Here is a 57,671-nt window from a genome sequence, read left to right as displayed (position 1 = left end):
AATGCGGCATTAGATTTATTTGAATACGAAGTAAAAGACGGAACGTTATATCTAGGAAATGTTAAAGAGAATCCGGTTCAGGAAGGAGGGGCTTAATAAATGCTACAGAAGATTTATGACTGGATTGATGATCGTGTGGACATAACGCCGCTGTGGCGAGATATTGCAGATCACGAAGTACCAGAGCATGTTAACCCTGCACATCATTTTTCAGCGTTTGTATATTGTTTTGGAGGCTTAACTTTCTTTGTAACAGTCATCCAAATTTTATCAGGTATGTTTTTAACGATGTATTACGTACCGGATATTGAAAATGCATGGCGTTCTGTTTATTATCTACAAACAGAAGTAGCACATGGACAAATCGTAAGAGGTATGCACCACTGGGGTGCGAGTGTAGTTATTGTAATGTTATTTTTACATACGTTGCGTGTTTTCTTTCAAGGTGCTTATAAGAAACCACGTGAGCTTAACTGGATGGTAGGTGTCCTTCTTTTCTTTGTTATGCTTGCACTAGGATTAACAGGTTACCTATTACCATGGGACAATAAAGCATATTTTGCAACGGTAGTAACACTTGAAATCGCGGAAGGTGTTCCGTTCATAGGAGAGATGGCTAAAACATTACTTAATGGAGATCCATCTATTGTCGGGGCCCAAACATTAGCTAGATTCTTTGCGATTCACGTGTTCTTCTTACCAGCAGCACTATTCGTGTTGATGGCTATTCACTTTATCATGATCCGTAAACAAGGGATTTCTGGTCCGCTATAAACTAGAGCTAAAGAAGGAGGGATAGCAGTGAAACGAGGAAAAGGGATGAAGTTTGTTGGCGATTCACGTGTTACAGCTGACAAACAAAAGTTTATTCCGAAAGATTATTCGGAATATCCTGGTAGAACAGAAGCGTTTTGGCCAAATTACTTATTAAAAGAGTGGTTAGTAGGAGCGGTATTTTTAGTAGGTTTCTTATGTTTAACCATTGCACACCCTGCACCATTAGAGAAAATGGCTGATCCTACTGATACTAGTTATTTACCATTACCAGACTGGTATTTCTTATTTTTATATCAATTATTGAAATATAAATTTGCAAGTGCTCAATTCTTTGTATTGGGTGCAATAGTTATTCCTGGACTAGCATTTGGTGCGCTTTTCTTAGCACCATTCCTAGACAAAGGAAAAGAGCGTCGTCCACATAAACGACCAATTGCCACAGGGTTAATGCTTCTTAGTTTTGCTGCAGTCTTCTGGTTAACTTATGAAGCAGCTGCACACGTTGACTGGGAAGAAAAAGCTGAAAACAACAAACCAGAGTGGCCGGATGATCAACCATCGGTCGAAATAGATGAGTCTGATCCAGGTTATGCACTGTATGAAGAGAACAGCTGTATTAATTGCCATGGTGGAGATCTTACCGGTGGGGGAGCAGCACCAGGATTGATTGGTATTGACTTAGATGTTGAAGAAATTAAAGATATTGCTGTTAATGGTGTTGGTACAATGCCTGCTGATCAATTTCAAGGAACAGACGAAGAATTACAAGAGTTGGCAGAGTTTATCGTATCTGTGAACGAAGAAGCTTCAGAAGAAGAATAAATCAAAACCCTCGCTCGTAATATGCATGAGCGAGGGTTTTTAATAGGATTCAATTATATCTGTTAAGTTGATAAGTCCATCTTTGATCATGCTTGATATTTATTCAAAAAAAAAGAGGAGAAATATATGATACTGCAAAAAATATTGTTCCACCCATATTTTATTGCTCTTTTATTTATTGTGAATCTACTAGGTACTATTTATGGATATTTTTGGTACGGGAACCAACTAAGTGATACACCTGTTCAATTTCTTGCATTTGTTCCTGACAGTCCAACAGCAAGTCTATTTTTCACATTGTTTCTACTTTTTCTGTTAATAGGGAAGCATGTACCAATTATTGAAGCACTTGCATTTACTTCACTTGTGAAATACGGGACCTGGGCTGTTGTTATGAACCTATTAACACTTTATATTAGTGGAGATTTAAGTTGGCAAGGATATATGTTAATCGCTTCTCATGGAGCGATGGCCATTCAAGCATTTTTGTACGCACCACTTTATAAGATTAAATTAGGTCATTTAGCGATTGCTGCCATCTGGTTATTACATAATGAGTTAATTGATTACGTATATGGTATGATGCCTGTTTACGGTAGCTTAACTGATTACCAACAACATATTGGCTACTTTACTTTTTGGTTATCGATTATCACTATATTCACCGTTTATCAGATATCGGTAAAGAAAAATATTAGACAATTATAAACGCTAAAAACCAACTGTCATAGTCCGTTTGATTGATCAGTAAATACATAAATGCGAAGTAAAAAAAGTGAGGTTTTCTCCCATTCTGATTAATGATAAGTGCTCACATGCGCTCCGGCAGAATACTGCGCTTTCCGTGGGCTCGGCTTCAGCTAACTTGGTGAAAAAAGGCACTTCACCAAGTGGATCTTCAGCTCTCGTGCGTCCCAAAGGTGTCTCCGTATTCTGCATCCGCTATGTTTAGTGTCTTGATTATCGAAAGAATGGAACATCAGGAATGAAAATCTATGGATCTTCTGTCTTTTTATCAGAACACTATTCTAAGCTGCGGGAAAAATGCGAGACTCCTGTGGGAAAGGAACAGTCTGAAAACCCTTTTTGATGCACTTGTTTCTCCTAGTAAAGCTTCGAAGTAGGCTTCCTCGGAGCAAGGGAGCAAAGATGTTTAATCAAGAAGTTCCCTGGCTGAAGTGTTCCCCACGGAAAGCGAGTACTTTTTCCACAGCGGTGCTTAGCACTCAACTAGAATCAGAATGGAGGAGAGCAAATCCATGTCTAAGTTACTTCGTAGTTTATGGATTGTGTCATATTAATAAGATTTTCTAAAAGTTCACAAATTATAAAAGCGGTTTTGTGCGTGCTTTTGATTCGTTCTGATTCGAATGCATAACTACTACAGATCTTTCATACATTTTTAAAAAGAAAGATGGAAGAAGGGGTAGTTGTGCGAATTATTTATGTGTTTTCATTTTTTTTCATCTCACTAGTAATACAAGCTTTTCATCCATTCGATCTTTCTGCTCAAGATCACGATCATTATATGTACACCTTTGAACGGCTTGTACAAGAGCAACGTTATGATGTTGCGGTACAAATTATCGAAAATAATCAAACGACCATTTTACAAAGAGTTGCAGAAGAAAAGAGAACATATGAACCAGTAATGAAAGAATATCTTGATAAATGTCTCCATGTACTTCAAGATGAGCAAACAACGGAGTCAGAGAAATCGTTAGTAGCGCAACAAACCATTATTTTATGGGATGCTATGATTTCTGATAGTGCTCCATTATGGACATCTTGGAAGTATGAATTAGATGACAAAATGAATAAACTATTAGATCAGGAGCAAGTAAGTCAAGCTGAAATGGAGGAGATTGTCTATTATGTGGAGGCAATATCCCCAGTTGTGGAATTGCATTTAAATGATCAACAATATCAAGATTATCAACAGTCATTAAGTGTCATAACGAATAGTCATCAATCATATGACGAAATCGAATTAGAAGAATCATTTTCACAAATCTCTAAGCTTAATATTGACACGCTTAATAATGCAAATGCTCATTATACAAAGTGGCTAATATTTATCGTATTCGGTTTTATTTTCCTGAGTTTATCTTATGTTGCCTGGGCAAAATACAGGGGAGACTCAGTATAAACATTTTAATTGACATAATGTCACTGTTTGACTAAAATTGACCTTAGAAAGATGTTTTTTTGATGGAGGAATGAAAATGCTAGGATATTTTGTCTATCTTGCTATCTTAATTCTTGTGCCACTGTGGGCACAATCGAAAGTGAAAAACACCTATAAGAAGTATTCACAAGTCATGAATTCTAACATGGTAACAGGTGCACAAGTCGCTAGAAAGATCTTAGATGATAATGGTTTATACGATGTAAGTATAGAAGAAACAAAAGGTATGCTGTCTGATCATTATGATCCTCGGAAAAAGGTAGTTCGTTTATCTAGTGGTAACTATCATGGTTATTCTGCAGCAGCAGCAGCCATTGCCGCTCACGAAGTAGGGCATGCAATACAAGATGCTGAATCATATGCATTTTTACGCTTTCGCCATGCATTAGTACCCATAGCTGGTCTAGGAGATAAAATGTCATTTATCTTTATCTTAGCTGGAATATTCTTAGGAATGATGAACTTAGTGCTAGTTGGGGTAATCTTTATGTCGTTTGCGGTTCTTTTCCAACTGGTGACATTACCTGTAGAATTTGATGCCTCTAACCGTGCGATGGGGCAACTCGTTTCTTCCGGGATCATCCGTAATAACGAAGAACGACAAACGAAAAAAGTATTGAATGCAGCAGCATTAACCTATGTTGCAGCAGCTCTCGTTGCAGTAGCAGAGTTAATCCGTTTTGCTTCGATGTTTTTACTTGCAAATGAAGATTAATATTAAATATGATGAAAGACAGATGTGTATACATCTGTCTTTTTACTTTATCTCTGGAGGGTGTTAAATGTATAATAAAGAAAGTATGCAAGATATGCAAAAGAGAGTAGATCAGTATATTTCGCAATTTGAAGAAGGTTATTTTTCGCCATTAAGTATGCTTGCACGTTTCACAGAGGAAATTGGTGAGCTAGCACGAGAAGTAAACCATCATTATGGTGAAAAGCCAAAGAAAAATTCTGAAGACGATAATACGATCGAAGCAGAATTGGGAGATCTTCTCTTTGTGATGATTTGTTTTGCTAATTCGCAAAATATTAGCTTAAGTGACGCATTTGCAGAAACAATGAATAAAATCGAAACAAGAGACAAAGATCGTTGGACAAGAATAGCGAATCAGGAGGATAACAATGAATAAAGTAAAAGTAATTGTTGCAGGACCTAGAGGAAAGATGGGGAGCGAAGCTTTAAGAATGATTGAAAAACAAGAAGACTTGGAATTAGTCGCTTGTTTAGATCATAAATTTGAAGGTAAACAAATAAAAGAGTTTGAAGAGTTACCAAATTTAGATGCTGCAATCTATACCGATATTGAAACATGCTTTCAATCCGTGGAGGCAGATGTATTAGTCGATCTAACTACACCAGAATTTGGATATGTACATACCAAGACCGCCATTAATTATGGCATTAGACCAGTAGTCGGTACTACTGGCTTTACAGATGATCAATTACAAGAGCTGACTGATTTGGCAGAAGAAAGAGAAGTTGGGGTTATCATTGCACCGAACTTTGCTTTAGGTGCGGTACTGATGATGCAATTTGCGAAATGGGCAGCTAAATATTTTCCAGATGTTGAAATCATTGAAAAACATCATGATAATAAACTGGATGCCCCATCCGGAACTGCGGTTAAAACAGCATCATTGATTAAAGAAGTACGAGAGACGAAAAATCAAGGTCATCCTGATGAAAAAGAAACGATTGTTGGTGCAAGAGGTGCTGATGTCGATGGTATGAGGATTCATAGTATGCGTTTACCAGGTTTAGTTGCACATCAAGAAGTGGTATTCGGTTCTACAGGAGAGAATCTCACCATCAAACATGATTCGTTTCACCGCAGTTCCTTTATGACAGGAGTCAAGCTGGCGATTGATAATGTCATGAAACTCGATATTTTAGTTTATGGTTTAGAGAATATACTTGAGTAGGGAGAGAGCCAAATGAATATAGCTTTAATTGCACATGATAAAAAGAAAACGGATATGGTTAATTTTACGGTAGCTTATTCAGCAATATTGAAAAATCATACATTATATGCAACAGGTACAACTGGCAAAAGAATTAACGAAGCAACAGGTCTAGCAATTCAACGCTTTGAGTCTGGACCATTAGGTGGCGATCAGCAAATTGGAGCAAAAATTGCCACTAACGAAATGGATCTTGTTATATTTTTCCGTGATCCATTAACAGCTCAACCGCATGAGCCAGATATAAGTGCATTGATGCGTTTATGTGATGTTTATCAAATTCCTCTTGTTACTAATTTAGGAGGAGCAGAAGTCATGATAAGAGCGCTTGATGCAGGCTTTTTTGAATGGCGTAATATAAAGTCCTAAATACAAAATAATAGGTGGGTTGCCACATGCTAAAAATAGGAATTATCTGTTATCCATCTGTAGGTGGATCTGGAATTATTGCGACCGAGTTAGGTAAGATGCTAGCAAAACAAGGTCATGAAATTCATTTTATTACATCTAGTGTTCCATTTCGTTTGAATTCATTTAATCCTAATATATATTTTCACGAAGTAGAGTTAAATCATTATCCTGTTTTTCAATATCCACCTTACGATTTAGCTTTGGCAACGAAAGTAGCAGAAGTCATAGATACGGAGAAATTAGATATTATTCATGCTCACTATGCAGTGCCACATGCAATTTGTGCTATTTTGGCAAAGCAAATGGCAAAGCACCCAGTAAAAATTGTTACGACATTGCACGGTACAGATATTACCGTACTGGGAATTGATTTAAGCTTGAAAAAAATGATTCAATTTGGCATCGAACAATCAGATGCGGTTACCGCTGTATCTCATAGCCTGGTGAACCAAACGAAAGAGATGTTAGGGATTGAGCGCCCCATTCATGTCATCTACAATTTTGTGAATGAACTGGAATATCATACACAAAGCAAGGAAGAATTGAAACAAGAATTTGGAATTCAAAAAAATGAAAAAGTATTGATTCATATTTCTAATTTTCGAAAAGTAAAACGGTTAGAAGATGTTATTTACACCTTTGCTACCGTGTATAAAGAGACACCTTCTCGACTTCTGTTAATTGGTGATGGTCCTGAATACGGTAGAATATATGATCTAGTTCGAGAATTACAATTGGATCATGTAGTTCATTTCCTTGGTAAACAGAAAAATATTCCTTGTTTGCTTTCCATTGCAGATATTAAATTACTATTATCTGAGAAGGAGAGCTTTGGACTTGTCTTATTAGAAGCAATGGCTTGCGGTGTTCCCTGTATTGGTTCCAATGTTGGAGGAATTCCTGAAGTTATTAAAGACGGGGTAACAGGTTATATTGAAGAACTAGGAGATATAGATGCTTTTGCTGCAAGAACGCTAGAGTTAGTAAGTGATATGGATAAATGGCATTCATTTTCAGCCAAGGCAAAAGAAAGAGTCGTACAACATTTTTCATCGGATAAGATTAAACAGCAATATGAAGCGTTGTATGCTGAGGTGTTAGGTGAAAATAATGAAAGCTGAACTATTGAAATTAGCCCAACAAGTAGTACAAGAAATTCGAAGCTGCGGATTTCAAGCTTATATTGTTGGTGGTGCTGTTAGGGATTTGCTACTTGGTAGAACTGTTGATGATATTGATATCGCAACATCAGCTTATCCCGATCAAATACAGAAAATATTCCCAAAGGTGATACCTACTGGGATTGAGCACGGCACTGTTCTAGTACGTTATCAAAGCACATCCTTTGAAGTGACGACATTTCGAACCGAATCAAGTTATAGTGACTTTAGAAGACCAGATACAGTAAGCTTTGTTACGGATCTAAAGGAAGACCTTGCAAGAAGAGATTTTACTATGAACGCTATAGCGATGGATCAATCATTACAGCTGATTGATCCATATCATGGTCAAGTCGACATCAATAATAAATTGATTCGTACTGTCGGAAGAGCGCAGGAGCGTTTTTTAGAAGATCCTTTAAGAATGATGCGAGCAATCCGTTTTCAGAGTCAATTAGGGTTTGAATTGACCGCTGAAGTTTTACAAGCTATTGATGATAATAGAAAATGGCTAGACAAAATTGCGGTGGAAAGAATTGCAGTAGAATGGGAAAAAACGTTAAAAGGCACCTATTTCACAGATGCAAAACAATCACTATTTCGGACAGGTTTAGTCAACCACATTCCCATCCTATCTGAAAATAGTAACATACAAGAGTCATTTCAAACGTTGAATGGTCCACTGCCAAGCTTTGCGTCATTTATCGCTTATATGAATTTAAACGTATCAGACATAGCTATTTCTGATTGGACAAAAAAGTGGAAACTTTCCAATCAAATCAAAAAATCTAGTCGTTTATTAGTTCAACTTGTTCAAGATTACCCCAAAGAGCCATTCAATTGGGTGCTGTATCGATTACCTGAAGATTTAATTGAAGATTTCACGATATTGTGTACGACATTTCTTAGGAATCCGTTTACCCAAGAAGACATTAAAAAGTTACAAAAGAACTTAGTAATCAAAGATAGAAGTGAGTTAGCGATTAATGGACAAGACATTATTTCCTTTTTTCCTAACCGTGATAAAGGCTCTTGGATTCAGAACATGCTACTTGAAACGGAGAAGGCAGTTGTTTCGGAATTAATACAAAATGATAAAAAAGATATAAGAGAGTGGTTACAATATGACAAACAATAAACGCCACGAATTAATTTCCATATTGGCGGAACAAGAAGATCGATATATTTCTGGACAGGCATTGTCTGAGAAATTAGACGTATCCCGTACTGCTATTTGGAAACATATAAATGAATTAAAAAAAGATGGCTATCAATTTGATTCAGTGCCTAAAAAAGGCTATCGTCTTATAACTAAGCCAGAACAACTCAATGAAAGTACGATTAAATGGGGTTTAGAAACAGATTGGTTGGGTAAACGTATTGAATTCAGACAAGAATTAGCGTCTACGCAGGATTTAGCACATGCTTTAGCAAGAAAAGGTGCAGAACATGGTACGGTTGTTACGACTAGCAAACAATTATCTGGTCGTGGACGAATGGATCGGCGCTGGGTTTCTGATCATGATGGCGGAATATGGATGAGTATCATCCTAAGACCTAGCATTCCTCCACATCAGGCATCCCAAATGACATTATTTGTAGCTGTTACCCTAGTAGACACACTTGAGCGAGTCACAGGACAAAAGATCCAAATTAAATGGCCGAATGACCTTTTTATCGATGGAAGAAAGATCTCTGGCATCTTAACCGAAATGCAGGCAGAATTGGAAGCCATTCAGTATTTAATCATCGGTTTCGGAATTAATGTCAATCAGTTGTCTGCAGATTTTCCCGAAGAACTAAAAGGAAAATCTACTTCTCTCCGGATTGCTTCTGGACAGGAATGGAATCGGCGAGAAATTATTCAGCATATTTTACAGGATTTCGAAATAGCCTATCAGACCTATTTGCAAACCGGTTTTGAACCAATCAAAGCAAAATGGTTAGAGCACGCTTATAAATTAAAGGAAAAAATCCATGTAAAAACAAACCAAGAAGAGTATGATGCTACTGTCAATGGAATAACGAATGATGGGGCATTAGTTGTATTAAAGGACAATCAGGATGAAAAGGTTATTTATAGTGCAGAAATTACATGGTAAGGGGTGATGAAAGTGAAAAATACAATCCAATTTCAAAAGCTGAAAAAGAACAGTGAAAAAATCACTATGATCACAGCATATGACTATCCAGCTGCAAAATTAGCAGAAGAAGCGGAAGTTGATATGCTATTAGTTGGTGATTCTCTCGGGATGGTCGTATTAGGCTATCAATCAACCATCGAGGTTACGGTAGAAGATATGATCCATCATGGAAAAGCTGTTACACGAGGTGCCCCGAATACATTTACTGTTATTGATATGCCTTTTATGTCTTATCACTTATCAATAGAAAAAGCAATGGAGAATGCACAGCAAATGATGCAGCAGACAAATGCACATGCGCTAAAAGTCGAAGGAGCCTCTACAGATACTATAAAGCTGATCGAGAAACTAACAGAAGCAGGTGTACCAGTAGTTGGCCATTTAGGTTTAACGCCACAATCAGTACATGTGTTAGGTGGTTATCGAATCCAAGGAAAAGATAAGGAAACAGCTAAACAGTTAATAGCAGATGCGAAGAAGTTAGAAAATAGTGGAGCATTCAGTGTGGTATTAGAATGTGTACCAGATCGATTAGCCAAACATATAAGTCAACAATTATCGATTCCAACTATCGGTATAGGAGCAGGCAAGGATTGTGATGGTCAAGTACTTGTTTATCATGATATTTTACATTACGGAGTAGATTTTCAGCCTTCATTTGTAAAAGTATATCATGAAGTTAGTTCAGATATAAAATCAGCGATTCAAGAGTATCATAAGCAAGTGAAATCCGGTGAATTCCCAGATGAAGAACATACGTTTGTTATGGATGAGCAGCTAGCTAATGATCTGAATTTGGAGGAATAGAAGTGAAAATTGTACGTACTGTAAACGAACTGATAGCCATTTCAGACAGATTGAAACAGGACAATAAAACGATCGGTTTTGTCCCTACTATGGGCTATTTACATGAAGGACATACTACATTGATGGATGAGAGCAAAAAGTATGCAGATGTGTTAATTGCAAGTATTTTTGTAAACCCATTACAGTTCGGACCAGGTGAAGATTTTGAACGCTATCCAAGAGATGAAGAACGGGATCAAGAGATTGCTGAACAACATAGCGTCGATATTTTATTTTTGCCTACGGTGGACGAAATGTATCCTCAGGAGGCAACGATAAAACTTCATGTGAAGAGACGTACAGATGTTTTATGTGGTAAAAGTCGACCAGGACATTTCGATGGTGTTGCCACCGTATTGACTAAGCTTTTTCATTTAACAAAAGCAGATTTTGCTTTTTTTGGCCTCAAAGATGCTCAGCAAGTTGCTGTTGTAAAAGGACTTATAGATGATTTTAATTTCCCTACCAAACTAATTGCAGTACCAACAGTAAGAGAGTCAGATGGTTTAGCAAAGAGCAGTCGGAATGTTTATCTGTCTGAAGAGGAAAGGGAAGAAGCCGCTCACTTACATAAAGCATTACGTACAGGACAGCAATTAATTATTGACGGTGAAAAAAATCCTGTTATGATTATAGAGGAAGTAAAAAAATATTTAGATAGAGAAACAAACGGTAAAATTGATTATGTAGATTTGTTAACATTTCCATCCTTAAAGCAAATAGGTAGTATTGATCAACAAGTCATCATTGCTGTAGCTGTTCAATTTACGAAAGCACGGTTAATTGATAATCTTATCATAAGTGAGAATGGAACTGTACCTAAAGCAATTGTTTAGGGGGAACTATTATGTTACGTACTATGATGAAATCGAAAATTCATCGCGCACGTGTAACAGAGGCAAACTTAAATTATGTAGGTAGTATTACGATTGATGAAGAAATTTTAGATAAAGTAGGTATTTTACCGCATGAAAAAGTGCAAATTGTAAACAACAATAATGGAGCACGCTTGGAGACATATGTGATTGCTGGAGAAAGAGGCAGTAAGGTTTTTTGTTTAAATGGTGCAGCTGCTCGTCTTGTTCAGCCTGACGATATTATCATAGTCGTTTCATACGGCATCATATCAGAAGAAGAGCTAAAAGAATTCAAACCAAAAGTGGCTGTAATGGATGAGCATAACAATATAAAAGAAGTCTTAGAGCAAGAACCACCATTATCAAGCCTTTTATGACAACAAACTCTTATCCACCAAGATAAGAGTTTGTTTTTTGAAAATAGCAACTAACGATGCACAGTATCCATAAACTGCAAAATAACATGACAAGAATTTGCTCTCTTCCTGTACTGCATTTTGATGAGTTCTTACATGCGCTCCGGCAAGATACTTCGCTTTCCACGGGCACGGCCTTAGCCAGGGAACTACTTGGAATTATCTTCTTTGCTCCCTTGCACCGAGGAAGCCACTTCGAAGCGTTACTAGAAGACGCAGGTGCATCACGGGGTCTTCGGCTCGCGCTGCGTCGTGAGGAGTCTACGTATCTTGCCTCCGCTTTGCGTAATGTTCTGATTATTGAAAGAAGTAACACACGGGTACTGGTTCCCGAGTATTTCCTCTTATATAAGGTAGAATTATTCACACAGCGTAGGCAGAATACGGAGACTCCTGTGGGACAGCGAGAGCTGAAGATCCACTTGGTGAAGTGCCTTTCTTCACCAAGTTAGCTGAAGCCGAGCCCACGGAAAGCGCAGTATTCTGCCGGAGCGTATGTTAGCACTCATCATCAATCAGAATGGAAGATGACCACACTCCACAAATGTTCATTACTTCGCAGTTTTTATCTAGTGTGAACTATGGTCAAGCGAATGTTTATATATTTATTTGTCAGAAGTTGCTAATAATAAATGGAAATGTAATATCAAGTATCGGGGATGATCCTTTGCAAAAATTTGTTGTAATAGATGTCGAAACTACTGGACAATCCGCATCAAAAGGTGACCGAATAATTGAAATAGCTTTAGTAGTAATCGAAAACAACCAAATTACACAACAGTATAATCAACTAGTAAATCCAGAACAACCTATTCCAACCTTTATTTCACAATTAACTTCTATAACGGATGAAGATGTGGATACACAACCTGTATTCGCTGAAATTGTTCCCGAGTTTAAAGGTTTACTGGATAATGCTATTTTAGTGGCGCACAATGTACCATTTGACTTAACTTTTTTAAATGAAGAGCTTGAACGAGTAGGGGAATCCAAAATTCACCCTTATGTTGTCGATACGGTCGAATTAGCAAGAATTTTATTACCAAAAGCACCTAGCTATAAATTAAATGAATTAGCTGAATATTTAATGATCAGTCATGCTAATCCACATAGGGCGATATCAGATGCATTGGTAACAGCTGATTTGCTAATTATGCTAATAAACAAATTGCAAAGCTTACCGGAGAATGTCATCCAGCAAATGTTATCAATATCTCATCCATTGCGTACAGATTTTGCTAAATTGTGTGAATCATTAGATCAACAAGCGATTCGCACAGATATCGAAGAAATTAGAGGTTTTTCTTTAAAGAAACAAGAAGAAATAAAGGAAAATGAAGCTTATATTTCGCAAGACTTTTCTACATATTTAGATGAAATATATGGTGATCATGGAAAACTTGCACAAGTCTATGCCCGATATGAGAAACGAAACGCACAAGTCTTCATTAGTGAGAAGATTTATGATCATTTTCGGATGAATGAGCATGCACTTATCGAAGCGGAAACAGGTGTTGGGAAAACCATTGGATATTTAATTCCGGCTGTTTATGAAGCACTAAATCACCATAATAAAGTAGTGATTAGTACAACTAATACAAACTTACAGTCCCAATTAATCGATCAAGATTTAGCAAAGCTAGATTTACCCGTTCGAACAGCTATTATGAAAGGGAAAAGTCATTATTTAAGCTTACAAAATTTCGAGCAATTCTTTCATGATTCCAATTATCGATCTTATCAGGATATATTGCTAAAAGCGATGATTATCGTCTGGCTAACGGAAACAACGACAGGTGATTTAGATGAAATACAATTTCCGGTTGAAAAACACCCTGTTTTTTATCAAATTGTTGTCAATAACGAAAAAGCGAATGAGATGTGGAAGGATTATTGTTTCTATCAAAGAATGATAAAAACTGCAACGGAAGCTTCGATCATTGTCACCAACCATTCTCTGTTAGCTATTGACATGTTAGCAGAGAAGCCTATTCTGCCTGCGTATCAGAAATTAATTATTGATGAAGCACATCAACTGGAACAAATGGCAACCAATTATCTTGGAGATTCTTTAAGCTATTTTGAATTAACGCACTTCTATCAACAGTTGGAAAAAAGTGATGCCATAAGTATAAGGCTTCAACAATCTATAGATACGGTTAAATATGAAACAGATATATTATTCCGGCAGTTATATCAATATGTCAAAGAACAGAATAAAAAACAGAAAAATGTTACAGATGTAGGGCGTTTGAAAACTGTTTGGAACCATGATAAACCAATAGAACTTATCGACAGCGTTTATCGAACAATCATGGTTATAAAAGATTTAGCACAATTGTTCCCGGAAGATATAACGGATGAGAAGAAACAAATCTTACGTGTAGAAGAGCTGCTTCGTCAGCTATTGATTGAAGAAAAACAGGCAGCTGTTACATGGCTGGAGATTGATCAACAAGGTGCAGAGAATGCTGTATTTATTCAGCACGAACCATTTTCAGTTAAGAATACATTGCAGTCTTATTTATTTCGGGAAAAGCAATCGATTATATTAATTAGTGCTACTCTAACCATGAACCAATCATTCCGATATATAAAAGAAAGACTAGGGCTTGATACGGAGCATACGAAAGAGTATATTGTTGAACATCATTTTGACTATCAGAACCATGTAGAGCTTATAATACCTAACGATCTTCCGGCTATACAATATCCTAATAATGATGATTTTATCTTTGCGATAAATGAAGCGATTATTTCGATTGCCGAGAAGACGAAGGGGAGAATGTTAGTACTGTTTACTTCGTATGACATGTTGCGGAAAAGCTACTTTATTTTAAAAGAAACAGATCTGTTAATGGACTATATGATTATTGGGCAAGGTGTTTCGACAGGCAGTAGGAATCGATTAATTAAGCAATTTCAAGCATTTGACAAATCGATCCTTTTAGGTACAAATGCTTATTGGCAGGGCATTGACATTCCAGGTAATGATTTGTCGTGCTTAATCATTGTGAAGCTACCTTTTCAGTCACCACAAGATCCTGTATATATAAAAAAAGCAGATTATGTTAAATCAAAAGGAATGAATCCGTTTATGGAATTAGCATTACCACAAGCGGTATTGCAATTCAAACAAGGATTTGGCAGATTAATACGGAAAGATACAGATCATGGTATGATTTTTGTTTTTGATGAAAGAATCATGACAAAACGTTATGGTAAGACATTTATTCAATCTATACCTGAAATTCCTATTCATTATGAAACCATGCAAGACTTACTAAATCGTGTAAGTAAAAAATGGCTATGATAAACTTTCGTATTTGTGAAAACCTACATATATAATCAAAAATCAAAGAGGTAGGTTTCCTTATGATAAAACGTTTGTTCTGCTGTCTATTATTATCGTTGCTGATTAGTCCGCCGTTGCTAGCGATACCTGATATACCAAAATTAAATGCCGATGAATTAGACATTATATTTTTTAATGTACCACACGGTGAAGCAAGTTTATTAACGAATCATAAGGGTGAGCACATTTTAGTGAATACAGCTTCAAAACGGAGTCAAAAAACATTATATCAGCAATTAAGTAAACTACATGTCGACAAAATTGACAAGATTGTTGTAACGAACCAATCAGAAGAATACACAGGAAACTTATTATATTTTCTGGAACATTATCAAGTCGAAAAACTAATCATTCCTTCGAACATGAATGTAGAATTTTTAGAAGCTGTCGAGGTGGAAACTTGGAAGCTAAATGAAGAGTTTTCTCTCTGGGAAGATGTAAATATTCGACCGTTGGATGAAACCAAGGATGGAGATATTTCTTTTTTAATGCGATATGGTAAAGAGTCCATTTTGTTTTTGAATGACAAAGAAACGACCATTGAACAAAAATTAATTGAGCAGACTGTTGATGTAGATATATTAAAGGTAGCTGCTTTTGGTAGTGGACATTCACCATCGCAAAATTTTCTCGAACATATTGATCCATATATAAGTATCATTTTTCCAAGTCAAACACATAAGATTAATGAATCGCTAATTGAGCGGTTAAACGCAACTTGGATTGATGTTTACTTTTTGAAACAGTCCGGTACCGTATTTGTTCGTTTAAGTAAGAATGACTACGAAATTCTTACGGAAAATAGTTCAGTCAGCCTGTTACCTTCTTAAATAACCATATATATTTTAAAATCTACCATGTTTTCAGTTGAAAAATTGATCAAAGTCTATCAAAATAAATAGAGGAATGTCTTTTTTCACAATAGGGAAAGAGATCATCGCTTTCCCTATCTTATATCTGTTGGAGGTGTCTTAAATAAGCCATTCAAAAATTACTACACTGTCTACTGTTCAGCTGACATATGCAGACGATTTGTATAAAATTGTCGATAGTTTAAATCGAACGTTGAAAGAAGAAAATCTTATGTTTGGATTAACACTAAGTGAGGATAATGATGAAAAAGCAATCTTTACCATTTATCGAACGCAATAAATTATGGATTATCGTATCATTAATTTTTATTTTTTTATTAATCGCTTCGTACTATTTTATTTCGCTTTATCAAGACGTAATAAATAGTAAAACAGAACAGTTTGACGAGGTGAGAAATTTAGCATTGGATAATACTTCACTTGATGTGATACATAGCATTGAACGATTTCATGGCGATCAATTATACTATGTGGTAGATGGGGAAACGAATGATAATCAAGCCTCGATAGTATATATGTATCAGTCGGAAGAGGAATGGGAATATGATATTTATAATAAAGAATCCCTTTATGGTGAAGATATTCTCTTATCCGAATGGCGTGAGCGATGTACATCTTGTGAGTTGTTAGGTTCAACAATTGGATTAGATAGTGGCTACCCCGTTCTCGAAATTAAATACCTGGATACATCAGATAGTCTGGTGTATGAACATGTATTACTAGAGGACAAAACGCACTATCGATTAACTTTAAAGCCATCATTTGAATAATAGAAAGGTGATTAAAGAGTATGGAATTAGCAAACAGAGTACAAACATTAACTCCATCATCAACGCTTGCTATTACAGCAAAAGCTAAAGAGTTAAGACAAGCAGGACATGATGTGATTGGTTTAGGTGCAGGGGAACCCGATTTTAATACACCAGAACATATTTTAGAGGCAGCATCTAAAGCCATGTATGAAGGTTTTACTAAATATACTCCAGCAGGAGGAACGATTGAATTAAAGCAAGCTATTCAGAAAAAAATGCAGCAAGATCAAGGCTTAGACTACGATCTTGACCAAATTATTGTAACAATTGGTGCAAAACATGCACTTTACACTTTATTTCAAGTGTTGCTCAATAAAGAAGATGAAGTGATTGTTCCAGCACCATACTGGGTAAGTTATCCTGAACAAATTAAATTAGCAGAAGGTAAACCGGTATTTGTGGATGCACAAGAAGAAAATGAATTTAAATTAACACCGAAACAATTAGAAAATGCTATAACAGAAAAAACAAAAGCTGTTATTATCAATTCTCCTAGTAACCCAACAGGTGTTATGTATGAGAAAGAAGAATTAGATGCATTAGGTGAAGTATGCCTCAAGCATAATATTTTAATCGTTTCAGATGAAATTTATGAAAAATTAACTTATACAGTAACAGAACATGTATCTGTGGCAGAGCTTTCACCAAAATTAAAAGAACAGACTGTTATCATTAACGGTGTTTCCAAGTCACATTCAATGACAGGATGGAGAATTGGTTATGCTGTTGGAAACAAACAACTTATTAAAGCAATGTCCAATTTAGCATCACATTCTACATCAAATCCGACGTCGATTGCACAAGTAGCAGCAGAAGCAGCCTACAGTGGTTCACAAACACCGGTAACGGATATGCGTGAAGCATTTAGTGAACGACTAGAAAAATTATATGAATGGTTAGTGGCTATTCCAGGAATCGAATGTGTCAAACCTAAAGGCGCTTTCTATCTGTTCCCAAATGTGAAGAAAGCAGTGGAAATGAACGGCTTCGATACGGTGGACAAATGGGTTACAGCTTTATTAGAAGAAGAAAAAGTAGCATTAGTTCCAGGCTCAGGATTCGGTGCACCAAACAATGTTCGTCTTTCCTATGCTATTTCATTAGAACAACTAGAAGAAGCAGCAAATCGGATTAAACGATTTGTTGAAAATCACCAATAAGTACGAACGATAGTGGAGGATTCTTATGAAAACAACAATTAATCAGGTAGCAAATTATCTTAATCAAGAGGTGACGATCGGTGTTTGGCTTGCCAATAAACGTTCCAGTGGTAAAATCGCCTTTCTACAATTGCGTGATGGCACTGGCTTCATCCAAGGAGTCGTTGTAAAAGCAGAAGTATCAGATGAAACATTTCAATTGGCAAAGTCGATCACACAGGAATCATCGTTGTATGTAACGGGAACGATTGTAGAGGATACCCGATCACCATTTGGTTATGAAATGCAAGTGAAAAAAATAGAGGTTATCCATGAAGCAACAGATTATCCGATTACGCCGAAAGAACACGGTACAGAATTCTTAATGGATCATCGTCATTTATGGTTGCGATCTAAAAAGCAGCATGCCATTATGAAAATTAGGGATCAAATTATCCAGGCAACTTATCAATATTTCCAAAAAGAAGGATTTGTTAAAGTTGATCCGCCAATTTTAACTGGTTCAGCTGCTGAAGGAACAACTGAGTTATTCCATACTCAATATTTTGATGAAGAGGCTTATTTGTCTCAAAGTGGTCAATTGTATATGGAAGCGGCAGCTATGGCACTGGGACGTGTATTCTCATTTGGACCAACATTCAGAGCAGAGAAATCAAAAACAAGAAGACACTTAATTGAATTTTGGATGATTGAACCAGAAATGGCTTTTGTAACACATGAAGAAAGCTTAGAAATACAGGAAAATTATGTACACTTTATTATTGAATCCGTGTTGAAAAATTGTACATTAGAGCTTAAAACATTGGAGAGAAATCTGGACGCTCTAGAAAAAGTCAAAGCACCATTTCCACGTATCACCTATGATAAAGCAATCGAAATGTTAAAGGAAAAAGGATTTACTGATATCGAATGGGGAGAAGACTTTGGTGCTCCCCATGAAACGGCTATTGCTGAAAGCTTTGATCAACCAGTGTTTATTACCCACTATCCGAAAGATATTAAAGCTTTTTATATGAAACCTGATCCTGACCGTGAAGATGTTGTGTTATGTGCTGACTTAATTGCACCTGAGGGTTATGGTGAAATCATTGGTGGATCTGCGAGAATTGATGATCTGTCGTTAATGAAACAACGCTATGAAGAGCATAATCTTTCAGGAGATGCTTATCAATGGTATCTAGATTTACGCAAATACGGTAGTGTACCACATGCTGGCTTCGGATTGGGATTAGAACGAACTGTTGCATGGATCAGTGGTGTAGAGCACGTTAGAGAAACAATACCGTTCCCAAGACTTTTAAACCGTTTATACCCATAAGTATAGATAATCCTTTGCTAAACGTGCAAAGGATTATCTATTTTATAAAGAAAAACTAGAAAACCTACGCAAAATCCATAAACTACGAAGTAACTGAACATGGATTTGCTCTATTCCATTAGAGTGCAGACAAATCGCTCCGGTAGAATACTGCGCTTTCCGTGGCTCGGCTTCAGCTAACTTTGCAAAGAAAATCACTTTGCAAAGTGGATCTTCAGCTCTCGCTGTCCCACAGGAGTCTCCGTATTCTGCCTCCGCTATTGTTGTGCTCTGGTTATAGAAAGGATAAGAACTTATGGAACTAAACTCTTTGGACTTCATGTCTCTTGATCAGAACAGTATACTAAGCAGAGGAAAAATGTGACACTCCTTGAACTAATCTTTTTTGTTTTACTACAGTGTTAATCAAGTTGTAACCCCCTTGAGCATAGTAGCACGCTAGGCTACATATGACGGAGAAATCGATTGGTTGATTTCGGATTAGTGCTGTGGAGCATATCATAACGAAGGCCGCCCACTTTCACTCCTATGGGAATTGTTTGACCTGAAGATCCACTTTTTCGAGCGGTTTTTGCTCGAAAAAGTTAGCTGAAGGGCAAACCCCATGGAAAGGGAAGTGGGCAGCCGGAGTGGTGGTTATGATCATATATGTGAGAAATAATTCATAGGTGACTGTGCATTTAGTTTCGAACAAGCAGTAATTTCATTACTTCGTAGTTTGTATCTACTATAAAATAATTGGTCGATGCAGGAACGGGTATTTTTTTAAATATAGTGTTATCATATTGGTTGAAGGTGGTTATAAACGATGAAACAAAACATGCAATACATTTTACATGATCAAATTAATTTTCCGGCTTTATTAATTGAAAAGTTCGTTTCTTTGGGTTTAAATGAGACGCAATTAGCTATTATTTTGCAAATTTATACAGCACAAAGGAAAGGAAATAATTTTCCAACTCCAGAAGAAATCGCCGAACATCTAACAATTTCAAATGAAGTTTGCACTAATTTACTACGACAATTAATACAAAAAGATTTATTGGCCATTGAAGAAGATCAAGCTGATTACAACATCATAAAAGAATCTTACTCATTAGACCCATTATGGCAAAAGCTATATACGGTTGATCAAAAAGTAGAAAAAGTAGATAATAAGGTTGGTGAAGTTTTTCAAAAATTCGAGCGTGAATTTGGCAGACCATTATCACCTTTTGAAATCGAAATGATCAACAATTGGTTAGATGAAGATAACCATGATATTTCACTTATATACGCTGCATTAAGAGAAGCAGTATTGATGGGAAAAATTAATTTTAAATATATTGACCGTATTTTAATAGAGTGGCAAAAGAAAGGAATTAAATCTTCCCAACAAGCGCAGCAGTCAAGTAAATCATTTCACAGTCATCAGCAAAATACTTCCGTCAAGAAAGAACATCCTTATGATAAATCTTTATATTACAATTGGTTAGAAGAATAGGGGAGAGCAATGTTAACGAAAAAAGAAATAAATATCGTTCTGGAAAAAATCGAGGACATGTTTCCAGATGCAGAATGTGAATTAGTTCATGATAATCCTTTTGAGTTATTAATAGCTGTTGTTTTATCTGCACAATGTACAGACGCTTTAGTTAATAAGGTGACAAAAGAACTTTTCAAAAAATATAAGACACCTGAAGATTATTTAAATGTTCCTTTAGAAGAGCTGCAGCACGATATTCGCTCTATAGGGTTATATCGTAATAAGTCAAAAAATATCCGAAAACTGTGTACAACTTTAATCGAAGAATATGGTGGAGTAGTTCCGAATACAAAACAAGAATTGGAAAATCTTGCCGGTGTCGGTCGTAAAACGGCAAATGTCGTCGCTTCTGTTGCATTTGGAGAGCCAGCGATTGCTGTTGACACACATGTTGAAAGAGTTGCAAAACGATTGGGTATTTGTCGGTGGAAAGATAGTGTATTAGAAGTAGAGAAAACACTAATGAGGAAAATCCCTAAAGAAGAGTGGAGTAACACACATCACCGATTAATCTTCTTTGGGCGTTACCATTGTAAGGCGAAAAGTCCTCAGTGTGAAATTTGCCCGCTTCTTGACCTTTGTCGAGAAGGGCAAAAGAGAATGAGAAAAAGCAGCAAGGTGTAAGAACCTTGCTGCTTTTTTTAATCTTCTTCGTTTGACTCATCTTGTTGTTGCTCATTTTGATCTGACTGCGGCTCATCTTGATTCTGCTGATCATCATCAGATTGTTCATCATCTTCAGCTGGTTGCTCCTCTTGCTCTTCGTTTTCTTGGCCATTCTCAGGTTCTTCCTCATTGTCCATTCCCTGTGTAGATACTTGAACACTTGCAGAAGGTCCTCGTACACCGTTATTCTTTAGGAATGGAGTAACATGAATGGTGTAGTTCTTATTAGGTTCAAGCTGAGTTATATTCACAGATTTTTTATTCGTGTTAAATTCATCAATCGTCTGACCACCATCTTGTACGACAATTTCAAATTCAACAGGACCATTCTGATCGTATTCCCAACTTATTAATGCTGATCGATTTGCTGGATCAAAGGTTTGATTTAGCTGGCTGACTTGTGGAAGGTCATCCGCTTCATCTTCAGGAACATCAACTGTAACTGTTTTAGGATCACTTTCCATATCATCATTTACTGCAATAACCTCAATTGTGTATGTTTTTCCTTTATCCACATTAGAAATTTCTACTTCCTTATTTCCAGTTGTTGTTAAATCATTTAAGGATCCATCTGTTCCAGCTGAAACCTTGAATTCTACATCGTCTTCTTCATGATCCCATTTAGCTGTAATACTTTCACTTTCCTCATCATAGGAAGCACTTAGATTAGCTACTGGTTCTAATTCATCAAATTTTTCAGAGACGGCATCAGGTTCTGTTCCTTTTACAAATAGCTCCGTAACAATTTGCGAATCTGGTGTATATTCACTTGGTCGTTTGGCTGGGTTTGATCCTTTTTCAACTTGTACTTCCACTACAGAATCTGGTTTCACAAAGTTTTCTGTCTCCACATCTTGAGAAATAAAACTCATCGTTTCCCTGAATAAATCCTGAGCTATCTTGGTATTGTTCAGAGCTTTACGTTCTTTATCATAACCGGTCCAAACAGAAACAGTATAATTGGTCGTATATCCTGCAAACCAAGAATCAGGGCTTCCGCCACCTTCCTCATCAGTTAGGTTAGTAGTACCAGTTTTACCAGCCATATCTAAGCCTGAAACATTAGCTCTTGTACCAGTACCTTCTCTTACAACAGATTTTAACATATCGGTTATCATATAAGCAGTATAATCAGACATCGCAACAGTTGATTTGGATTCTAATTCATCTGATCTTCTGTCTGAATAATCTACTTTGATAACGGAGAATGGTTCATGATACACACCTTCATTTCCGAATGCTGCATATGCACCAGCCATTTCAATTGGTGTAACACTTGAACCAGATCCACCAATTGCATCTGTAAGGGTAAAATCACTTTCAAAATCCATTCCAATTCCTTCTGCAAATTCCTGAGCATTGTTATATCCGACTTCTTCTAGCGTTTTGACTGCAGGAACATTTAAGGATTGTTCTAGAGCGTATCGTATCGACATCCACCCTTGATAACTACGATTCCAATTTCGAACATAACTATCTTCTGTACCTGCAATTTTATATGGCTCATCATCATTGATCTGGTGATAAGTAGACCATTTTAATTCCTCGATAGCTGGGCCATAGGCAACAATTGGTTTCATGGTAGATCCGCCTTGTCGTCCATCACCATCTATAGCATAGTTCCAACCATCATTTTCACGATTTCTACCTGGGCCAATTGCTCTGATAGCACCTGTATTTGTATCAAGCACTGTTAAACCAACTTGCATATCTTCATCTTCACTATAGTCTATCGGGTTATCGTCTGCATCACTTAATAAAAATTCGACATGTTCTTGTGCATCTGGGTCTAGTGTGGTGTAGACATCTAAACTATCTTTATAAATATCCGCACCAGTCTTTTCGTTGACTTCTTTGCGCACTTGTTGAATAAATCCTTCATATTTGACAAAATCAGGCTTCTTAGATGTTAGCAATTCCTCAATATTGACTTCTCTAGCCTCATCAGCTTCTTCTTCACTAATCTTATTATGCTGTACCATTAAATTTAATACCGTGTCCATTCTTTCTTTCGTTAAATCAGGGTTAACAAATGGATCATAGGCTGATGGTCGTTGTGGTAAACCAGCTAAGATTGCCGCTTCTGCCAGCGTTAAATCATTAAGGTCTGTTTTACCAAAGTATATTTCTGCTGCCATAGCTACACCATAAGCACCAGAACCATAATAGATCTTGTTCACATACATTTCCATAATCTCTTCTTTGGAATACACTCGATCTAATTGTAATGCAAGCCACTGTTCTTGTATTTTCCGTTTTAATTTTTTATCATTTGTCAGGAATGAGCCCTTCACAACCTGCTGGGTAATGGTACTTGCACCTTGAGCCCCAAATCCCTCTCGGAAGTTCGCAATAACAGCTCCACCGATTCTCCTGAAGTCAATCCCGATATGATCATGGAACCGAACATCTTCTGTAGCTAAAATTGCGTTCAATAGTACAGGAGGCATGTCATCATATTCTATTTTTGTTCTTTTCTCTGCTCCTAGTTTTGCAAACACCTCACCATTAATGTCATAAAGGTTAGTAGATGCTGGATCCGCTAATAGCTCAGCGTCTAAGTCTGGCGCCGTAGCAATATAATACGTAAATAAAGCGCCAATACCTAAACCGATAACTAGAACGGCGATTAGTACATATTTCATTATTTTTTTCCGCATTGGTTTGCTCTTTGTATTTTTTTGTTTTAATTGTTTTCTTCTTTCAACTCTTGATTGACTTTTATCTGCCATTTGTAGTTCCTCCGTTCTCCATATAATACTTGTCAATTACAGCCAAGTAATCTACTTTTGCTTGAAATCGAATTGGTATTATATAACCTAGCTTTTTCACAGTTTCATAACGAATAGATTTCCTACCACCATTGAACTGCTGATCCCAATAGGGAAATAACTCCTCAGCAGGGAATAGGAATGTTTCTTGACTTAAACTAAAACGAATTAATAGAAAGCAGATTCCTCCATGATCCACTACTTGTTTCATATGATCTATCTGATGCTGATGAATGTTATGAAGTGGTAAGGAATGTTTATTCTTTGTTTCCTTTGCTTCAAAGTCTATATGCTTTCCTTTATATATACCATTATAATCCGTTGTCGACGCCTGTTTAAAGTAAGCTTCTTTAATAACCGCTGCACTTCTCTTTGGATAATCCACATTTACAATTTGAACCGGTGTTGGTTTCTTATGAATAATTGCGATATTGTGAGCTAAATAATATTGATTCGTATCATTTATATCATCTTCCAATGACATGCCACGGTTACTGTATACAGTTTGATTAGATTTAAGTTTAGTATAAGCTGATGACTTTTTTCCATTTGGATACTGCATAGACTCCCTCCTATATCACCAGACACATCCATCATATCATGGATAGATACATCATACGCTAAGCAACTGAAATCTTCAATCAAAATGTACATGAAAAGCTTGCTGGAACAGTAAATCCCTAACTTAAATTTTCGAAAATCGTAACATTTATATGGGGGCTAAATGTATAAATTATATGATTAGCTCGTAAAAAGTCGACATTACGAGAAGCAATGTCGACTTTTGTTCTAAGTTGATGGACGATTTGGCCCATTTAATTTTTTGTCATTTTGCGTCGGTATATCTTTGTTTTGCTGCTTTTCCCGCACATTATTCATTTTTCGTTTTTTGTTCACACGCATCACAATCCCTCCTTTGGTTATAGTTTGACTCTTTTTGTATAAATCATACGTATATTGGAAAGTTAATGTCAGCTTATTTCTAGTTTTGTCAAGAACAAGGAATTTCAAACCTTCTAACCGAATACAGTTAATAATATAATGAGGAGGGATATGTATGTCTAGTAATCAAACTATTTTTTCAAAAGAAGTGTGCGAAAAGAAGTTAACTGAATTAATGGAACTTGTTGAACAAATCGAGCAACAATGGGAATTTAAAACAAATAAGGAGACAGAAAGTCAGCATTGGCCAGTTAATGACATCTACAAGAAAGAGGGGGCATAATAGAATTATTTTACGAATCATGTTACAGTAATGATGGCTATTAAAGGTACAGAAAGGCGGTTCAATAGATTGTTACTGTTAACATATATCGAAGATTTAGAAAAAGAGTTAGTTAGGTTAAAAGAATATTACCTTACTCATCAACGCCCAGAAAATAAAAGGGATCCGGATTTTTTTGCTTTTGTAAAGGAAAATACAGAACCAGTTTTTGAAACGATAGATCAATGGTACGGCGAAGCTTTAAACTTTGTGAAAGATAGGGATGTTCATGTCCATCCTCAACAGATTGAGTCGACAGAGGAAAATATAAAATTATTGTTACTTCACAGTTATTATGTAGATGTAAAAAGAAAAAGATATATGGAATTACATCAGTCTGTCATGTATGTTTTCGATTTATTAAAAAACGATATGGATAATCTTTAAAAAAAGATCGATAGTATAGGTTGGTGTCTTAGACAATCCTCCCAATCGTGACATACGCTAGTATAGAATAATAAATAGTGAGGTGACTAGAAATGAGACATCGAAGACCTTTTGGATGTGGAATGCCACCAGCACCGACGGTTGTATATCCGACTAAGACTAACGAAGTGCACACTTGTAGTGAAAGTGAAGTAAAGCATATCCATCCGTCCCATACTACTTGTGTTAATCATCATTTAGTGAAAAACACGCATTACTATCCACACACAACCTCTTATCAAAACACAGTTGATCAAGTCAATGTATACGGCGGACCAGGACCTATGCAAGGACCATGGAATACACCAGGAAACCAACCTGGACCTGGCCAAGGCAATCAACCATATATGATGCCTAGATAACGATCTCTAAGGTTTTACGATCGATTCGTACCGCGATAAATGGAACGAACTTTTATTTAATCCAACATTTTTTTCGAATGAACTGTCATGATTTAATTCATGGCAGTTTTTTTGTTGAGAAACCCCACGGAAGGAAAAGTCGGCAGTCGGAGATGAAGGTCAACCATCGATATATTACTCACCGTGATTCCTTTATCTCAGTTGATTCTGAAGCCACTACCGCTCTGCGCTTTTATTAATTCTTAGTTCAAAGCTAAATAGACAAGTTTACATAACAAATGAATGCATATTCCAGATTTGATTGTTCCATACTATCAAAAAGAATGTTGAGATGCATATAGCAATAGAACAACTCTTCATCCTCGAAAAGAATAATCATAAACGCAAGTAGTTTCGAATTTTTGATTACTCCTGACAAATAGGATTCAATTATCCGCTAAGGTTGATATATGTATCCAATAATAGGGGGAGAGATACGATGGAAAATATTCAAGTAATTGTTCAAAGACAAGACGACCCGGACTCCAAGCCATATGAAGAAGAATTTCTCATTCCCTATCGTGCCAATATGAATATCATCTCTGTTTTAATGTCGATTAGAAGTAATCCGGTTAATAAACAAGGGAAGCATACCTCACCTGTACAATGGGACATGAACTGTTTAGAAGAAGTTTGCGGAGCTTGCTCTATGATTATCAATGGTACACCACGGCAAGCTTGTTCAACCTTGGTAGATCGACTAGAACAACCGATTAGATTAAAGCCGATGGAGACCTTTCCAGTTGTAAGGGATTTAGTTATTGAGAGGGAAAGAATGTTTCAAGCATTAAAAAGGGTACAAGCATGGATTCCAATAGATGGTACATATGATATCGGGTCAGGGCCACGGATGGATGAATCAACACGTCAATGGGGATATGAGTTGTCGAAGTGTTTTACTTGTGGGGTTTGCTTGGAAGCATGTCCTAATGTAAACAGTAGTGCCGAATTTTTAGGGCCTTTTGTTTTTGCTCAAATTGATTTAAAAAATATACACCCAACAGGAGCTATGCATAAACAAGATAGACTTGCTGCGTTCATGGGGGATGGCGGACTGGAATCTTGTGGTAATTCCCAGAATTGTGTACAAGTCTGTCCGAAAGGGGTCCCATTAACTACGTCCATTGCAAAAATTAATCGAGAAGCAACTTTTCAATCATTTCGTGAATTTTTTGGTTAAAAAAAAATTAAGTTACAATAATATTATTATGTAGACTAAATAAAGAAACTTAGGAACAACAGGGAGGAAAGCGTGAATAATTTAAATTGGCTAACGTATTTCATTATTATTTTGGCAAGCTACCGCTTAACTCATTTAATTGTATTTGATAAAATTACGGAGTTTATTAGAAAACCATTTTTAAAAAAGGAAAAAGTAGTCGATGACAAAGGAAACGAGCATATTAAAAACGTTCCTACTTCGAAATTTGGTTATCTCCTGAACTGTTATTGGTGTGCAGGAGTGTGGAGTGCGATTATTATTGCAATCTCTTATATGTTTATTCCCTCTATTGCATGGCCGATTATTTTTATTTTATCCATAGCTGGTGCTCAAGCGATCATTGAAACCTTTGTAGGAGTAGGAACAAAGATTACAAAATGGTTCAGTGATCAATAAAGGGAGACTCATCATTGAGAATTTTCCTTTAACAATACCTACTATGTGATCTATGACATGATCGCTTGAAGTATGGACGGTTAGTGCCATAATTAATGCTGTTTTTACTTGTTTCATGCGTTTTAGTTCAGGTATTAGGTATATTCTGATGGTTGTATTTCTAGATAGCAAGCTTTAAGGAGTTCGCGCATGAAGAAAGGGATAATTGTAGTCATTTCATATGGAATCATTTTGTCGATAGCATACTTATTTCATGAACCGCTGTTAAATTGGTTAAACCAAAGTGACCGGTCTCAGCTGCCATTGATGTGTTTTCTTGCCGTCCTATTCGGAATTATTCCAGTGGTTCCTTTTTCGGTTTTCGGTGCGTTAATGGGAGCTAAATATGGAATTATAATGGGTGCAATGATTAATTGGATAGGTTCAGTCGGAGCATCTGCTCTCTTGTTTCTTTTTGCTCGTTTTGTTTTTGTAAAAGAATTCCAAAAGCTGATTGCAAAGTTTAATAAGATTAAAAAGTTTGATGATTTGATAAGGCGTAATGCGTTTATCGCCGTATTAGTTAGTCGCATGATTCCGATTATCCCCTCACCTGTGATTAATATTTATTCCGGTTTAAGCGCTATGTCATTCCATACATACATTCTAGCAACCGCTATTGGCCAAATTCCTGGCATGATTGTTTATGCCTTCATAGGGAATCAATTATTCGAATCGATTCAACATTTGCTAATAGGAGTCGGTATCTATTTAGCCTTCTTAATTCTGATAATACCTTTTTATCGTTGGTGGAGGACTTGTTAATGTCAATTTTTGAAGATGATTTATTACTGATGGAAGAGGGATTTATTTTATGAAGAAAAGGAGATTAAACGTGTTAAAACTATCTTTAGGTATTCTCATTATTTTGATGACACTTGTTCTTATTTATTTATATTTAATCCAACCAATCGTGAAAATAAATAAAGCAGATCAAGTTTCCGATTATGCATCTAAACGTGTTGTCATGATTATTATAGATTCCATTATGGATGAACCATTACAACATGCTATTAGGAAAGGAAAAGCGCCTGCATTAGAATTTTTAATTCATAATGGCAACTATTATCCAGATATGGTGAGTAGTTATCCCACTATGTCGGTAACCATCGACAGCACCTTGTTAACGGGTACCTATCCAAATGAACATAAGGTTCCTGCACTAGTTTGGTATGATGCACAAAATAAAAAGTTTATTAGTTACGGTAGTGCTAGAAAAGAAATAATGAAAGTAGGGGTGAAGCAGGTTTTCCATAACAGTTTATTTGAACTAAATCACCATCATTTGAGTAGTGAAGTAAAAACTATTCATGAAGAATTAAATGGACAGTCGGCGTCGATAAACACGCTTATGTATCGGGCGAATCATAAACAACAGTTAAATGTACCGAGAATTTTAAAGATGGCCGGATTTTTAGAAGAGGGGGATTCGATCAATGGTCCTGAATATTTTTCCTACGGGATTTTATCAAAACTAAACCCCAATAATCATAAAACACATTTTTGGCAAGGATTTGGCTTTAATGATGAGTTTTCAACTAAAGAACTTAAATATTTGATTGAGAAAAATTATTTGCCTTCTTATTCTCTTGTCTATTTCTCTGATAATGATAAAAAAGTACATAAAAATGGAGTAAAGGAAACGAAGGGAATAGAAGATGCTGATAAGCAATTGCAAGAAATCCTTAATGGTTATCCATCATGGGAAGAGGCGATACAGGATAATATATGGATTGTAATGGGGGATAGCGGTCAAAGTGACATTGGAAAAGATAAAGAACAAGCATTAATTGATTTAAGGGAAATGCTAAAAGGCTATAACATACATCAAATAAGTGGTCCGATTCAAGAACAAGATCAAATCGTTCTTGGTTTAAATGAACGCATGTCGTTTGTTTACCTGCTAGATAGTAAGCTAGAACAAGGGGATATAGCCACTCAATTAAAAACCGATGAAAGAATTAATTTCATAGCATGGAAGCAGGATGATAGGGTAAACGTCATATCTGGCGACAAACAAGGCTTGCTTTCATTTAGACCTGATGGTAAATTCACTGATTCATATGGACAAAAATGGGAGATAGAAGGTAATGAAAAAATTCTAGATCTCTCTCTATCAAAGGATCAAAGGATAACATATCAAGATTTTCCTGATGGACTCGCACGGTTATATAGTTCTTTTTATTCGCATTCAGGCAGGTATTTGATTGTGGACGCAAAACCTGGTTTTGAGTTTGTTGGAGAAGGTTCACCAACGCATGTAAATGGAGCTAGTCATGGATCACTTTATAAGCATGATAGCTATTTTCCAATGATTGTTACGGGAACAGACCTGGAACCAGAGCATAAGCGAATGGTTGATCTAAAAGAATGGATTTTAAGAATACTAAATGAGACTCGTCAATAAAAGGGAAAACACTTGTCAGAGATTTTTGGCTTCAGCTGACTATTAATGAAAGGAATTAGACGGAGGAATATTGCATGCACATTAAAGTCATGACTTATAATATCCATCACGGTAAAGGCTTAGATAAGAAAGCAAATCTTGATCGAATTTGTAAAGTTATAGCTGACAGTAATGCAGATATTATCGGTTTAAATGAAGTAGACAGATATTTTTCAGAACGGAGTCATTTTCAAGACCAAATGAAGTATCTAACAAAGGAATTAAAATACTATGGTGCTTTCAGTCCTGCACTATCCTTACAACCAAGAACAAAATATTTAACACGACAATATGGTAATGGAATTCTGTCTCGTTTCCCCATTTATGCGCCTAAAAGTTATCTGTTTAACAATCGCCTTTGTATGACGGAAGACAGGTCTATTCTTGAAGCAACCATCTCATTAGATAATAAATGGGTACATTTTTATGTTACGCATTTAAGCTTAAATCCTTTACTACATAGGCAACAAAGTGATTTCCTCATAACTAAAGCGAAGAGACCGGCAGTTATTATTGGAGATTGGAATATGAAAGTACATTCCAAGAGATGGAAAAGGGTCGTAAAGGTGTATAAAGATGTGTGGGATTCCATAGATAATCAAGATGGACTGACTTATCCATCGAAAAATCCGCGGAAAAGACTGGATTATATTTTTGTTAGTAAGGACTTTACTATTTTGGATGTACAAGTTAACGACTCGATCCCCATAGCTTCCGATCATTTGCCTTTTGTATCTACTTTATCCATCTAACACACTTCCCTCTCTACATATCCTAATAAAGGTAACATCTAACAGAATAATCGTAGGAACATATGCCAAAATAGTATTGGTATTACTTTACGAGAGGAAAAAGATATCATGAACATCAAGTTATATGTACTAACAATATGGCAAATTATCGATCCTATTTACTTTATGTTTACTCGGCTTACTTATATTGATGACTTAAAGGGAAGCAATCGAAATATTTTTAGAGTTCGTTTAACTCGTTATAAGGGAAAAGAATCCATTTTATCTGATGGTACTGTCATCCAAAAAAATGATCTATTAATAAAAATTCATCTGCATAATGTACAATTGATGAAAAGCGTCAGAAATATAAAAAGCGATGTCAGAAAAGCAATGGTCATACATCAGAATGTACAGAAATCGTTACCACAGCTGGCAGAGTATGTGAATAATCATTCTAACGCTTCTGATATAAAAGGAATAATAGGTATAACAATGCTTAATCGTGGTAGTTCTAAATTAGGGTTTGAAACGGTAGAGATTAGTAATTCTTTTTATAAATACTTCAAATGTATTGCTTTACTCCCGATTTACTGGCTATCGGTTAATTCGCTTTCGTCTAACAGTTTAAAAAAGCATCATCCATGTTATTTATTCATGTCGAAAGAAAAATTGCTCAACAAATACTTCCAGCAAATGTAACACTTTATAAAAAAAGAGAAGCTGGGACACAACTAAAACATTCCAAGCTAAAGACGAACGTTGACAAGAGATCTAACTTATTCAAATGTTGTTTATTTGTTCATAGTAGATACAAACTGTGAAGTAATGAAAGGTGAAAAAGTGAGGCTTTCTCCCATTCTGATTAATGATGAGTGCTCAAATACGCTCCGGCAGAATACTCCGCTTTCCGTGGGCTCGGCTTCACCAAGTGGATCTTCAGCTCTCGCTGTCCCACAGGAGTCTCCGTATTCTGCCTAAGCTATTTTTGTTCTCTGATTATAGAAAGGAATGAATTCACGGAACTAAATTTTTTTGTTTTACTACAGTTCTAATCGGCTGTAGTTCTGTTACATATGGCGGAGAAATCGACTGGCTGATTACGGATAAGTGTTGTGGAACATATCTTAACGAAGGCCGCCCACTTTCACTCCTGTGGGAATTGTTTGGCCTGAAGATCCACTTTTTCGAGCGGTTTTTGCTCGAAAAAGTTAGCTGAAGGGCAAACCCCACGGAAAGGGAAGTGGGCAGCCGGAGTGGTAGTTATCATCACGATTTATTTCAAAATTATCTCTTAATGCAGTACGAGTACGGGAGGAGAACAAATCCATGTCCAGTTACTGCGCAGTTTATGTATAAGCCGTTATAAAAATCATAACCTTGGATTTAAAAAGACCCGAACTATTCGATGTGTTATCAAATAGTTCGGGTCTTTATTTGACTTAGATATACTCGATTCCCAGCTTCTTTTAAAGTGTATAAATCCAAATATAGGAATGCATAGCTTGAGCTATTCCATAAATAATAAAAACACACCGATTAAATTGCTGGGTTTAAACCAGTATTTTTCTTTCCAATCGATAATTGGTGAAGTGTTATTTCAGGTAGACTACCAATTCTGATGTTTACACCAGTTTGGCCCAGTCCTTCACTAATATAAAAAGGGCGACCATCCTGTGAATGAAGTCCTTTGATAACGTTCATTTTGGCAAGTTTTCCCATTTTAGCAAGATGGTACGCTTTAGGGTAACAAATTTGCCCACCATGGAAATGACCTGCTAACAAATAATCAAAATGGTACTTCTTCATATCAAGTACAATATTAGGATCATGTGTCAGTACTAAATTCGTACCTTTTTGGATGGATTGATAAGAGCTGAGCAAATCACTGCGATTCGTGCTGTAATCATCAATCCCTATAATATTTACTGGTTGATCTTCAATATATATGGTTTTACTGCTATTTTGCATGACCTGGCAATTGTATTCATTTAATGTGTCGATTAATGACTGTAAATGATCGCCTTTTAAAACATAATCGTGATTACCTAAAACCGTGTAAATGCCATACTTAGGATTCAACTTATTAAAAACTTTTAAATAAGGAATAAGCTTTGGGATTGTTCGTTTACGATCAAGAAAATCACCAGTTAGAGCAATTAAATCAATTGCTTCATGCTTTAGCTTTTCATAAAGCAACTCAGCGGATATCGAGATGTTTTCCAAATGTAAATCAGAAAGATGCAAAATATTCAAGCTAGTAACGGATTCTGTTTCATTGTGATCTATCTTAACGTTTCTTACGACAATATTTTGGGTATTTTTATATGCTTTAAACATAATTAGACTAACTAGGATTATAAAACTAATTAATAAGAACAAGAACATATTCATCACTCCTCTAGTCCTAATTATACAGGGTTTTATCCTTAATTGTTACGGTAATTCATGGATAGATTTCCAATACAATCAGACATGTATGAGGTGCATCATGACACTAGATTCCAAAAAGATCTTATTTCTCCCTTTTTTAAACATACCTTCAGGTCATCATCAAGTTGCAGATTCCCTTATTCATGAATTGGAATTAAACGAACCAAGTATGAAGTGTGAAAAAGCAGAAATACTTTCCTATAGCTACGGAAAAATTGAAGCTTTAGTCTCAGGTATTTATCTTAAATGGATTCATAAATTTCCACATGTATATAATTGGCTTTATCAGCAAAGTGTTTATAAAAATATCGAACAGCCGAAAAACTTCAAGTTATATGAACTGCTTTTTTTAGCTCAAATGAAAAGACTCATTAAAGAAAAAAAGCCAGATTGTGTGGTTTGCACACATGCATTGCCATCTTATATGTTAAACGTGATGAAAGAAAAGGGGGTACTGAACATACCCGTGATTAATGTGTACACTGACTTTTTTATACATCGCTTTTGGGGAACAGATCAGATCGATTTTCATTTGGTCTCCTCTCCTACTATGAAAGAACTTTTAATAAAAAAAGGAATTCCAGAACAGCGTATATGGTTTACGGGTATTCCTACCCACCATGAGATTAAGCCTAACAGCTTTCAAGTTAGGAAAGATCATTCTCCCACATTGTCAATAATGATAACAGGAGGAAACCTAGGTGTGGGTGCGATGGAAGATCTGTTACACAGTATCAAAACGAGTGGTAACATTAAGTTTTATGTCTTGTGTGGAAAAAACAAAGTACTGTATCAAAAACTGAGAAGATTAAATAATAAAAATATTATCCCTTTAGCATATATTACATCCAGAAAAGAAATGAATGAATTATACGATTCAATAGACGGTATTTTAACCAAGCCAGGTGGTGTGACGATCGGTGAGTGTTTAAGTAAAAGAATACCCATGTTTATCTATCACGCATTACCAGGGCAAGAGGTGATTAACCTTGATCAATTACAGCAACTAGGTGTAGTTTATTACCTTAACAATTGGGATGATATCGAAAGTCAATTATTCACTTTTTTTGAAAGCAAAGAACACCTGGAAGAAATAAACAGCAATTTAGAGAATTATCATAAACAACTTACTGATCAAAAAATAGCTGAACTTATTAAACAAATTTTGTGAAATTTATTACCAGTAACTCTCCGTCATTTGCTATAATTTGTAGTGAACAACAAGAATTGCCAATTTTTATTCATTATAGATTAAAAAAAGAAGGCTGGTAATAAATATGGACTACGGCAATTTATATGATACGTATAAACCATTGCTTTTTACAGTAGCTTATCAAATGATAGGTACAATCAAAGAAGCAGAAGATATAGTGCATGATGTTTTCGTGCAGTTAGAGAATGTTGATCTAACTAATATTGATGATTTGAAAGCATATTTAACAAAAATGACTACTAATAAAAGCTTGAATTACCTGAAATCTTCTATCAAGAAACGAGAGATATATCCAGGTCCCTGGCTACCGGAACCTATTGTTAACCCGGATGCAAATACACCTTTAGACAATCTTCTAAAAGAAGAATCTATTTCATATGCATTTGTAGTACTTCTTCATCAACTTACTGAGCTTGAGAGGTGTATTTATATACTGAGGGAAGTATTTATATTTGATTACAAATTTATCTCTGTGATATTAAATAAGTCAGAACAAAGTTGCAGAAAAGTATATAGTAGAGCAAAGCAAAAATTACAAAAAATAAAACCACTTAAAAAAGCAGTAAGAGAGGAAGCAGAAGAACTGGCTAAACTATTTTTACGTGCTGTGGAAAGTGGTGATTTTGAACCTTTTATTGACCACCTTACCAAAGATGTCATACTCATATCAGATGGAGGAGGCAAAGTGCTGTCTGCTTTGTATCCAATTTATAATAAAAATCGTGTTGTTGCCTTTTTACAAGGAATTCATAAAAGAGGGAGTTTTCAAGGGCAGTATAGAGTGGTGAATGTCAATGACGGTATTGGGATTCTGCAGCAGAAACAAGGTGAGCCAGTCAAATTGATTATCTTCGATTATACACAAACCGGTGTTCAACATATTTATGTTGTAATGAACCCGGACAAATTACAAAAAATAGGTCACAATTTCTCCTTTTAATTTGTCTTATAAGTGAAAGCAAAAAAAGGAGGAGTAGACATGGAACAAAGAATCAACTATGTGGAAGTTGCACCTGATTTAATCAAGCTTATTAGTCAATTGGAGTTGTACAAAAATAGCACAGATTTTGATAAGAAACTGATTGAATTAGTTAAAATTCGTGCATCTCAACTTAATAAGTGTGCGTATTGTATTAATATGCACACAAAGGACGCTAGAGCATTAGGAGAAACCGAACAGAGAATTTATTGCCTCAGTGCGTGGAGAGAGACAGAATTCTATACAGCAGAAGAAAAAGCTGCCCTGGAATTGACTGAGGCTGTTACTAACATTGCAGAGCAAGGTGTACCTGATCAAGTATATCAGGATGTCCGTAAGCATTTTGACGAAAAGCAATATATCGACTTAGTAGCGCTTATTATAACAATCAACTGCTGGAATCGATTATCAATCGCAAATCATAATGTTCCAGAGTAAATTTCACTGAAGATAGTTTCTAAACAGATATACTCTAGTATGTTTAATCTACATACTGGAGTTTTTTTATACATAATGAAATATTGGCATCACTAGAATATAATGGTCATTTCCTTTATACTATGACTTACAGTATCTATATGAAAAGGTAGTGTTCAATTGAAAGTTATCACAGTCGTTGGAAACAAACCAATGGAATTAAACATTCGAAATGAAAATGATCATCGAATCCCTTTTATCAAGATCGCGCTGAAGCAAAGGTTGATTTCATTCATTGACGAAGGATTAGAGTGGGTAATTATGTCCGGCCAAATGGGAATTGAACTATGGGCAGCACAAGTGATAGCAGAATTAAAAGAAGAATATCCGATAAAATTAGGCATATTCCCGCCATTTTTAGAATATGAATCTAGATGGCCGGATGTTTATCAGGAAGCATTTCTGCAAATTATCGAGCAAGCTGATTTTTATCAACCATTGTATAATGAACCATATAAAGCACCCTATCAATTTATTAACAAAGATGTATGGTTTATTGAAAAAACAGACGGGTGTTTAGCGCTTGTCGATGAGGACTACCCAGGAAGTGCAGGGTATATATTGGACAAAATGAAAAAGGCTGCAGAGACTTCTAACTATTCGATTTGGTATATTACACCGAATGATTTAGAAGACATTGTCAGGGACCATCAGGAGTATAATGAAAGTCATTTAGATTAAAAATTGACAACTTATATCTTTTTTGAAAAAATGATAATTAACGATTAAATGAGGTGGAAATAATGGCAAATCAACTTAATGGAAAAGACATTTTAGAGAAGAATTTTAAAACGGCAATGAGAGGCTATAATCAGGAAGAAGTGGACGAGTATTTAGATGTGATTATTCAAGATTATGAATATTTCCAGGAAGAAATTAATCGATTACAGCACGAAAATGAACGATTGAGAAAACAATCTGATCACACACGGGTTCGTCCGAGTACGTCTAATCATCAAGTTAATTATGACATTTTGAAACGACTATCCAATTTGGAGAAAGCAGTCTTTGGAAAAAAATATGAGGAATAAACTACCATTCTAACTACAGATTTCCATTGACTATTGCTACATTCGTGTTACAATAATGGAGGCTTAAATAAAGAGGAATGAATGTTGAAGTAATCGCTGCACATTTTCATGTGTAGAGGAAAGTCCATGCTCACACAAGCTGAGATGCTTGTAGTGTTCGTGCTTGACGAAATCATAAGTCAAGGTAACCTTTTAGAGGTTAACGGCAGGGAAAACACCTACGTCTTTAGATATGGTGTGAATACCTTGAAAGTGCCACAGTGACGTAGCTAAATAGGAAACTATTTAGGTGGAACGAGGTAAACCCCTCGAGTGAGCAACCCAAATATTGGTAGGGGCATCTTCTATTAGGGAATTCAACCGAACGAAGGACAAGCTTTGAGAGCTTGTAGACAGATGATTACTCCTTTGGTACGAGGCTGACCACCGTTTGCAGTACGACAAGGACAGAACATGGCTTACGTACATTCATTCCGGTCGTAAATAGGATTTTAAACCCCTTTCTTATTAAAAGGGGTTTTGTTGTACATAATAAGAAAAGCAAACCGGTGATGACTTATCGTAGGGCGATTCGTGAAGTCGCCTAGTTTTTGGGCGCTCGGAACTAGACAAATACCTAAATTTTATACTTTCTTGTCTTATTATAAAAGTACGGTCCACAAGATGATCAAAAGGAAGGATTTTTGTAAATGACAAAAACAGTTACCTTAATTGCTACAGCGGCTATGGGATTAGAGGCGGTTGTGGCAAATGAAGTCCGTCAATTAGGATATGAAGACGTGACGGTTGAGAATGGCAAAGTAATCTTTGAAGCAGATCACCAGGCTATCGCGCGGTGTAACCTTTGGTTACGAACAGCAGATCGCGTGAAATTACTGATAGGGGAATTTGAAGCAAAAACCTATGATGAATTGTTTGAAGGGATTAAAGCGTTGCCCTGGGAACAATATATTCCGGAAGATGGGAAGTTCCCAGTGACTGGAAAATCACATAAATCAACATTATATAGTGTTCCAGATTGTCAAGCGATTGTTAAAAAAGCAATTGTTGAAAAATTAAAACAGAAACATGGAATTGCTAACTGGTTAGAAGAATCGGGTGCAGAATATAAAATTGAAGCGGCTCTCTTAAAAGACAAAGTTACTGTAACATTAGATACTTCAGGTGCTGGTTTACATAAAAGAGGCTACCGTGTAGGACAGGGAGACGCACCATTAAAGGAAACCCTTGCTGCAGCATTAGTACAACTAACCAACTGGCGTGTAGATGAACCATTTTATGATTTGTTTTGCGGTTCGGGCACTATTCCAATTGAAGCAGCATTAATTGGGCAAAATATTGCACCCGGTTTTAACCGATCTTTCGCAGCAGAAGAATGGGAGTTTATCCATTCAGCTGTTTGGGACAAAGCTTTAGAAGAAGCGGAAGATTTAGCTAATTATGATCAACCACTCGCAATATATGGATCTGATCTTAATCCGAAAATGGTTGAAATTGCACGAGATAATGCAATGGAAGCTGGACTTGCTGATTTAGTGCAATGGAAGCAAATGCAGGCGACGGATTTTCACTCCAATGAAATCGGGGGGTATATTGTCAGTAACCCGCCATATGGTGAGCGAATTGGTGATAAAAAAGAAGTAGAGGAAATGTATCAGAAGCTTGGTGAAGTATTGAGAAATTATCCGACATGGAGTATTTACATTCTCACAGCAAACGAAAATTTCGAAGCACTAGTCGGCCAAAAAGCTTCTAAGAAACGAAAACTGTTTAATGCGTTTATCAAAACGGATTATTATCAGTATTTTGGTAAGAAAATAAAAAAATAGAAAAGTATATATTGAAGTTAATATTATTCTCTCAACCTTAGGAGAGTCTGTTAAAATATCCGGCAAAACCCACCGGTCCATTATATAGATGGTGATTACTTTGATAGTAATTATGATATAAACCCGTTTCCTAGAATAAATGAAACGGGTTTTTGTTTTGTAATAATTTATCTTATCAAATTCTCAAAACCTTCTGATCCTGGTGGGGAATGTTGGATGATATCGATAAAAGGTATAGTATAAGCGAATAAAATTAAGGCAATGGTGATACCGATCCATACTTTCCAATTTTCTAAATATTGTGGTGTAGGCTCAGCCTCTTCAGAAACTTCTGCAATTGGAAAACTTGCTTTTCCTTTAGGTGCTCCAAAAACCATATAGAAGAAAATATATACCATTAATATTATTCCTATAAATAGGATTGTTCCTCCAATAGCCTGCGCTAGTTGATAGCCGATCCATGTATCAACTTGTTCAGCACCTGTATAGGTTGAATATGCTGATCTTCTAGGTGCCCCCAATAATCCGGCAATGTGCATAGATCCGGACATGATAAACATTCCCACGCCCCAAACAATCGTTTGAATGATCCCTAGTGTATTGATTTTCTTCGTTAACTTTCTTCCTGTAAGTGATGGAATTAACCAGTAAGAGATTCCGAAGAAGGTGAGAATAACTGTTGTTCCTACAGTAAGATGGAAATGTCCTGTCACCCAAATCGTATTATGAATTACTTGGTTCATCTGGTGTGAAGCATTAATAATCCCACCTGTACCTGCAGGAATAAAAGCAAGCATCCCAACAACCGGAGCAAAGAATCGAACATCTTTCCAAGGTAATGCTTTAATCCATCCAAATAAGCTAGTATAACCTTTACTTCTCCCAGCCATTTCAAATGTAGCGAACATAGAAAATGCTGTTAATAAGGATGGTATAATAACCATAAACGTTAACACGACTTGAATGAATTTCCATAATGGATCAATTCCTGGTTCTGTTAACTGATGGTGAAAACCAACAGGAATGGAGAACATTAAAAATAATACGAAAGAAAGTCTTGCTAAAGCATCACTAAAAATTTTACCACCAATAATTTTTGGGATAATGGCATACCAGGCCATATATGCTGGTAACAACCAAAAATATACTAATGGATGACCAAAATACCAGAATAGGGTACGGCTGACCAGAACATTTATTGTATCTACCATTCCCAGTGACCATGGTATAAACTGAATTAATACTGTTGCGGCAACACCCAATGTTGCGATGAACCACAACAACATATTGATAACAACCATAAAGGCTAAGAGTGGTGATTTTTCACCTTTATGTGCTTTTTTCCAGACTGCTAATTGCCGGAAATTTGTAAAACAAGCAATCCAACTCCCAACTACTACTAAAGCCAGGCCGATATAAAAAGTTGGATATGCCTTTAGTGGTGCATAAAAGGTATAAAGTACATTTGCTTTACCAGTAAGAATGGTACCAGCAGTTAGCAGTGTACCAATCAGCATGGTCCAAAATCCAATCCATGCACTTAGTCGCTGCTTATCCGATAGGCCGACAGTTTTACTCAATAGGGCAAATTGAAAGCCAATGATAAAGAATGTTGTTAAAACGAGTGCAAGAATAACTCCGTGTGCTGTTAAAATTTGATAATAGCCAATACCAAATGGCAAATCAAACGATCCTGACCTAACAAAAGTCTGTAACAGACCCATCAAGCCTCCAACTAGCAAAGAGATAAAAGCCACATACATATGGGCCATTACTAAACGCGCATCTTTTTGCGGAATTGGTAAATGTCTCTCCATCATGGTTGATACACCTCCACTGTGGCAGCCATGTAATGATGACCACTACCGCAATATTCATTACATAACAATGTATAAGTTCCCGGTTTTTGCATAACAGTTTCCAGCGTACTTATATGTCCCGGTTCTACCATCATGTTGACATTTGTTCCGGCAATATGAAATCCATGAACAACATCAGTTGAAGTAGTTTGAAACAATACTTTTGCACCAACCGGAATTCGAATGTTGTTAACAGCTTTACCGTCTTCGTCTTTCCCTAAATCATAGTAAAAACCGGAAGATAGTACATTTACGATATATTCATTTTCACCAACCTGGCGTATTCCAAGATTTTCTTCTTTGAAGCTCTCATTTTCCTGTACATTTTTCGGATCAATTGTTTCCATATGACTAGGCGGGTGTACCCCTTTATAAAAAGCTCCTATTGCCAGAATAACTAAAAACAATATTAAGGATCCAACACCAAACATTAACCATATTTTCTCGTACTTATGAATATGCATCCTCAAAACCTCCTCAACGACTAATAAATATTCCAAAAACAATAAACCAGCTAATAAGAATAAAAGCCCCTACTAATAGAACAGAAATCAATGCTCCTTTTAATGTGTTATCTTGTTTTGAATTCACCATTTTTTCTCTTACTGTGTTAGCTCGTTCTGGCTTCATATATGTTCCTCCTTCCCAAGAGACTTTCTATACTATTTATAATACTAAATAAATTCAGCAAAAACGTTGATGCATCAAGGTTTTCACAAAAAAGTCACGGATTATGGCAACTCAAATCAGCCTTGTTTTATGAACATTTATGTTAAAAAAGTATGTGTCGATTATGTGAAAATAATGGAAATTAAAGGAATTACAAAGAAGGTATACATCCAAAAAAAGGAACAACAAGGGCGCGTTTAAATTAGAAAACGAAACACATTAACTTATATTAATCTATCTACGAATTACTTATTAGAAGTGAAAAGAACACTAGACTTCTAATCTAAAAAAATCTATACTAGCGATATAAACAATTTTGTATTCAAGATAAAAAGTTTTTACATGAGTGAGGGATTTCTAGTGAAAGACAGTGAAATATTGGCATATTTCTTAGAAAATTTGTGGTCGAAAGGGTTTAAGTTAACAGATGAAGAAGTTAGCTTCATCTATTTTGGGCAAAAATTCACGAATACTTCTGTAGAGCATGTCAAGCTAGCATTATCGTTTACATTACAGCTGCAAATGTCATTTGACAGAAGTTTTTATATCAGTTTACTTGAGTTATTTAGCCGACATAATATTCAAAATAAAAAAGAAGCCATCTCGCTTTTAACGCAAAATGGCTTAATGAAATAGTTAGTTATTCGATTTAAGAGCTTTTCGGGCTAATTCATCTGCGTGCTTATTCTGTTTCTCAGGGATCCATTTCATAAAGAAATAGGGAAACGAACTTGATAAGTGGTTAATCTGATTTAAGAATGACTGAAAAACATCTTTTTTTACATAATTTCTTTCAATGGCATCAACTACTACTTTTGCATCTGATCTACAGGAAATGATCTCATCCGGAAAGCGCTTCTTACATAACTCCAACGCTTTGATAACTGCTATAAATTCTGCTTCATGGTTGGAGTATTCTCCAATAAATAGACATTCCTCCAATTGCAATTGTCCAGTTTTGATATAAATGCCAATACCACTTGGACCTGGATTGCCTTGGCTGGCAGCATCTGTATAGACTTCGATCATTATCATACCCCCAACATTTATTTCATTTATGTTCAATCCTAGGCTTTATTTTTTTTGCTAGATATAAGAACGGTGTATCTAGTGCAGATACCACAAATTTAATGATATAAGTTGTAAATAAAATACTTAGCCAAGTATTCCACTCATGGACATCATAAAATGCGATTGAACAGAAAATAAGTGTATCAATAAACTGACTGATCATCGTGCTGCCGTTATTGCGGATCCATAGATACTTATTGGACGGTAATAATTGCTTGATCTTACCATAAATCCAAACATCAATATATTGGCTAACAACATAGGCCAACATACTTCCAATAGCAATGTTCGGAATCAATTCAAAGATGGTTTCAAGCGCACCTTGTGCAAAATCATCTGCATGTGGGGTGAACCGCAAGACAAATTGCATCACAATTGTCATAATCAGCAGGGAAGAGAACCCCATCCATACAGCTTTTTTCGCCTCTTTCTTACCGTGATTTTCATTTAATATATCTGTAGCTAAAAATACCGTTCCATACGTGATATTACCAAGTGTAGCTACTAAACCGAGCATTTCTACTGTTTTTAATACTTGAATATTAGCGATTACAGTAGACATTCCGATCCACACAAATAAACCGGCTTTTCCAAACATTCGATACATCAATAATAATAACGCAAAATTAAGAATAGCAAATAAAATCCATAATAATTCGTTTGCCAATATTTATTCCTGCCTTTCTTCATCAAATTCTTTACAGTCAATAAATAAAATTACCATAGTTTCAGGATTTATGTAAGTATAACAAGTTATATGAAGGATAACTTTAGAAAAATGCGCTTTTTAAACGATAATTTAGTTCTTAAATAACTCCTTATGATTTCACCGGACCTAGTTGAGGTTAATTTGTCATACTCCCTTAAACAAGCATTTGTGCATATTGTTTATTAAAGTCTATTTCCAAGGAGGAAGTCTGTTCATGTATTATTTAAATCAACCTAACTATCAGCCGCCATACTGTTATAGTAATTATTGGCCCATCCGTCAATATCAATCAATTGATCCTAGTTTTTTGTATCAATCAGCGAATGAGTCAAAAAAACTTATGAAAGATGCTAGCATGGTTCTCAATAAATTATCTGATTCAAAAGAATTTGATGCTGAATTAATGTATGCTGCGCAATCTTCAGATATCGTAGAGGTCAAGCGCTTAATTAATTCTATAGGCGTAACGTCAGATGTTGATATTAACTACAACCCTGATGGATTACGTTTAGAGTTTGCATCAAAAGTAGACAATACGGATTGCTGTCGGTTATCTATTGCACTGCGTTGGCGTTAAAGTATATAGTTGCTCTATACTTGTTAGGCCATAAGAAAAGCGCAGAGCGCCCGATTAGAAACGTAGCGACTTCAGAATTAACTGAGATAAAGGAATCACGGTGAGTTTACGAACCGATGATGACTTATCGTAGGGCAATTCATGAAGTCGCCTAGTTTCTGGGCGCTCGGAGCTAGACATCTGCGCAAAATTTATACTTTCTTATCACATTATAAAAGGCGATGATTCAATCATCGCCTTGTTCATTTTCATTTATTTTTTTTCAACATTAGCAGCTTGTGGGCCTCTTTCACCTTCAACAATTTCAAAAGATACTTCTTGACCTTCTTCTAGCGTTTTGAAACCTTCTTGTTGAATAGCGGAGTAATGTACAAATACATCATTTCCTTCTTCCAACTGAATAAATCCATAGCCTTTCTCTGCGTTGAACCATTTTACTACACCGTTTTCCATGTTATCTTTCCTCCTAAAACCTTTCACGCAAAAACGTGTTAATACAAACAAGATGGCGGATAATGAAAAAGGTAGCAACCATAGAAGTATAGGATCACCATTCCATTTACTTCTATAGAAGCTACCTGATAATAATGAACCCAAACATCTTCTTTGCTTGTTACTACTATAGCTTATTTTACCAAATACGTCAAGATATTCATATGAGATAAATCCTTTGTTTACAAGGAATAAAACCTTTTCATTTTAAAATAAACATGGTATTGTAATATCAGAATTTTAGTGTAGAGGTGTTACGATTGACAATACTAATTGGCTTAACAGGATGGGGAGATCATCCCACCCTTTACGATCATGCAAAGGATAGACAATATAAATTAACTGCTTACAGTTCACATTTTCCGGTTGTTGAGGTTGACAGCTCTTTTTATGCGATCCAATCTACCGAAAATTATCGAAAGTGGGTGAGTGAAACACCTGAAACGTTTTCTTTTGTTATTAAAGCGTATCAAGGTTTAACAGGTCATGATCGCAAACATTTAACCAATCGTGAAGCAAAGGAATTAGTGGATGCTTTTATCAGTTCTATTCAACCAGTAATAGCTGCTAACAAATTAAATACGGTATTATTTCAATTTCCACCATGGTTTGACCTAAAACAACGAAATATAAAGAAAATCAGAAAGATTAAACAATGGATGGGCGATATTCCAATAGCGATTGAATTCAGAAATCGAACTTGGTTTGAAGATCATCAACAAGAAACATTGGCATTTTTAAAAGACATAGGGGTAACACACGTAATATGTGATGAACCTCAAGCAGGAGAAGGATCTATTCCGACCGTTTTAGAGACAACAAATGACCGCGTATTAATCCGATTCCATGGAAGAAATATTCATGGATGGAATAATCACGGTCAAGAAAATTGGCGGGAGGTTCGCTTTTTATATCGTTATAATCAAACAGAATTACAGGAGTGGGTGAAACGCATACATCAATTAAATAAACAAGCAAAAGAAATAACTATATTATTTAATAATAATTCAGGCGGAGATGCCGCTGACAATGCTAAACAATTGTTAGATTTACTCGATATAACGTATCAAGGATTACATCCTAAACAGATCGACTTTTTTGATTTATTCTAGTATGACTCGTTTCGCTCCTAAGTATCGTTCTGACCAATAACTCATACTTAACTCACTAATATCTACACCGTTAGATTCACTGGCATGAATAAATTTATCATCACCCAAATAAATACCAGCATGGGATGGACCTGGTTTATATGTTTCAAAAAATACAATATCTCCCACGGACGGTTGTTCAACTTGCTTGGTTGCATTCCATATTTCACTCACTGTTCTTGGGAGGTTTGCACCTAGTTGATTAAATACGTACTGTAAATAACCACTACAGTCAAACCCTGAAGTAGATGTGCCGCCCCACCTGTATGGTGTGCCAAGATGATCTTTCGCACTGGAAATGATTTGACTGACACTCAACGATGATGCAGAAGGTGAAGTATTTTCTTCTGGTACAGATCCTTCTTGATCAGGATCAGCTGCTTCTGAATCTTGATCTGACCCCGCGGAATCCTGTTCGGTTTGTTCTACTTCTACTGATGCTATTTGTGGCATTTCTGCTGACTCTTCGTGTATCTCTGCTTCAACATGGTGGATTTCCATTCCTGTATCCTGTTTATAAGCTTTTACTGCTTCGTTTGATTTTTCACCATATATACCATCTATATCCTCGCGATAGTAACCAAAATAAAATAGAGCTTCCTGCACCTCTTTGACATCATCTCCACGATCACCAATAGAAAATGTAAGTTCATGTTCTTCTAATATGTCTTCATAATAAGCTTCTTCCTTGTTTATAATGGTTTTTATAGTATCTTGATCCGCTTTTCCACTTTGGTCCATTAAATGGTCTTCTTGGAATTTCTTTAATGCATATTCTGTCAAAATACCAAACTCTCCATCAATAGAAGAATCATAATACGATAATCTTTGTAATTTATGTTGCAACATCCGAACCGATTCATGCTGCATACCGTATTTCAGCACGTTCGATTGCTCTAATATTTCGTTCTGCATCATAGGATAGGCATCGACATAAAAAGAAAAAGGCTGGCTAAATGCAAAGCTGTAAGCGACGGAGTGTTTTACTACTCGTGATATTTGATCTTGTAACAACATAAAACCACCCCTTACGAAATAATTACTTACAGAAAAATTTATGTTAAAATGGGGGAAATATGATCTTAAGTTAACTTTGTTACGTATTTGTAATAATGTGAGACTTCCATCAGTGGGGTTGATCCTAATATGATGGATAACGTTGTGGTAAATGATGGCGAGGAAGGAAGATGAAAGATGTCAATAAGTGAGCAAAACTATTTAGATTTATGCAGTAAAGTACTTGTGGAAGGAACAAAAAAAGATGATCGCACCAACACTGGAACGCTATCGATATTCGGGCATCAAATGCGCTTTGACTTACAGGAAGGATTTCCGTTACTAACAACTAAAAAAGTTCCTTTTCGCTTAATTGTTAGTGAGTTATTGTGGTTTATTAAAGGGGATACGAATATTCGTTACCTATTAAAGCATAATAACAATATTTGGAACGAATGGGCTTTTAAAAATTGGGTGGAAAGCGATGAGTACGATGGACCTGATATGACTGATTTCGGTCATCGTTCTTTACAGGATTCCGAGTTTAAAAAAACATATGATCAGCAGATGGACCTTTTTAAAACGAACATTTTAGAAGATGATGATTTTGCAAGCAAATTTGGGGATTTAGGCTCTGTATATGGAAAACAATGGCGAGCTTGGAAAACGTCACAATCAGAAACAATTGATCAACTAAAAGATGTGATCGAAGCAATTAAACATAACCCTTACTCAAGGAGACATATTGTCTCTGCATGGAATCCAGAAGATGTTCCAAGTATGGCACTACCGCCATGTCACACCCTTTTTCAATTTTATGTAGCAGATGGTAAATTAAGCTGTCAGTTGTATCAGCGAAGTGGCGATATCTTTTTAGGTGTACCGTTTAATATTGCTAGTTATGCGTTGCTTACCGTATTAGTTGCTAATGAATGCGGCTTAGAGCCAGGAGAATTTATTCATACATTTGGTGATGCACATATTTATACCAATCATCTTGAACAGGTAAAAACGCAATTAGAACGCGAGCCAAGAGCATTGCCAACGATTTCTATCAAAGAAGGTGTATCCCTCTTTGATATTGAACTCGAAGACATTAAGCTAGATAATTATCAACCACATCCTGCTATAAAAGCACCAGTCGCAGTATAAAAGGAGGAGCAAAAATGATCTCATTATTATTTGCAATGGGCAAAAATCGCGTGATCGGAAAAGATAACACATTACCATGGCATTTACCTAACGATCTTAAGTTTTTTAAAGAATTAACCACGTCAAATGCGATTATTATGGGAAGAAAAACCTTTGAGTCGATGAATGGACCTCTGCCAAATCGTGATAATATTGTATTAACGACTAATAAAGAGTTTGAACATGAACAATGCCAAGTAATTCATTCCGTTGATGCAATTAAAGAAATGGACAAGGCAAATCCTGAAAAAGAATGGTTTGTCATCGGTGGCGAAGAGATTTTTAAGCAAGTGCTTGATTTCGCAGATCGAATTTATATGACCTATATTGAGGAAGAGTTTGAAGGCGACACGTTTTTCCCTGACTTTGATGAACAAGAGTGGCATCTAACAAAGAAAGAAAAAGGTAAAAAAGACGAGAAAAATCGCTACGATTATTACTTTATTCAATATGATCGGAAAAAGTAACCCTATTTTTATCGTTAGCCAAGACAAGCACGCTAAATCATGGTAAGATAAAAGATGATAATAATTTGATATACATAAAGGGGCGCATAAAAAAATGTTATCTTCTATTGGTATTCCTGGGCTGATTTTAATATTAGTTATTGCATTAGTGGTTTTTGGGCCGAAGAAATTGCCTGAAATCGGTAAAGCAACAGGGGAAACATTGCGTGAATTCAAAAAATCTGCACGTGATTTGACAGATGATGAAGTAGAGAAAAAAGAAAACAATTCGTAATTTTTTGACCAATAAATGAGGTGGATGTCATGTTGTCTAATATTGGCTTTCCGGGGTTATTTTTAATATTAGTTATTGCATTGGTTATTTTTGGTCCTTCGAAATTACCAGAGATCGGTAAAGCTGTTGGCCATTCTTTACGTGAGTTTAAAAAAGCTACTAATGACATTATGAATGAAGATAAAGATAATTCAGGCAAATAAGGAGCAAAAAGATGTAAAAGACATTCTTTTACATCTTTTTCTTGCACGTTAGTAGAGCTTAAAATTTAGCAACACAGTAATTCAACGTAGCAACAATTTTGAATGCATAAAGTACGAGTAAAACGAAGGCTTTCCCAGTACTTGGTGATATGCCACGTTTTTCATTACATATATCACTTGCTTATGATGAAGGGACGTTTAAAATGGAGCAAGACAAATCATTACCAAATGAGAAGGAAATGGGTTATTTAGACCATTTCGCTGAATTACGCAATCGGCTGTTATGGACCGCACTAGTATTTGTATTGTTTTTTATCGGTGGACTTTATTTTGTCGAAGATATTAGGAATTTCTTTTTAAATGATATAGACATCACATTAAATCTCATTTCGCCTGAAGAAATTATTTGGATCATTTTCATGATTGCTTTTGTTGTTGCCTTTGCTGCAACGTTACCATTTCTATGTATGCAATTATGGTTATTCGTTAAACCCGGTTTAACGAAAAAAGAGCGCCGAATTTCCTTGGTTTATATTCCAGTTATTTTTATTTTATTCGTATCTGGACTTACCTTTGGCTATTTCATCTTTATACAGCTCATTCTTCCATTTGTATTATCTTTAAATGATGGCATGTTTGATACGATGTTTACTGTAGAAAACTATTTCCGCTTTATATTTAAAGTGACATTGCCATTTGCTGTATTCTTTGAAGTCCCGGTTATTACGATGTTTTTAACGAGTTTAGGGATTGTTACACCACAATTTTTAAGCAAAACAAGGAAGTACGGTTATTTTATCCTTGTCATTATCGGAACTATGATTTCACCACCAGATTTTATCTTACAAATTGTCGTTGCGATTCCGTTAATCATTCTTTATGAAATCAGTATCATGTTATCACGAATAGTATACCGCAAAAAGCAGGAACAGCATCGTGAATTTATGGAAAATTAATACGAGGGATTGAGGAAACGTATGAAGTCATTTTATCACTTTATGATGCGTTATCGTGGAAATAAACAACTTGATGATGCCCGAAGGTTAGCTGATTGGATGTTTTATGATCATGACTTTCCCAAGCATTCTCACGATTATTATGAAATTAGCAGTTATCTGGAATGGCATACTCCTTTTCCAGAAGCGATTGCAACATATGATCATTTATGGGAGGAGTATATAGATGAAGAAAAGCCATGAGTGTCGCTAACCACTCATGGCTTTTCCTACTCATGCAATAATTCTATTGCTACGATATTTTCTATTGGGACTTTTCGTTGTAAAGCTCCTTCTTGAATAGTTAGCTTTCTTGCGATTGGGTCCATTTTAATAATATGGCCAATAGTGGACTGAAAAGAGCTATTTTGGTAGTAGTTTAATGTTATCTTTTGTTGAGCATGTATCGCTTGCTGTAACGTTAACTCCATTTCGTTGACGTAATCTTCGTTAAAAATAGGCTTTTCCTTAAGGGCTTCGTCAGCAAAGAAATCTTGAAGCATTTCAACATGCTCAGGCAACATTAAAGAAGCCCATTTTATTTTACCTCGATCATGTACCAAACAAATCACCTCAGTATTATTATACACGAACATTCGTTCTTGATCAATAGACTTCGATCACCTGTTCGTGTATAATGAATAGTGAAAATATGGAAGGGATGTGAAGGCGACTATGAAGATTTTACATACTGCAGATTGGCATTTAGGAAAGATTGTTCATGGACTACACATGACTGAAGATCAAGGTAAAGTTCTCCAGCATTTGATTGAAATTATCCAAGCAGAAAAACCGGATGTAATCATCATTGCAGGTGACCTTTATGATCGAGCAGTGCCACCAAGAGAGGCTGTTGAATTATTAAACTCATTTTTTACTACAGTATCCGTTGAAATGGAGATCCCGATCGTTGCTATTTCCGGTAATCATGACAGTCCTGATCGGCTCGGGTTTGGAGCAAGTTTGTTTCGATCCAAACAATTATATTTAGCAACATCCATGGAGGATGTGTTTCAACCCATCCATTTTAATGAAGGCGAACATGATGTCTATTTTCATTTAGTGCCCTACATCGAACCAGAACAAGTGAAGTACTATTTTCAAGACGATTCCATCGAAACACATCAACAAGCGATGGAGCGGATAGTGAGAGAGATTGAAGTACAAATGACGGATCAAGCTCAACATATTTTAGTTGGACATGCCTTCATTGCAGGCGGAATGGAATCGGAGTCTGAAGAAAGACTCACGATGATAGGTGGTACTCCTTATATCGATGCTTCTATATTTAAATCTTTTGATTACATTGCCTTAGGACATCTTCATCAACCTCAAAAAATAAAAGATGATTTTATCCGGTATAGCGGATCAATCATGAAATATTCCTTTTCAGAAGCAAACCATAAAAAATCTGTTGCCATCCTAGAATTAAATGGTACTGAGAAAACAGTATACACGATTCCTTTAAACGCGCCAAAAGACTTACGAATTGTCGAAGGTTACTTTGAAGAATTATTAGCGGAAAAAGTAGCGAAAGCGACCGAAGATTACTTACAAATAAGATTGCTAGATGATGGACAAATCATAGATCCTGTTACAAAACTTCGTAAGCTTTTCCCTAACATTTTACGGTTAGAACGAAAACAACATGTAGTTCATCAATCTCTTAAAGAAATTCAATCAATAAAGGAAAAACAGAAAATGACTCATGAACAACTATTTGCATCGTTTTACAAAGAGATCAAAGGATCAGATCTTTCCGCAGAACGGGCGAAATATGTACAAGATGTGATACAAAAAGTGATGGTAGAAGAGAGGGAGAAATAATATGCGCGCTTTAAACCTTGAATTAACCGCATTTGGACCCTATCGACAACAACAACAGATAGATTTTACCGATTTAGGGGAAGAGCCGATATTTTTGATTACCGGGCCAACTGGTGCTGGGAAAACAACGATTTTTGATGCAATTTGCTATAGTCTATATGGCAAAGCTAGTGGAACTGACCGAGATCAGGATGGATTTCGTAGTCACTTCGCCAATGTTTCTGAACTGACATCCGTTCGTTTCACCTTTGAATTACATCATAAAACGTATCGTGTTATCCGTAGTCCCAAACAACAAAAACCGAAAGCGCGAGGAGAAGGGTATACAGAAGAAGCGGCTAGTGCAAGTCTTTATCTTTATAATCAAGAGCAGCAATGGGAATTAATCGTTTCGAAAATAAAAGATGTCAATGAAACGATCGAAGAAATGATCGGTCTTGATTACGAGCAATTTAAGAAGATGATTATGATTCCTCAAGGCGAATTTCGTAAATTAATTTCTGAAAATAGTAAAGAACGCGAAGAGGTACTACAAAAAATCTTCCGGACTTATTTCTATAAAAATATTACTGAAAAATTAAAAGAACAATCCAAAGCTTTGGAAGAGCAATTAGAAAAGCTAGATTGGCAATATCAGCAAGAATTAAATAAGCTCCCTAATGAGATAATCGATCCTGACTCCGATAAAAAGATAAACGAACAGTTAGAAAATCACTATCTCAAGCTAGAAGAACGAAAAGCATTACTAACGAAAGAACTAGAGCAAATAAACAAACAATTAACCTATTTACATGAACAATATTACCAGCAAAAAAAACTCGTAGATCACTTTGACGAGTATGAACAACTGCTAGAAAAGCAGAAACAGTTACAGCAAAAGCAAAAAGAAATAGATTTATTACATGAGAAACTCGAACTGGCAAAAACAGCTGAAAAAATAAAGCCTTTAGAGGAATTAATGCAGACCAGGCAACAAGAGTGGCAAACTCAACAACAGAAACTTGAAGCTCTAACCAAACAACAGCAAGAAATGCACATTCATTTCGAACAAACTAAAGATAAATATGAAGTAGAGCAAAAGAAAGAGCAAGAACGTGAAGCCTTACAATTTCAATTTAAAGAGCAACAGCAATTACTTGCGAAAATGGACGAATTGGAAGCTGCCGGAACAGAATTAAATAAATTGGACGAGACAAGAAAGCGGATAAAAGAAAAACAAAATTTATTAGAGAATAAAGTAAAAGAACTGGAAAAATCGAAAGAAACGAGTTACGAGATCAGAGATAAGATCCATGAATTAAAAAGCATCTTGCAACAACTACATCATGATAAAGAACAACTACAGCGAAAAGCAGCGGATATGCGAGATTTAAAGAATGAATATCGAGAGTTACTCGTGTTAAGAAAAGATTATCAGCAATACCAAAATGTAGTTAATAAATTGCAAACGAAAGCTGATGCACAGGTAAAAAGATGTGAACAGCTTGAACAGGAAAGAAAAAAACATTTTGCAAGTTATTTGGCAGCATCATTAGAAGATGGAGATAAATGTCCGGTTTGTGGATCTGATCATCATCCTGAGCTCGCCAATATAGAAGATTCCACTATCTCGGATGAAATGATTGAACAAGAGACCCAATATCTTACTACGTTACAAGAAGAAACAAAAAATATGCAAATGACACTTCTGCAAATTAAAGAGCAAGGTGAAGGGAAGAGGCAAATTGTTACACGGTTAATGCAATCATTAGATATCGATACAGAACAAGTTACAAAAGAACAACTGCAACAAATAGATACATTTCTACGCGAAAGCATCCAAAACAATAATAAAGAATCAGAAAAGCATAACACTAACGTTCAAGATTTACAAAAGCAGTTCAAACAAATACAAACGGCAATTAAGGATTATGATCGATTAAAACAAGAATTAGCTCAAATTCAAGATAAGTATCAGGAATTAAGTAATGAATATCATCAAATACATGCTAAATATACACAGCTTCAAGCACAACTACCAGCAGATGTGGAATCCCCTGCTGCTTTTAAGCAACAAGTTAAGAAATTGGAAAGGAAACTCAATGATAAAATACAGCAGTGGAAAAACATCCAGGCTCATTATGAAAAAACGATTGAAGATAAGAACAAGGTGGACACACAATATCAGGAGGCAAAACAGTTTGCGAATCAGTTACAAGAAAAATACGTACAACAAGAAGAAAAATTTTATCAAGCTCTTGCCAATTATCAATTTGCCTCGATTACAGACTATCAACAAGCACTGCTTCCTTTTGATAAGCAACAAAAAATAGAACAGGAAATAGCGCAGCATAATGAGAAAAAAAATCTAGTAATAAACCGGTTAGACAATCTAAAAGAATGGCTAGACGATACGGAAAAACCTGATTTAACAAAAATAGAAGAAAAGATAGCACAAGTGGAACAAGATAAAGATGAAATGAATAAACAGATCCAAACTATTGTATTTGAAATCGAACAGTTGGTTGATACGGTTCGCAATATAAAAGAATTAGAAGAAAAAATGAAAGAAATAAACGATGATTATTATCACATCGGGGAGTTAGCTGATTTAGCGAGAGGTGATAATACGGCAAGGCTTTCATTTGAGCGATTTGTACTATCGACTTTTCTGGATGAGATATTGTTACAGGCAAATATACGTCTGGATCAAATGACAGACCATCGTTATCAATTAATTCGAAGTGAAGAGTTGGCAAAACGTGGTGCACAGAGTGGTCTTGATCTTGAGGTACTTGATCACTATACCGGTAAGAAAAGGTCAGTAAAAACCCTTTCTGGTGGAGAAGGCTTCAAAGCGGCTCTTAGCTTGGCATTAGGAATGGCTGATATTGTCCAAGCTCATGCAGGCGGTGTACAATTAGATACGCTATTTATTGACGAAGGGTTTGGTACGCTTGATGAAGTATCACTGGAGCAAGCCATTAAATGTTTGAAAGACTTGCAGCAAGATCACCGAGTCATCGGCGTTATTTCCCATGTTGCACAATTAAAAGAAGAAATTAAAGCAAAACTAGTAGTGGATTCATCTCCTAACGGTTCTAATGCGAAGTTTAAAATAGGCTAAAAACACCATAATGATACAACATTCAACAAAAACAATATTAATGCTGTCAAAACATGCGCTTACCCAGGAAATATTATTTGTCATCAAATGTTCATTTCCTGTTATAGAAATCATCCTTTTCATCCTATATGCTGAAATTATCAATAAAGGTACCGAGCAGGAATAATGATGTTATCAGCAGTACTTTTTGGTCTAGTAATAAGTGGTTCTCTTGCAATAATTATTACAGCAGATGTTATATCAGAATAATAGAGTTATAGAACAGTGGTATACACGTGCTTCACCAAGCGCTTGTATACCTTTTTGTATCATAGGTGATCACTTTGAAATGATATGTAGACGGAAAGCATCGCTCCGGCTGCCCGCTTCCCTTTCCGTAAGGTTTTACCTTCAGCTAACTTTTCCAAGCAAAAACCGCTTGAAAAAGTGGATCTTTAGGTAAAACAGTTCCCACAGGAGTTGAAGCGGACGGCCTTCACTATAAAGCAGCTCTACAACGTATGTGACAGCTAACTTTATGAGGTTTTATACAATGTCAAATAACTACTTTGAATAGGACCGGGTAGTAGGCTTTCCCGGTTTTCCTTATTATGAAAGAATGTATAAAAATTAGGACTTGTCTATGTAAGTCCTCAGAAACGGGTGCTCTGTGCTTTTCTTAAATATTTTGTTTGCCTATACCATTCTAGACAAATGAACATATACTATATCAACATGTAACATGGAAGGAGAATGTATATGTTTCGACCACCAAACCAACCACCTATGTTCCCACAACAAAACATACCAACACAGGGACTCTTTCCTCGTGGTCCGGTTCCAAATCAAACGACAAATCCAACTGGGCTGCAAGGAATCTTACAACGGTTCTTACCATCACAAGCTTCTAACATGACCCAGGCAACAAATATGGCAGCAGGTAGCGGTTCTAATCTGATGGGAACGCTAAATAATGTGCAACAAGTTTTAAAAGTAGCACAACAGGCAACACCACTAATCAAAGAATATGGACCGATGATCAAGAACGCGCCAAAATTAATCAATATGATGAAGGCATTAAACGAAATAAATGAAGATGAAGATGCAACTGAGATTGTGGAGAATGAGGAAGAAGAAATAGAAGAAGCGGAAGAATTAACGATAATGGAAAGCACATCATCTTCCCAAAAACAAGCGAAAAATAAAGTTAATCCAAATCGCACAAGCGAATCACAACCAAAACTGTTTATTTAGAAAAACCTCCACCTATTAACGACTATCAAAGTTCTACTTATTCTTTCAACCTTCAAAGTTTTCACTACGTTGAGTTACTTCAACGCTAAAATTTTATAATTTCCAGTACAAAAACAGACCACTTGCATTTTTTTCAGACTAAGAGCACAATAAAAGTAATCACGTTAAGTAGGAGGCTTTTTCATGACAAATCAAGCTCTCGAGAAAGCAATTTTTGCAGGTGGCTGTTTTTGGTGTATGGTGGAACCATTCGATGAGCAACCAGGTATTGAACAAGTGGTATCTGGCTATATAGGTGGAGACAAGCCTAATCCAACATATAAAGAAGTGTGCACCAATACAACAGGTCACCGTGAAGCAGTTGAGATTACCTATAATCCAGCAATTTTTCCCTATCAAAAGCTATTAGAGATTTTTTGGCAGCAAATCGATCCAACTGATCCTGGTGGCCAATTTCATGATCGCGGTGAATCCTATAAAACCGCCATCTATTATACAAATGATGAACAAAAAAGATTAGCAGAACAATCCAAGCAAAACTTGGAAAAAAGTGGTAAGTTTAAGAACCCTATTGTGACAGATATATTACCTGCCAAACCTTTTTATCCAGCAGAAGAAGAGCATCAGGATTACTATAAAAAACAGAGCTTTCATTATAAGATGTATAAAAAAGGTTCAGGAAGAGCAGATTTTATTAAAAGAAACTGGGGGAAACATTATTCAAAAGAAGAGTTAAAAGAACGCCTAACTCCGATTCAATATCATGTTACACAAGAAAATGGTACAGAAAGGCCATTTGACAATGAATATTGGAGTAACGATGAAGAGGGGATATATGTAGATATCGTTAGTGGTGAACCATTGTTTTCAACCACTGATCAATATGATGCAGGCTGTGGATGGCCTAGTTTCACCAGACCGTTAAACCGTAACAGAGTTGCAGAAAAACTAGATACATCACATGGTATGCGAAGAATTGAAGTCAGAAGTGATGAGGCTGATTCTCACCTCGGGCATGTATTTGATGACGGACCGATTGACAAAGGCGGAATGAGATATTGTATTAACTCCGCAGCTTTACGATTTATTCCCAAGCATAAGCTGAAAGAAGAAGGTCTTGAAGAGTACTTGGCATTATTCGAATAACTTCCCGTTGTTTTCGGGAAGTTTTTACATAAAAGAGGGCGTGTACTATGGTTAGAAATATTAGTTATCTTTTGTTCATGTATGCTGCTTCATTAGTCATAACCGGATTGTTCCTTCTTTTTCATTTCCCACTACCATGGATATTAGGACCACTGATTGCTGTATTTATCTTGAATTGGTTAATAAAGGAACCACTTACACAGAACAAAATGATCTTGAACATCAGTTTTTTACTTACTGGTGCACAAATTGGAGCTACTTTTACTTCGAATACTTTAAGTAAAGTGATTCCTTATTTTATTCCATTTTTAATCATTACGTTATTACTCATTTATCTATGTATGAAAAGCGGAGAACTATTAGCTAAATATGCAAACATGGAACCATCAACGGGTGTGTTAGGAAGTATTCCTGGCGGATTATCCGTTATGGTAGCTATGAGTGAATCGATGAATGCTAATACTGGTTTAGTAGCCATCTTTCACACGATTAGACTTATGGCCGTCCTATTTCTTGTGCCGCTGATGGCGTCATTTATGTTTGCACAGACAGATGCACAACAAATGCAGACTGACACTGCAATTGCATTAAATGGTTGGACAGTATTATTGAATTTACTACTATTTGGGATAGCATACCTGTTGCGCTATAAAATTCCGGCACCATATGTCCTGATTCCTATGTTGGCTATAGCAAGCCTGAAACTGCTATCTATACCAGTCAGCGATGTACCGGTGAGTTTATATCATGTTG

63 protein-coding genes and 1 other RNA gene (2 of these 64 cut by a window edge) are annotated in these 57,671 nt (G+C 36.0%); 53 read left to right on the top strand and 11 right to left on the bottom strand.

The annotated features are described in order from the left end of the window. From GHT08_RS14000 to nth, 23 genes are all read left to right on the top strand, one after another. Window positions 1-96, top strand: the 3' end of a protein-coding gene (locus GHT08_RS14000; protein WP_163582001.1) for a QcrA and Rieske domain-containing protein. 426 nt of this gene lie to the left of the window's left edge; the window shows 96 of its 522 coding nt (coding positions 427-522); the start codon falls outside the window, past its left edge; the stop codon is at window positions 94-96. Window positions 97-99: 3 nt separating this feature from the next. After that, window positions 100-774, top strand: coding sequence for a menaquinol-cytochrome c reductase cytochrome b subunit (gene qcrB, locus GHT08_RS13995; protein WP_018933723.1), 675 nt, complete (start codon window positions 100-102; stop codon window positions 772-774). Between the two features lie 27 nt (window positions 775-801). Next, entirely contained in the window at window positions 802-1,599 is a 798-nt protein-coding gene (locus tag GHT08_RS13990) for a menaquinol-cytochrome c reductase cytochrome b/c subunit (protein ID WP_163582000.1), read from the top strand. A 126-nt stretch (window positions 1,600-1,725) separates the two neighbouring features. Next, window positions 1,726-2,307: a lipoprotein heptaprenylglyceryl N-acetyltransferase LhaT gene (gene lhaT, locus GHT08_RS13985; protein ID WP_163581999.1), complete on the top strand. Its 582-nt coding sequence runs from the start codon at window positions 1,726-1,728 to the stop codon at window positions 2,305-2,307. 724 nt (window positions 2,308-3,031) lie between these two features. Next, window positions 3,032-3,748: a sporulation protein YpjB gene (locus tag GHT08_RS13980; RefSeq protein WP_163581998.1), complete on the top strand. Its 717-nt coding sequence runs from the start codon at window positions 3,032-3,034 to the stop codon at window positions 3,746-3,748. Window positions 3,749-3,824: 76 nt separating this feature from the next. Then, window positions 3,825-4,502: a zinc metallopeptidase gene (locus GHT08_RS13975; RefSeq protein WP_163581997.1), complete on the top strand. Its 678-nt coding sequence runs from the start codon at window positions 3,825-3,827 to the stop codon at window positions 4,500-4,502. Between the two features lie 67 nt (window positions 4,503-4,569). Further along, window positions 4,570-4,920, top strand: a complete 351-nt coding sequence (locus GHT08_RS13970) for a nucleotide pyrophosphohydrolase (RefSeq protein WP_163581996.1) — start codon at window positions 4,570-4,572, stop codon at window positions 4,918-4,920. Continuing rightward, window positions 4,913-5,713 carry a 4-hydroxy-tetrahydrodipicolinate reductase gene (dapB, locus tag GHT08_RS13965; protein WP_163581995.1) on the top strand — a complete coding sequence of 267 codons (801 nt, stop codon included), beginning with the start codon at window positions 4,913-4,915 and terminating at the stop codon, window positions 5,711-5,713. Before GHT08_RS13970 ends, dapB begins: the two co-directional genes overlap by 8 nt. A gap of 12 nt (window positions 5,714-5,725) precedes the next feature. Further along, window positions 5,726-6,121: a methylglyoxal synthase gene (mgsA, locus tag GHT08_RS13960; protein WP_018933730.1), complete on the top strand. Its 396-nt coding sequence runs from the start codon at window positions 5,726-5,728 to the stop codon at window positions 6,119-6,121. Between the two features lie 26 nt (window positions 6,122-6,147). Beyond that, window positions 6,148-7,284 (top strand): N-acetyl-alpha-D-glucosaminyl L-malate synthase BshA, encoded by a 1,137-nt coding sequence (bshA, locus tag GHT08_RS13955; protein WP_163581994.1) that lies wholly within the window; start codon window positions 6,148-6,150, stop codon window positions 7,282-7,284. After that, window positions 7,274-8,461, top strand: coding sequence for a CCA tRNA nucleotidyltransferase (locus GHT08_RS13950; RefSeq protein ID WP_238343579.1), 1,188 nt, complete (start codon window positions 7,274-7,276; stop codon window positions 8,459-8,461). The genes bshA and GHT08_RS13950 overlap by 11 nt, the downstream gene beginning before the upstream one ends. Then, a complete protein-coding gene (locus tag GHT08_RS13945; protein ID WP_163581992.1) occupies window positions 8,448-9,425 on the top strand; it encodes a biotin--[acetyl-CoA-carboxylase] ligase in 978 nt (325 codons plus the stop codon). The genes GHT08_RS13950 and GHT08_RS13945 overlap by 14 nt, the downstream gene beginning before the upstream one ends. Window positions 9,426-9,437: 12 nt before the next feature. Next, complete coding sequence (gene panB, locus GHT08_RS13940) at window positions 9,438-10,274, top strand: 3-methyl-2-oxobutanoate hydroxymethyltransferase (protein ID WP_163581991.1); 837 nt, start codon at window positions 9,438-9,440, stop codon at window positions 10,272-10,274. A gap of 2 nt (window positions 10,275-10,276) precedes the next feature. Beyond that, complete coding sequence (panC, locus tag GHT08_RS13935) at window positions 10,277-11,149, top strand: pantoate--beta-alanine ligase (RefSeq protein WP_163581990.1); 873 nt, start codon at window positions 10,277-10,279, stop codon at window positions 11,147-11,149. An 11-nt stretch (window positions 11,150-11,160) separates the two neighbouring features. Beyond that, entirely contained in the window at window positions 11,161-11,547 is a 387-nt protein-coding gene (gene panD, locus GHT08_RS13930; protein WP_163581989.1) for an aspartate 1-decarboxylase, read from the top strand. Between the two features lie 706 nt (window positions 11,548-12,253). Then, window positions 12,254-14,899, top strand: a complete 2,646-nt coding sequence (gene dinG / locus GHT08_RS13925) for an ATP-dependent DNA helicase DinG (protein ID WP_163581988.1) — start codon at window positions 12,254-12,256, stop codon at window positions 14,897-14,899. A gap of 62 nt (window positions 14,900-14,961) precedes the next feature. Next, window positions 14,962-15,771: a ComEC/Rec2 family competence protein gene (locus GHT08_RS13920; RefSeq protein WP_163581987.1), complete on the top strand. Its 810-nt coding sequence runs from the start codon at window positions 14,962-14,964 to the stop codon at window positions 15,769-15,771. A gap of 145 nt (window positions 15,772-15,916) precedes the next feature. Beyond that, the gene (locus tag GHT08_RS13915) at window positions 15,917-16,093 is read left to right on the top strand and encodes a YpmA family protein (protein ID WP_083939071.1); all 177 of its coding nucleotides are present in this window, start codon (window positions 15,917-15,919) and stop codon (window positions 16,091-16,093) included. Continuing rightward, window positions 16,056-16,583 (top strand): cell wall elongation regulator TseB-like domain-containing protein, encoded by a 528-nt coding sequence (locus tag GHT08_RS13910; protein WP_163581986.1) that lies wholly within the window; start codon window positions 16,056-16,058, stop codon window positions 16,581-16,583. Before GHT08_RS13915 ends, GHT08_RS13910 begins: the two co-directional genes overlap by 38 nt. A 20-nt stretch (window positions 16,584-16,603) precedes the next feature. After that, window positions 16,604-17,785, top strand: a complete 1,182-nt coding sequence (locus tag GHT08_RS13905; protein ID WP_163581985.1) for a pyridoxal phosphate-dependent aminotransferase — start codon at window positions 16,604-16,606, stop codon at window positions 17,783-17,785. A gap of 25 nt (window positions 17,786-17,810) precedes the next feature. Beyond that, the gene (gene asnS, locus GHT08_RS13900) at window positions 17,811-19,103 is read left to right on the top strand and encodes an asparagine--tRNA ligase (RefSeq protein ID WP_163581984.1); all 1,293 of its coding nucleotides are present in this window, start codon (window positions 17,811-17,813) and stop codon (window positions 19,101-19,103) included. Between the two features lie 808 nt (window positions 19,104-19,911). Continuing rightward, window positions 19,912-20,586, top strand: coding sequence for a DnaD domain-containing protein (locus tag GHT08_RS13895; RefSeq protein WP_163581983.1), 675 nt, complete (start codon window positions 19,912-19,914; stop codon window positions 20,584-20,586). A 9-nt stretch (window positions 20,587-20,595) separates the two neighbouring features. Next, complete coding sequence (gene nth / locus GHT08_RS13890) at window positions 20,596-21,252, top strand: endonuclease III (RefSeq protein WP_163581982.1); 657 nt, start codon at window positions 20,596-20,598, stop codon at window positions 21,250-21,252. Between the two features lie 17 nt (window positions 21,253-21,269). On the opposite strand, the gene GHT08_RS13885 is transcribed toward nth, so the two are convergent. Further along, window positions 21,270-24,026, bottom strand: coding sequence for a penicillin-binding protein 1A (locus tag GHT08_RS13885; protein WP_163581981.1), 2,757 nt, complete (start codon window positions 24,024-24,026; stop codon window positions 21,270-21,272). After that, on the bottom strand, window positions 24,016-24,627 hold the full coding sequence (gene recU, locus GHT08_RS13880) for a Holliday junction resolvase RecU (protein ID WP_163581980.1): 612 nt from the start codon (window positions 24,625-24,627) through the stop codon (window positions 24,016-24,018). The genes GHT08_RS13885 and recU overlap by 11 nt, the downstream gene beginning before the upstream one ends. A gap of 495 nt (window positions 24,628-25,122) precedes the next feature. On the opposite strand from recU, the gene GHT08_RS13875 reads away from it, so the two are divergent. The 9 genes from GHT08_RS13875 to GHT08_RS13835 all read left to right on the top strand — a co-directional run bounded on the left by GHT08_RS13875 (window position 25,123) and on the right by GHT08_RS13835 (window position 31,692). Beyond that, the gene (locus GHT08_RS13875; RefSeq protein WP_163581979.1) at window positions 25,123-25,290 is read left to right on the top strand and encodes a hypothetical protein; all 168 of its coding nucleotides are present in this window, start codon (window positions 25,123-25,125) and stop codon (window positions 25,288-25,290) included. A gap of 69 nt (window positions 25,291-25,359) precedes the next feature. After that, a complete protein-coding gene (locus GHT08_RS13870; RefSeq protein WP_163581978.1) occupies window positions 25,360-25,716 on the top strand; it encodes a DUF1798 family protein in 357 nt (118 codons plus the stop codon). Window positions 25,717-25,808: 92 nt separating this feature from the next. Further along, complete coding sequence (locus GHT08_RS13865) at window positions 25,809-26,117, top strand: CotD family spore coat protein (protein ID WP_163581977.1); 309 nt, start codon at window positions 25,809-25,811, stop codon at window positions 26,115-26,117. A gap of 478 nt (window positions 26,118-26,595) precedes the next feature. Then, window positions 26,596-27,336: a succinate dehydrogenase iron-sulfur subunit gene (gene sdhB, locus GHT08_RS13860; RefSeq protein ID WP_163581976.1), complete on the top strand. Its 741-nt coding sequence runs from the start codon at window positions 26,596-26,598 to the stop codon at window positions 27,334-27,336. Between the two features lie 72 nt (window positions 27,337-27,408). Beyond that, complete coding sequence (locus GHT08_RS13855) at window positions 27,409-27,774, top strand: DUF1360 domain-containing protein (protein ID WP_018933751.1); 366 nt, start codon at window positions 27,409-27,411, stop codon at window positions 27,772-27,774. Window positions 27,775-27,963: 189 nt separating this feature from the next. Next, window positions 27,964-28,578 carry a TVP38/TMEM64 family protein gene (locus GHT08_RS13850; RefSeq protein WP_163581975.1) on the top strand — a complete coding sequence of 205 codons (615 nt, stop codon included), beginning with the start codon at window positions 27,964-27,966 and terminating at the stop codon, window positions 28,576-28,578. A 70-nt stretch (window positions 28,579-28,648) separates the two neighbouring features. After that, window positions 28,649-30,220, top strand: coding sequence for an alkaline phosphatase family protein (locus GHT08_RS13845; protein WP_193568307.1), 1,572 nt, complete (start codon window positions 28,649-28,651; stop codon window positions 30,218-30,220). Window positions 30,221-30,294: 74 nt separating this feature from the next. Beyond that, complete coding sequence (locus GHT08_RS13840; protein ID WP_163581974.1) at window positions 30,295-31,011, top strand: endonuclease/exonuclease/phosphatase family protein; 717 nt, start codon at window positions 30,295-30,297, stop codon at window positions 31,009-31,011. 114 nt (window positions 31,012-31,125) lie between these two features. Next, window positions 31,126-31,692: a YkoP family protein gene (locus GHT08_RS13835; protein ID WP_163582012.1), complete on the top strand. Its 567-nt coding sequence runs from the start codon at window positions 31,126-31,128 to the stop codon at window positions 31,690-31,692. Window positions 31,693-32,529: 837 nt separating this feature from the next. On the opposite strand, the gene GHT08_RS13830 is transcribed toward GHT08_RS13835, so the two are convergent. Next, window positions 32,530-33,378 carry a metallophosphoesterase gene (locus tag GHT08_RS13830; protein ID WP_163581973.1) on the bottom strand — a complete coding sequence of 283 codons (849 nt, stop codon included), beginning with the start codon at window positions 33,376-33,378 and terminating at the stop codon, window positions 32,530-32,532. A gap of 103 nt (window positions 33,379-33,481) precedes the next feature. Between GHT08_RS13830 and GHT08_RS13825 the strand changes: the two genes are divergently transcribed. The 7 genes from GHT08_RS13825 to GHT08_RS13795 all read left to right on the top strand — a co-directional run bounded on the left by GHT08_RS13825 (window position 33,482) and on the right by GHT08_RS13795 (window position 38,952). Beyond that, window positions 33,482-34,594 (top strand): MGDG synthase family glycosyltransferase, encoded by a 1,113-nt coding sequence (locus tag GHT08_RS13825; protein ID WP_163581972.1) that lies wholly within the window; start codon window positions 33,482-33,484, stop codon window positions 34,592-34,594. 106 nt (window positions 34,595-34,700) lie between these two features. Then, on the top strand, window positions 34,701-35,576 hold the full coding sequence (locus GHT08_RS13820; RefSeq protein WP_163581971.1) for a sigma-70 family RNA polymerase sigma factor: 876 nt from the start codon (window positions 34,701-34,703) through the stop codon (window positions 35,574-35,576). A 39-nt stretch (window positions 35,577-35,615) separates the two neighbouring features. Then, complete coding sequence (locus tag GHT08_RS13815; protein WP_163581970.1) at window positions 35,616-36,053, top strand: carboxymuconolactone decarboxylase family protein; 438 nt, start codon at window positions 35,616-35,618, stop codon at window positions 36,051-36,053. Between the two features lie 159 nt (window positions 36,054-36,212). Beyond that, entirely contained in the window at window positions 36,213-36,773 is a 561-nt protein-coding gene (locus GHT08_RS13810; RefSeq protein WP_163581969.1) for an SLOG family protein, read from the top strand. A gap of 62 nt (window positions 36,774-36,835) precedes the next feature. Continuing rightward, window positions 36,836-37,123 carry a cell division regulator GpsB gene (gene gpsB / locus GHT08_RS13805; RefSeq protein WP_163581968.1) on the top strand — a complete coding sequence of 96 codons (288 nt, stop codon included), beginning with the start codon at window positions 36,836-36,838 and terminating at the stop codon, window positions 37,121-37,123. A gap of 80 nt (window positions 37,124-37,203) precedes the next feature. Then, window positions 37,204-37,589, top strand: an RNA gene (rnpB, locus tag GHT08_RS13800) — RNase P RNA component class B. Window positions 37,590-37,812: 223 nt separating this feature from the next. Then, window positions 37,813-38,952, top strand: coding sequence for a THUMP domain-containing class I SAM-dependent RNA methyltransferase (locus GHT08_RS13795; RefSeq protein ID WP_163581967.1), 1,140 nt, complete (start codon window positions 37,813-37,815; stop codon window positions 38,950-38,952). A gap of 167 nt (window positions 38,953-39,119) precedes the next feature. On the opposite strand, the gene GHT08_RS13790 is transcribed toward GHT08_RS13795, so the two are convergent. The 3 genes from GHT08_RS13790 to GHT08_RS13780 are packed head-to-tail and all read right to left on the bottom strand — an operon-like array spanning window position 39,120 to window position 41,441. Continuing rightward, the gene (locus GHT08_RS13790; RefSeq protein ID WP_163581966.1) at window positions 39,120-40,772 is read right to left on the bottom strand and encodes a b(o/a)3-type cytochrome-c oxidase subunit 1; all 1,653 of its coding nucleotides are present in this window, start codon (window positions 40,770-40,772) and stop codon (window positions 39,120-39,122) included. Next, complete coding sequence (locus tag GHT08_RS13785; RefSeq protein ID WP_163581965.1) at window positions 40,769-41,275, bottom strand: cytochrome c oxidase subunit II; 507 nt, start codon at window positions 41,273-41,275, stop codon at window positions 40,769-40,771. Before GHT08_RS13785 ends, GHT08_RS13790 begins: the two co-directional genes overlap by 4 nt. A 13-nt stretch (window positions 41,276-41,288) precedes the next feature. After that, window positions 41,289-41,441 carry a cytochrome c oxidase subunit 2A gene (locus tag GHT08_RS13780; RefSeq protein ID WP_163581964.1) on the bottom strand — a complete coding sequence of 51 codons (153 nt, stop codon included), beginning with the start codon at window positions 41,439-41,441 and terminating at the stop codon, window positions 41,289-41,291. Window positions 41,442-41,840: 399 nt separating this feature from the next. Between GHT08_RS13780 and GHT08_RS13775 the strand changes: the two genes are divergently transcribed. Continuing rightward, entirely contained in the window at window positions 41,841-42,116 is a 276-nt protein-coding gene (locus GHT08_RS13775) for a DUF6123 family protein (protein ID WP_163581963.1), read from the top strand. Here GHT08_RS13775 and GHT08_RS13770 read toward each other — a convergent pair whose 3' ends face one another. Beyond that, window positions 42,117-42,509 (bottom strand): ribonuclease HI family protein, encoded by a 393-nt coding sequence (locus tag GHT08_RS13770; protein ID WP_163581962.1) that lies wholly within the window; start codon window positions 42,507-42,509, stop codon window positions 42,117-42,119. It lies immediately after the preceding gene. Between the two features lie 22 nt (window positions 42,510-42,531). Then, window positions 42,532-43,218, bottom strand: a complete 687-nt coding sequence (locus GHT08_RS13765; protein WP_193568306.1) for a queuosine precursor transporter — start codon at window positions 43,216-43,218, stop codon at window positions 42,532-42,534. Between the two features lie 256 nt (window positions 43,219-43,474). Between GHT08_RS13765 and GHT08_RS13760 the strand changes: the two genes are divergently transcribed. After that, a complete protein-coding gene (locus tag GHT08_RS13760) occupies window positions 43,475-43,837 on the top strand; it encodes a YuzC family spore coat inner layer protein (RefSeq protein ID WP_163581961.1) in 363 nt (120 codons plus the stop codon). 252 nt (window positions 43,838-44,089) lie between these two features. Here the strand turns inward: GHT08_RS13760 and GHT08_RS13755 are convergent, their stop codons facing one another. Continuing rightward, a complete protein-coding gene (locus GHT08_RS13755; RefSeq protein ID WP_018933771.1) occupies window positions 44,090-44,290 on the bottom strand; it encodes a cold-shock protein in 201 nt (66 codons plus the stop codon). 299 nt (window positions 44,291-44,589) lie between these two features. On the opposite strand from GHT08_RS13755, the gene GHT08_RS13750 reads away from it, so the two are divergent. Next, window positions 44,590-45,441, top strand: a complete 852-nt coding sequence (locus GHT08_RS13750; RefSeq protein WP_163581960.1) for a DUF72 domain-containing protein — start codon at window positions 44,590-44,592, stop codon at window positions 45,439-45,441. Here GHT08_RS13750 and GHT08_RS13745 read toward each other — a convergent pair. Then, window positions 45,433-46,497 (bottom strand): C40 family peptidase, encoded by a 1,065-nt coding sequence (locus tag GHT08_RS13745; RefSeq protein WP_163581959.1) that lies wholly within the window; start codon window positions 46,495-46,497, stop codon window positions 45,433-45,435. The genes GHT08_RS13750 and GHT08_RS13745 overlap by 9 nt on opposite strands. Window positions 46,498-46,674: 177 nt before the next feature. On the opposite strand from GHT08_RS13745, the gene GHT08_RS13740 reads away from it, so the two are divergent. The 6 genes from GHT08_RS13740 (at window position 46,675) to GHT08_RS13715 (ending at window position 49,810) form a co-directional block, all read left to right on the top strand. Continuing rightward, window positions 46,675-47,628, top strand: a complete 954-nt coding sequence (locus GHT08_RS13740) for a thymidylate synthase (RefSeq protein WP_163581958.1) — start codon at window positions 46,675-46,677, stop codon at window positions 47,626-47,628. A 14-nt stretch (window positions 47,629-47,642) separates the two neighbouring features. Next, window positions 47,643-48,134, top strand: coding sequence for a dihydrofolate reductase (locus GHT08_RS13735; RefSeq protein ID WP_163581957.1), 492 nt, complete (start codon window positions 47,643-47,645; stop codon window positions 48,132-48,134). 94 nt (window positions 48,135-48,228) lie between these two features. Then, window positions 48,229-48,408, top strand: a complete 180-nt coding sequence (locus tag GHT08_RS13730) for a twin-arginine translocase TatA/TatE family subunit (RefSeq protein ID WP_163581956.1) — start codon at window positions 48,229-48,231, stop codon at window positions 48,406-48,408. Between the two features lie 29 nt (window positions 48,409-48,437). Further along, window positions 48,438-48,611, top strand: a complete 174-nt coding sequence (locus GHT08_RS13725) for a twin-arginine translocase TatA/TatE family subunit (protein ID WP_163581955.1) — start codon at window positions 48,438-48,440, stop codon at window positions 48,609-48,611. A gap of 203 nt (window positions 48,612-48,814) precedes the next feature. Next, window positions 48,815-49,567: a twin-arginine translocase subunit TatC gene (tatC, locus tag GHT08_RS13720; RefSeq protein WP_163581954.1), complete on the top strand. Its 753-nt coding sequence runs from the start codon at window positions 48,815-48,817 to the stop codon at window positions 49,565-49,567. A gap of 21 nt (window positions 49,568-49,588) precedes the next feature. Next, window positions 49,589-49,810 carry a YozE family protein gene (locus GHT08_RS13715; protein ID WP_163581953.1) on the top strand — a complete coding sequence of 74 codons (222 nt, stop codon included), beginning with the start codon at window positions 49,589-49,591 and terminating at the stop codon, window positions 49,808-49,810. 26 nt (window positions 49,811-49,836) lie between these two features. Here the strand turns inward: GHT08_RS13715 and GHT08_RS13710 are convergent, their stop codons facing one another. After that, window positions 49,837-50,169, bottom strand: coding sequence for a YolD-like family protein (locus GHT08_RS13710; protein ID WP_163581952.1), 333 nt, complete (start codon window positions 50,167-50,169; stop codon window positions 49,837-49,839). Between the two features lie 112 nt (window positions 50,170-50,281). On the opposite strand from GHT08_RS13710, the gene GHT08_RS13705 reads away from it, so the two are divergent. From GHT08_RS13705 to GHT08_RS13685, 5 genes are all read left to right on the top strand, one after another. Then, window positions 50,282-51,433, top strand: a complete 1,152-nt coding sequence (locus GHT08_RS13705; protein WP_163581951.1) for an exonuclease SbcCD subunit D — start codon at window positions 50,282-50,284, stop codon at window positions 51,431-51,433. Window position 51,434: 1 nt separating this feature from the next. Then, a complete protein-coding gene (locus GHT08_RS13700) occupies window positions 51,435-54,539 on the top strand; it encodes an AAA family ATPase (RefSeq protein ID WP_163581950.1) in 3,105 nt (1,034 codons plus the stop codon). A 738-nt stretch (window positions 54,540-55,277) separates the two neighbouring features. Beyond that, a complete protein-coding gene (vrrA, locus tag GHT08_RS13695) occupies window positions 55,278-55,772 on the top strand; it encodes a VrrA/YqfQ family protein (protein ID WP_163581949.1) in 495 nt (164 codons plus the stop codon). 183 nt (window positions 55,773-55,955) lie between these two features. Then, the gene (gene msrA, locus GHT08_RS13690; RefSeq protein ID WP_163581948.1) at window positions 55,956-56,918 is read left to right on the top strand and encodes a peptide-methionine (S)-S-oxide reductase MsrA; all 963 of its coding nucleotides are present in this window, start codon (window positions 55,956-55,958) and stop codon (window positions 56,916-56,918) included. Window positions 56,919-56,965: 47 nt separating this feature from the next. Then, window positions 56,966-57,671 carry the 5' portion of an AbrB family transcriptional regulator gene (locus GHT08_RS13685; protein WP_163581947.1) on the top strand. The gene runs 338 nt beyond the window's last position, so 706 of the gene's 1,044 nt are visible here — the first part of the coding sequence; its start codon is at window positions 56,966-56,968; its stop codon lies beyond the right edge, outside the window.

This window comes from Gracilibacillus saliphilus (assembly GCF_010994085.1).
GTDB lineage: Bacteria > Bacillota > Bacilli > Bacillales > Amphibacillaceae > Gracilibacillus > Gracilibacillus lacisalsi.
This window is presented reverse-complemented; position numbering and strand designations above follow the sequence as displayed.

Bases quoted from the DNA above. Each gene is read 5' to 3' on its own strand.
- GHT08_RS13920 (WP_163581987.1), top strand. From the start codon at position 14,962: ATGATAAAACGTTTGTTCTGCTGTCTATTATTATCGTTGCTGATTAGT.
- panD (WP_163581989.1), top strand. From the start codon at position 11,161: ATGTTACGTACTATGATGAAATCGAAAATTCATCGCGCACGTGTAACA.
- GHT08_RS13950 (WP_238343579.1), top strand. From the start codon at position 7,274: ATGAAAGCTGAACTATTGAAATTAGCCCAACAAGTAGTACAAGAAATT.
- GHT08_RS13760 (WP_163581961.1), top strand. From the start codon at position 43,475: ATGTATTATTTAAATCAACCTAACTATCAGCCGCCATACTGTTATAGT.
- sdhB (WP_163581976.1), top strand. From the start codon at position 26,596: ATGGAAAATATTCAAGTAATTGTTCAAAGACAAGACGACCCGGACTCC.
- GHT08_RS13840 (WP_163581974.1), top strand. From the start codon at position 30,295: ATGCACATTAAAGTCATGACTTATAATATCCATCACGGTAAAGGCTTA.
- GHT08_RS13740 (WP_163581958.1), top strand. From the start codon at position 46,675: ATGTCAATAAGTGAGCAAAACTATTTAGATTTATGCAGTAAAGTACTT.
- GHT08_RS13780 (WP_163581964.1), bottom strand. From the start codon at position 41,441: ATGAAGCCAGAACGAGCTAACACAGTAAGAGAAAAAATGGTGAATTCA.
- GHT08_RS13905 (WP_163581985.1), top strand. From the start codon at position 16,604: ATGGAATTAGCAAACAGAGTACAAACATTAACTCCATCATCAACGCTT.
- gpsB (WP_163581968.1), top strand. From the start codon at position 36,836: ATGGCAAATCAACTTAATGGAAAAGACATTTTAGAGAAGAATTTTAAA.
- GHT08_RS13755 (WP_018933771.1), bottom strand. From the start codon at position 44,290: ATGGAAAACGGTGTAGTAAAATGGTTCAACGCAGAGAAAGGCTATGGA.
- nth (WP_163581982.1), top strand. From the start codon at position 20,596: ATGTTAACGAAAAAAGAAATAAATATCGTTCTGGAAAAAATCGAGGAC.
- mgsA (WP_018933730.1), top strand. From the start codon at position 5,726: ATGAATATAGCTTTAATTGCACATGATAAAAAGAAAACGGATATGGTT.
- GHT08_RS13850 (WP_163581975.1), top strand. From the start codon at position 27,964: ATGAAGAAAGGGATAATTGTAGTCATTTCATATGGAATCATTTTGTCG.
- GHT08_RS13970 (WP_163581996.1), top strand. From the start codon at position 4,570: ATGTATAATAAAGAAAGTATGCAAGATATGCAAAAGAGAGTAGATCAG.
- vrrA (WP_163581949.1), top strand. From the start codon at position 55,278: ATGTTTCGACCACCAAACCAACCACCTATGTTCCCACAACAAAACATA.
- msrA (WP_163581948.1), top strand. From the start codon at position 55,956: ATGACAAATCAAGCTCTCGAGAAAGCAATTTTTGCAGGTGGCTGTTTT.
- GHT08_RS13790 (WP_163581966.1), bottom strand. From the start codon at position 40,772: ATGATGGAGAGACATTTACCAATTCCGCAAAAAGATGCGCGTTTAGTA.
- GHT08_RS13700 (WP_163581950.1), top strand. From the start codon at position 51,435: ATGCGCGCTTTAAACCTTGAATTAACCGCATTTGGACCCTATCGACAA.
- GHT08_RS13885 (WP_163581981.1), bottom strand. From the start codon at position 24,026: ATGGCAGATAAAAGTCAATCAAGAGTTGAAAGAAGAAAACAATTAAAA.
- GHT08_RS13705 (WP_163581951.1), top strand. From the start codon at position 50,282: ATGAAGATTTTACATACTGCAGATTGGCATTTAGGAAAGATTGTTCAT.
- GHT08_RS13815 (WP_163581970.1), top strand. From the start codon at position 35,616: ATGGAACAAAGAATCAACTATGTGGAAGTTGCACCTGATTTAATCAAG.
- qcrB (WP_018933723.1), top strand. From the start codon at position 100: ATGCTACAGAAGATTTATGACTGGATTGATGATCGTGTGGACATAACG.
- GHT08_RS13745 (WP_163581959.1), bottom strand. From the start codon at position 46,497: ATGTTGTTACAAGATCAAATATCACGAGTAGTAAAACACTCCGTCGCT.
- GHT08_RS13830 (WP_163581973.1), bottom strand. From the start codon at position 33,378: ATGTTCTTGTTCTTATTAATTAGTTTTATAATCCTAGTTAGTCTAATT.
- GHT08_RS13945 (WP_163581992.1), top strand. From the start codon at position 8,448: ATGACAAACAATAAACGCCACGAATTAATTTCCATATTGGCGGAACAA.
- GHT08_RS13725 (WP_163581955.1), top strand. From the start codon at position 48,438: ATGTTGTCTAATATTGGCTTTCCGGGGTTATTTTTAATATTAGTTATT.
- GHT08_RS13910 (WP_163581986.1), top strand. From the start codon at position 16,056: ATGAAAAAGCAATCTTTACCATTTATCGAACGCAATAAATTATGGATT.
- bshA (WP_163581994.1), top strand. From the start codon at position 6,148: ATGCTAAAAATAGGAATTATCTGTTATCCATCTGTAGGTGGATCTGGA.
- asnS (WP_163581984.1), top strand. From the start codon at position 17,811: ATGAAAACAACAATTAATCAGGTAGCAAATTATCTTAATCAAGAGGTG.
- GHT08_RS13795 (WP_163581967.1), top strand. From the start codon at position 37,813: ATGACAAAAACAGTTACCTTAATTGCTACAGCGGCTATGGGATTAGAG.
- recU (WP_163581980.1), bottom strand. From the start codon at position 24,627: ATGCAGTATCCAAATGGAAAAAAGTCATCAGCTTATACTAAACTTAAA.
- GHT08_RS13825 (WP_163581972.1), top strand. From the start codon at position 33,482: ATGACACTAGATTCCAAAAAGATCTTATTTCTCCCTTTTTTAAACATA.
- GHT08_RS13875 (WP_163581979.1), top strand. From the start codon at position 25,123: ATGTCTAGTAATCAAACTATTTTTTCAAAAGAAGTGTGCGAAAAGAAG.
- GHT08_RS13895 (WP_163581983.1), top strand. From the start codon at position 19,912: ATGAAACAAAACATGCAATACATTTTACATGATCAAATTAATTTTCCG.
- tatC (WP_163581954.1), top strand. From the start codon at position 48,815: ATGGAGCAAGACAAATCATTACCAAATGAGAAGGAAATGGGTTATTTA.
- GHT08_RS13735 (WP_163581957.1), top strand. From the start codon at position 47,643: ATGATCTCATTATTATTTGCAATGGGCAAAAATCGCGTGATCGGAAAA.
- GHT08_RS13715 (WP_163581953.1), top strand. From the start codon at position 49,589: ATGAAGTCATTTTATCACTTTATGATGCGTTATCGTGGAAATAAACAA.
- dapB (WP_163581995.1), top strand. From the start codon at position 4,913: ATGAATAAAGTAAAAGTAATTGTTGCAGGACCTAGAGGAAAGATGGGG.
- GHT08_RS13730 (WP_163581956.1), top strand. From the start codon at position 48,229: ATGTTATCTTCTATTGGTATTCCTGGGCTGATTTTAATATTAGTTATT.
- GHT08_RS13975 (WP_163581997.1), top strand. From the start codon at position 3,825: ATGCTAGGATATTTTGTCTATCTTGCTATCTTAATTCTTGTGCCACTG.
- GHT08_RS13785 (WP_163581965.1), bottom strand. From the start codon at position 41,275: ATGCATATTCATAAGTACGAGAAAATATGGTTAATGTTTGGTGTTGGA.
- lhaT (WP_163581999.1), top strand. From the start codon at position 1,726: ATGATACTGCAAAAAATATTGTTCCACCCATATTTTATTGCTCTTTTA.
- GHT08_RS13770 (WP_163581962.1), bottom strand. From the start codon at position 42,509: ATGATCGAAGTCTATACAGATGCTGCCAGCCAAGGCAATCCAGGTCCA.
- GHT08_RS13865 (WP_163581977.1), top strand. From the start codon at position 25,809: ATGAGACATCGAAGACCTTTTGGATGTGGAATGCCACCAGCACCGACG.
- GHT08_RS13820 (WP_163581971.1), top strand. From the start codon at position 34,701: ATGGACTACGGCAATTTATATGATACGTATAAACCATTGCTTTTTACA.